This window comes from Streptomyces sp. B93, from assembly GCF_018070565.1.
In the GTDB taxonomy this organism is placed as follows: domain Bacteria; phylum Actinomycetota; class Actinomycetes; order Streptomycetales; family Streptomycetaceae; genus Streptomyces.
On sequence record NZ_JAGPXL010000019.1, the window covers coordinates 57,672 to 115,342 of the forward strand.

The window sequence follows — 57,671 nt, forward strand, 5'->3', positions numbered from 1 at the left end:
TGCTCTTGCGCTCGGCGTCGCGGCCGTAGAACATCTCGCCGCCGATCCGGCCGCGCTTCTCCCTGATATACGGGTTGACGCCGGAGAAGGGCAGCAGTGTCTGCGTCGCGGTGCTCACCTGACGGTTCCCGCGGGCGGCGAGATAAGCGAGGGCGGCGTCGTCCACGACCAACAGCGGCTGCAGCCGGCCCGATCCGACGGCGAGTTCGACGCGGGCCTCACGGCTGAGCGTGCCGAAGTAGACGACGAGGAGGCTCGCTCCGCTGGTGTCGCGCTCCGTCCAGCTCATGACGACCTTGGCGGGCGGTTTGCCCCAGACCATCATCACGCGCAGGTTGCCGCCCTGCTCCCGGATCTGCGAGCCGAACGCAGGCGCCTTCGCCCTGCCGTTGATCTCCACCCCGGTTGCCTCGAAGAGACGGTATTCCCGCCGGTGCTGGGAGCGGTCGTCGAGCGGCCTGGCGCTCTTGGCGTCGTAGCCGAGGAGCTTGAGGAGCGGCGGGACCTGCCGCGTCGGCGCCACCTGGAGTCGGTCCTTGCGCTCGGCGGCGGCCAGCGCACGCCACTCGTCGAGGACGTCGGCCGCCAGCGCCGCCTCGTCGGTGGAGAGGCCGCCGTAGTCCAGGACAGGGAGCGTCGGGTGTTTGCCGCCGGACCGGACCAGGTCGACGAGATCGCGGTCGATGCCTCGGGGCAGGCCGTCGGGCACGGCCGGGAAGAATTCCGTGAGGTGGGACTCGCCGGTCTCGATCTCCGGGACGGGCTCGCCGATCTCCAGGAAGTAGACCAGGTCGGCGGCGGTGGCCAGACCTCCGGTGTCCAGGTGCCGCAGCACTTGGGCGCGCTCCTCCGCGGTGGGGTCCAGGACGTCGAGCCGGGCGCGGATCCGGTCCGCCGCCTGTCGGCGGAAGACGGGCAGGTCGCTCCGGACCGTGTCGTGCGCCCGCCGGACTTCCAGCAGGTCGTGCCGGTCGGCGTCTTCGAGGCGGTCATGGGCGTCCGCCAGCAGCTCCTGCAGACGCAGGTCCTGGTCGTCGGTCACGGCGCCGTCGGCCTGCGCGCGATGGAGCTCGGCGACGAGTTCACGGTGTTCCTTCCGCAGATCCGTGCGCCGGGCGGTCTCCCGGTCGTCGATCTCGGCGACCGCGGGCGGGTCGAACTCCCCGTCCCGGGCAGCGGGCAGCAGCCCCCGTCCGGCCAGCTCGACGATGTCGCGGGCAGCGGTGAAGGCGTCGTGGGAGAGTCGCTCATCGAGGGCGTCCCGCCAGGTCCGGTCCACGGCGGTCAGCAGTTCGTCGAGCGAGGGCCGTTCGTCGCGGGTGTCACGCACCTTGAGCAGTTCCGCGTCCAGGACCAGTTCGGGGGCGAGCGCCCCGCCAAGGCGGGTGCTCCCGGTGCCTCTGGCCAGCAGAGCGAACAGCTCCTCCATCGAGGCGTGGGCCGCCCAGGCCGCCGCGGCCGAGACGGCGTCCGAGCACCGTGCGAGCTGCCGCAGTTCGGCCAGGACCGCCTCCCTGCCATCCAGCAGAGACTGGCGCAGGGCGGAGATCTCCTTGGCCGCGCGGTTGCCGTCGGACCGGTCGGCGCGACGAGCGCCGTCGACTGCCAGGCACCACTCCCTGACCGGAGCGACGGCTCGCTCCACCAGATGCACCAGGTCCTGCCGTCCGGACCCCTGGAGAGGCTTGCCGCTGGACGAGCGGTACTTGCGGTCCATGCGGTCGATCTCATTGTTGATCTCGGCTGGCTTCGACAGCCGCTCCGTCTGCTCCCGGGTCCGCTGCACCGCGTCACGGTCGTCGCGGACCACTGTCCCGAGCAGCGTTCCGAGCATCCCGTCGTCAGGCGCGAGCCACAGCTTGGCGATCTGTGTGGCCCGCGCGAACCGCAGCTTCTGCGGCGCGAGCAGGGCACGGCACTGCTCCCCCAGCTCCCGCAGCCGGGCCTCCGTGTCGAAGACGTCGGCGACCAGCGGAGAAGCGGTCATCAGAGCGCCGCTGAGGGCACGGTCGGCGACGGCGGCCGCCACTTCCGCGAGCCGGTCCGGGAGCCGGGGCACCAGCGCCTTGAGCTCAGCGCCCGCCGAGTGGTCGCCGGTGATCAGCGCGGTGCGCAGCAGGGCGGGCACCAGGAAGGGCTCGCTGCCCTCGGTGTCCCGGCCCGCGTACCCGCCATGCTCCTGGAGCAGGTCCGCGGTCAGCCGGGCGACCTGGCTGTCACCGGAGGTGAGCAGCGCGGCGGCACCGGCCAGGCGGAGCGCCGCCACCTGGGGCTCGGGGTGACCGGCGGCTCGGGCGACATGGTGGGCGAGTCCGAAGCGCCGCTCCACGACCAGCTGCGCCAGGGCCCGCTCGGCCGCGGACTCACCGGGGCGGTCGCCCGTGGCCGCGTCCCGGACCTGCGCATCCTCGTCCTTCGGTGCCGTGGGAGTGAGCGACGGGACAGGGGCGACCATCTGCGTCCGGGGCGCCAGCTCGCTGTCGGTCCGTGTCGCGGCCTGTGCGTCGGGGCCGTTGACCGGCTTGGGGGCCGTCGGCCTGGCAGGGGCAGCGGCTTCAGGCGGGGAGACCGGCTCGGGCACGGTGTTCTCGATTTGCTGGCCGGCGGTCTCTTCGGTGGCCTGGCCGACGGTCTCCTCGGTGAAGTGACCGGCAGTCTCCCCCGTCCGCTCGGTCGGCTGTGCGTCCCCATGTTCCGTGGTCGACTCGGCGTCGGAGGGGCCGGCGGTGCCGTTGGCCCCGGCCCCCGCGTGTTCGCGGCTGGTGTCCTCCAGCTGGGCGAACGTCAGTGCGGGGGCCATGATCGCCGCCATGGCACACGCCGGCAGCACCCGCACCACCTGCTCCTGCAGAGCCAGGATCTCGGCAGCGGCGTCCGCCTGCCGCCTCAGCCTGATGAGCCGGAGCAGGGCGGCGAGCGCGGCGCTCTCCTCCCGTTGCGGCTGGTCCCACGCCGGTGCGTCCAGAAGGCGGCGGGCCGCGTCTCGCACGGCCTCGGCGGCAGCGGCGGCCGGGCTGTCCGGGTGGCAGGTGACATGCAGGAGTTCTCGGAGTGGCTCCCGCCCCCGAAGGGCACGTTCGTATTCCGTCCGGTGCGCGCGGGCCGCGCGCGTCATGTCCTCCAGACGGCGGGGCACGCCCTCGATCCCCGCCGCGCTGAACACCGCGTCGACGTTGTCGAAGACGGCGGCCAGGGCGGCCAGCGCGGCGAGGTCCGTGTCCCGCGGAGGGCGGCCGTCCACCACCGCGTCGGACACCCTCTCCGCGGCTTGCCGGGCTTGCGCGAGGGCCGACTCCAGCTCTCGGCAGGCAGCCTCCGGTTCCGTCCCCTCCTCGTTCCGGGCGCCTGCGGACGCCGCCGCGGTCATGTCGTGAGAGGTGCGGGAGTCGCCTACCGCGGTCTCCGGGGCGGGGGCGCTCGTGCCCGGCCGGTCGGCGGCGGGCCCATGCTTCCCCTCGCCCGCGAGCAGCGGCTCATCGTCTTCCGCTGCTCCAGCGGCGAAGTCCGGGTACGCCTCTACGACGGACCGCGCCGCGGCTTCGACGTCATGGAACTGTGCCCTCTCCTTGTCATCGGCCGGCGCCGCGAACCAGTCCTGGTCCGCCGCCCAGGCGAGGATGCGGGCGTCCGCGACGGAGGCGTTGCACCACGCGAACACAGTAGCCCGGACCAGAGTCCCGCCCCAACGGGCGACGGGGTCGGGCACCGTCTCACCGTCACGGGCGAAAACGAACCGGCCGACCTGGTTCATCACGGTGACCGTGAGCCCCTTGATCCCGCAGATGCAGCTGTGCAGCCGCGACTCACGGCGGAGCCTGGTGAGAACGTCCCTGCACAGGGTGCGGCTGACGCGTCGAGGAGCCGCCATGCGGATGCCCAGGCTGCCGAGCAGTTCCTGCCGGTCCCGGGGCGGCAGGGAGTTGAAGGCGAGCTCCACCATGTCGGCCGTGAGGTCGTTCAATGTGGCGGCCGCCGGATGTTCCAATGCGTTGAGCGCGGCGGCCAGGCCTTCCAGGTCCTTGGTCGAGGCGCTCGGCGGGGACAACGGTGGCCCCGTGACGACGCGGTAGCGGTCCTGCATGGACGCGTACTCCGTTTCTGTGGCTGGTTGGCTTGCGGGGATCGGCTCACTCGACGCCGAGGAGCTTTGGAGGGGAACGGAGGAGAGGAGGAGCGAAGGGGACGAGCAGAGTGGTGTGTCGGAGCGGCGAAGGATCAGCGGCCGCGCGTGTGCTCGGTGACGAACGTGTAGCCGTGGGGCAGTTCCCAGCCGTCCGCCTTGCCGAGTCTGCGGCAGTGCTCCCGGAAAGCCGCCCGCTGTACGTCACTGGGCGAGCACCCCGGCCGCAGGCGGCGCAGATGGCCGGGGACGAACTGGATGCCGAGCAGCCCTTCACCGCCGGGTTCCGTGCCGCCCCAGGGGCGGATCACCGGCCGTCGGGCAGGGCGGTAGCCGATGAGCGGAATGGCCGGCTCCCTGTCGCGCGCCGGGAAGTGCGGCTGCCCCCACGGGTCCCGGCTGCCGAGGGCCGGTTCCAGAAGCCGTTCGGCGAGGAGTTCCGCGACCGCCGATTCCAGGGCGGCGGCCTGCGACCGCGCAGGCTGGCGCCCGTAGACCGCACTCGGCAGGACCGAACGGTCCATCAACGCGTGACCGTCCAGAGTGAGCAAACCGCACCGGCGCACCGTGCGCATCACCAGCTGCCGGGGGCCGAGCCCGACCGCACTGTCATGGTGACGGTCACTGCCCGGAGCGTCCTCCCTGGTGAGCACACGAGGGTCGTAACGGTGCCCGGTCTCACGGTCGCCGACCTGGATCCGCTTCGTGAGCCGGGTCGTGACCAGGCGGATCACCGTACCGCCGCCGCGCTGTCGCAGTTCGAGCAGAAGGCCGGGGAAGAAGTCGCGGGGCCAGGTGATGCCCACCAACCGCCCGGACTCGTCACCGAGTTCGGCGGTGACGGCCTGTGTCGCCTCCTTCTCGTCCAACACCTCTCCGGCATGGTCGATGTCGAGGCGTACCGTGGGGCGCGCGCCGTGAGACCGGCGAAGATCTTCTACGACGTAGGGATGCAAGGGGAACCAGCTGCCGATGAGGTGGGCAAGCCGCAGGGGCGTCCACCAGACGATCTCCAGCGCGTCGTTGCGCAGAAGTTCGCCGGTGTCGAGGGAGGCGTCATCGGCCAGAGGGAGATCGATCGGATCCAGTTCCGCTTCCGGCTCCGACGACGCGGGCAAGGTGGACTTCCAGCCGAGTCCGGCCGGGGTCAGAGGGTCTCCGGATGCCTCCGCGTCGCCGGGATGGTGAGACCGCCACACGCCTCCCCCCTCGAACGCGTCGTCGAGGGTGATCCGGGAGCCGTTCTCGAACAGGCCCTGTTCACTGTCTCCTTGGACGACGTCGGCGAGCGCCACGTTCGCCCGGCACACCGCGGCTGCGTACCCCGCTCCCCTCAGCGGTTCCGACGCTCCGGGGAACGTGCGCAGCCGCGGTCCCACCGCTGTGTAGACGGTGAGGGGTGCGGCAAGGCCGTAGCGCCGCCTGGCCGGGGTGGCCGCGTGCTCCACCGCCGCCGCGAGGGATTTCAGGTCATCGCCGCCCAGGGGCCCGGTGTCCCGCCAGCAGTCCGCCAGGGACGTCCGGGTCATGGCGTAGTGACCCCAGGTGCGCAGAGCGGTGCTGGAGTGGAGGACCCCTCGTACTGTGTTGAGAAGACCGGCCAGACCCGCCCGCAGGTCGTCTTCGTACATGCCCCCCACCAGCGCGGCGAGGGACACGGGGACAACGGGACTGAGTAACTGCTCGCGTGCCGTCGTCAGGAGATGCTCGGCATAGGCCGTCAGTTCGTCGCGCCGGGCCGCTTCCGCGGAGGGGTAGCACACGTCGACGACGAGATGCCCGTCCTCATTGATCCAACGACGGCGCGTGCGCAAGCGATGAAGCTGAGCCGGCGACAGGCTCAGGGCCGGGCCGAAGGCGTGCGGATCCGGGACCAGCAGCTCCCTTTGCCGTGGCGCGGCGCCGCTTCCCGGCTTCCCCGGGCCCTCGGCACCCGCGGGCGCCCCCGACAGCCAGGCCGGCACGTCACCGAGAACACCTGCCTCCGGGTGGGCGCCCTCCCGGTAGACGATCTCGGCGTAGAGCGGATCCGATCCGGTGGCGACGCACACCATGGCACCGACCGGGAGCACGGGAGCGCACTCGCCGAACGTGATCACGGGGAAGTCGTCGAGACGCAGCGGGCTGCCGCCGTAGCCGTCGCCGCCCAGGTCGTACCCGAAGTACACGGCGTTGAAGGCGACAGCGGTGTGGACCGGGGCGGCGCGGGCCGCGACAACCGCTTCGAGGTAGCGCCGCAGCCGGTCCCGTTCCTCGTCGGGTACGGCGTCGTACCCGTTCGTCATGGCGGACGTCAGCAGGGCCCGGTCACCGTACGGATCCGGTACCCCCGTCCCATCGTCGTCACCTGCCGTTGCTGACACATACGGGTCCCCACCCATGACACCTCCGCCGCACACGGGTCGCCCCGGCCCGTCTGCGGTAATCCCGCAGACTATGCGCGCGCTCGGGGTTCATGTGGCACTTTCGTCACTTTGCGATGACTGACAGCGGTGTGCGCCGATCATTACGACGTCGACACCCCACCTGCGCTCACATTTAACGTAACGTCAGCACGTTGACATCGTCAACAGATGCAGCCGATCCCTGACCTCCTGTGCACGCGGGGCCGCCCCGCCCCATAACATCGGGACAGCCGCACCCGCGCCCTGACTCAACTGGCCAGGAACCGCCTTCTCACGGGGCTGGCCGGACGGCCTCGGCGACGACGTGCCGACATGGGTGCGCTACTTCGACGCCGCCGAACACGCCGGTGCCCGCGCGGTCTCTGCCCGCGACCGCGCTGGGCTCGACCGGGGGTCCCGCGTGGCGAGCGTCCACTTCGAGGACGCGCTGACGCTCAGGAAGCCTGGGTTTGAGCGTGTGAAGGTCATGGACCTCGTCGGCTTGGCCGCGGCTCTGTTCCACGAGGGCGAGGTCGAGCGGGCGGGGGCCGCCGCAGCCCACCAAGTGCTCGACGACGCCACCCGCATCGTCTCCGCGCTCGTCGTATCCCGGCTTACCACCCTGCTGGACGGCGCCCGGCCGTACGAGACCGCTGAGGTCGAGGATGTACGGACGCGGGCGCGGGATCTGACCGCCGCCCGGCCGACCACGATCGCGGCCTGAGACCATCGAGCACATGGGCAAGCACCACCGACCCGGTCCCCGCGCCGGCCATCCCGCGCGGTCCCACGCATGGATGCCGGTGACCCTCTGTCCGCCGATGGACGTCTTCCGGCGCCGCCGGCCTTCACCCACCCCGGAGTCCCCCCCCAGCCGGACTCCCCTCCCAGCCAGGGCGCTCCGGAGCACGTCAGGCTCGGGAGCACCGACCCCGCACGGCACAATGGGCACCGTGAGCGACGACGAAGTGGATCTGGCTGACCTCCTGGGCACCCAGGAGTCCGCCTGCCTGGAATTCAAGCGCAGCGCCAAGCGCGAGGGGAAGCGCGGCGATGCTATTGGCAACGCGGTGTGCGCGATGGCGAATGATCTCTGTGATCACGGCGGCGGCGACATCCTCATCGGGGTGGACGACAACGGTCGCCCTGTCGACGACGTCGACCTCAGCGACCGGGCGCTCCTCCAGCTCACCGATCTACGGGACGACGGCAGGATCCTCGACCGCCCGTCCCTCACCGTCGAACGGGCCGTCTACCAGGGCAAGCCAGTCGTCCGGCTCCGCGTTGCCGCCTCCACGACCCCACCGGTCCGGTTCGAAGGCGTCATCTGGGTTCGTCCAGGACCCACCACCCGTAAAGCGAGCCGCGAGGACGAACGCGTCCTCGCGGAGCGCCGTCGCGCCAAGGACATCCCGTACGACACGCGGCCACTGCCCCTCGCGCGCCTCGACGACCTGGATCTCGACCTCTTCCGGCAGTCCTACCTGCCCTCCATGGTCGCGCCCGACGTCATCGAGGAGAACGGCCGCTCGACCGAACTCCAGCTCTCCTCCCTCCACCTCCTGACTCCGGAAGGCTCACCGACCACACTCGGCGTGCTCGCCGTCGGTCTCGACCCCGGCAGCCACATCCCGGGCGCGTACCTTCAGTTCGTCCGCTACCAAGGGACCGAGCTCGACGCCCCGATCGTCGACGAGCAGGAACTCCGTCAGAATCTCGTCGGACTCGCGGCGAGACTCGAACCCCTTCTGCGTAGCAATCTGCGCACCCGCCTCGTGGAGGACGGCTTCCGTGAGACGCCCCAGCCGGACTATCCGCTGGAAGCCCTGCGTGAGCTTTGCATGAACGCTCTCATGCACCGCAACTACGAGACCTCCTACGCTCCGACCCGCATCGTGTGGTTCGACGACCGAATCGAGATCACGAACCCCGGTGGGCCTTTCGGCCAGGTCCGGGACGACAACTTCGATCGTGTCACCGACTATCGCAACCCGTCCCTGGCCGCCGCGATGAAGGGCCTGGGCTATGTGAACCGATTCGGCCGGGGTATCGGTCGGGTGAGGAAAGCGTTGGAGACCAACGGGAACCCGCCGCCCGAGTTCCAGGTCGACGCCTCGTCCTGGGCCGTTGTCCTCCGGAGGGCCACATGACGTCGATCGCGTTGTTCAACAACAAGGGCGGCGTGGGCAAAACCACCCTCACCTACCATCTCGCCCACATGATTCAGCGCCTCGGTCTGAGCGTGCTGGCCGTCGATCTGGATCCGCAGGCGAACCTCACCTCGATGTGCCTGGAGGAGACCGAGATCGAGGAGCTGTGGGAGAACCCTTCCGAGCTCATCAACCAGGGCGCGGCGGCGGCAGGACTGCCCGGTACCGGACGGGTACGCAGTGGCCAGACCATCGCCGATGCCGTACGCCCCATTTTGGAGGGCACCGGCGACATCGCGACCGTCGAGCCGGCCAGGCTCCAACCGGGTCTCTGGCTGCTGCCGGGCAGCCTCGACCTCAGTCGTTTCGAGGACAAGCTGTCCAACGAGTGGTCGCGCGCCTACGCCGGCGACATCGCGGCCGTTCGTACCTCCACGTCATTCCACCGGATCATCGAGCAGGCGACGCGGGCCGTCGAGGCCGACGTCGTACTCATCGACGTCGGCCCCAATCTCGGTGCCATCAACCGCGCCGCCCTGATCTCTGCCGACACCGTGCTGATGCCGCTGGCGGCAGACCTGTTCTCGCTCAAGGGCCTCAGCAACCTGGGGCCGACGCTGCGGCAGTGGCGTTCCGACTGGCAAGGGCTGGTCCTTCCCAGAGTGCCCTCGAGCATCTCTGCGCCCCGGGCCGAGATGCGACCGCTCGGATACGTCATCATGCAGCCGGAGATGCGCCTCGACCGGCCGGTCAAGGCATACGAGCGATGGCTCCAGCGGATCCCGTGGGTCTACTCCTCGGCGGTCCTCGATGAATCTCCGCCCTCCCGCACGGACGACCGCCACCGCATCGCCACGCTGCGGAACTACCGGAGCCTGATGCCCTTGGCTCACGACGCGCGCAAGCCCATGTTCGACCTGAGACCGGCAGACGGCGCCCTGGGCAGCACACAGCAGTACGTCAAGACCTGCTTCAGGGAATTCCGGGCGCTGGCCCGAGAGGTCCTCGCCAGGATCGGCGAGTTCCCGGAGGAAACCCACTCGTCGCCGACGGCCGACCGACGTTAGTCCTCCGCCGCGTACCGCCCTGGTACCCCTCCACGTGCCGGGGTTCAGGGCATGCCTCCTATCAGCCCGCATGTATCTGTGTTTGCCGCTTGCCATGTCATGGGCATTCTGTATGGGTCTGATCACCTGCGTGGGTGCGGCCTTGGGGGGCGGATGTCACGAGGGGACGTCTCGACGGGAAAAGGCACCACCAGATCGGTCGCAGACCTCGTCGCGCAGTTCGGGCAGGAGGTCAGAGCGAAGAGACAAGGTCCCGCCGGGGCGGACAGCGGCAAAGAGGAGAGCCTCACCGCGCCGGTGGAGCACCTGCTGCGCGGCATGGCCCTGCGGCAACGACTCAAACTCATCGCCCACGGTCAGACCCGCGTCAAAAAGCTCAGGATTCGCCCTGACTTCGCCATCAGCTGCGGCGGCAGGACTATCGGGCACGTCGAGTTGAAGCAACCGGGCAGAGGGGTCGACCCGGAGAAGTGGTCCGCGAAGAGCCACGATCGGAAGCAGTGGGAGAAGATCAAGGCCCTCCACAACGTCCTGTACACCGATGGATATCAGTGGTCGGTCTACCGCTTCGGCGAGCGAGTCGGCCCTGTCGGACGCCTCATCGGAGATCTGGAGTCCGGGAGTCGGAATCGAAGTCGGCAACTCGTCGTCGCAGACTCCGGGTTCGAGCGCGCCCTCACGCACTTCTTCTTACCGGCCCCCATCATCCACGGCAGCATCGACGAACTGGTCAAGCGCATCGCGGGAATCTGCGCCCTGCTGCGCGACGAGGTCACCGAACGTCTCACCCGCGAGGAAAGCGGAGAGGCCGATGCGGCGTTCTCGATTCTGGCCGGGAACTGGAAGGATCTACTCTTTCCCGACGCCCGTCCAGAGGAGTTCGCGGACCATTACAGCCAGACACTCACCTTCGCTGCCTTGCTGGCCCGCCTCCATCACATCGATCTGGACAAGCTCTCCCTCCCCGATGTCGCGACCCGATTGGGCAAACGCCACTCCCTGATGGGCAAGGCGCTGGCGGTACTGACGGACGACGCCCTCGACGACCTGCGAGGGATCATTGATCCGTTGATCGACGTGATGTCCGCCGTCGACCCCGAGATGTTCAAGGACGAGACGGGAGACGCCTACCTCCACCTGTACGAGGGCTTTCTCAGCGCCTACGACCCGGAACTGCGGCGGCGGACGGGGACGTACTACACACCCGGCGAAGCCGTCCGTTTCATGGTGCGGTTCACCGACGAGGTGCTGCGTGACCGACTCGGCCAGGAAGACGGGTACGGAAGCCAGGACGTCACCGTGGTCGATCCGGCCATGGGTACCGGAACCTTCCTCATCAACATCATCGACCACGTGGCCAAGAACTTCGCGCTGAAGCACGGCAGGCACCTCAAACCCGGACTTCTGCGGGAACTCTCGAAGCGGATCGTCGGGCTGGAGAAACAGACCGGGCCGTATGCCGTGGCCGAACTCCGTGTGCACCATGCCTTCCAGGCCCACGAGACCGATGTGACACGTCACCCACCAAGGCTTCTGGTTGCCGACACGCTCGACGATCCAGCCGTCGAGCACCACTTGGGGCTGATGTACGAGGCGATCGCCCGACACCGCCGTATGGCCAACAAGGTCAAAGCGGACGAGAAAGTCATGGTGGTCATCGGAAACCCGCCCTATCTGCGGGGCGCGAAGCAGTCAGGTGTCGGACGGTGGGTCACCGAAGGCAATCCGAACGACCAAGGCCCGATCCTCGCGCGCTTCCACCCGGAGGACAACGGCCGCATCGGCTACGCCCTGGACAACCTCTACGTGTATTTCTGGGCGTGGTCCACCTGGAAGGTCTTCGACCAGGTGACAGCTTCGGGCACGCCGAAAGCGCCGAGCGGAATCGTCGCCCTCATCACCAACTCCGGCTTTCTGGACAGTAAGGGCGCGGCCGGCATGCGCCACTACTTACGCGAGGCGGCCGACGAGGGCTGGGTCATCGGCCTCTCCCCCGAGGGTCCTTACTCCGACCCACGGACCCGTGTCTTCCAGGACGTGAAGCGCGAGGTCTGTATCGCCGTATTCGTCCGCCGGGGGTCGCCGGACCCGCAGCATCCGGCACGCATATGGCGACTCGACGTACCGGCGGGAACACGGGAGGAGAAGTTCGACTGGCTGGAGGAACTGGGGATCGAGGGCCATCACGAGGGCACTCCCTGGCAGCTGTGTCCGACGCAGTGGACTGCTCCCTTTCAGATCACTGCGGGTGCTGAGTGGGCGGCCATGCCCACCGTGGACGTGTTGCTTCCGTGGATGACGTCCGGCAACAAGAACAACCGCAGTTGGCCCGTCTCGCCCAGCCAGGACGTACTGCGAATGCGTTGGCGCGTGCTCGTGCAAGCTCGGGCAGCGGACAAAGCGGCTCTGCTGAAACAGACCCGAGACCGCCGACCGGACAAACCGGAACCACCACTGCCGGGCCAGCAGGAAAGGGGCAGTCTTGCCGAGGAAAAGGAAACGGAGCCGACCATCGTCCCGTACGGACGGATGACCCTCGACCGGCAGCACCTCATCGCGGACCGCAGGGTGATCGACTATCCGCGACCAGCCTTGTGGTTCGCCCACAACGACCGCCGTCAGATCTATCTGTCCGAACTGCACACGGAGTCAGGCCGCTCCGGACCGGCAGTGAGCTTCACCGCCCTCATACCCGACATGCATCATTTCAAGGGCACGGAAGGCGGCCGCATCGCACCCCTCTACCGCCACCCCCACCTCCCCGAACCGAACGTGACACCCGGACTGCTACAACTGCTCACCAAAATGCATGGAGTGCCGGTTACCGCCGAAGACCTCTTCGCGTACATCGCAGGGATAGCCGGCCACAGCGGCTACACCCGCCGTTTCGCCACGTACCTGGCCGAACGGGGCGCCCGCATCCCCCTGACGCGTGACTCGGCGTTATGGGCAGATGTGGTGGAAGTCGGTCGTCGCACGATATGGATCCACACCTACGGCCGACGCTTCGCTTCTCACCACCGCGACAGCGCATCCGATTCGACTCCGAGACTGCCCCTGGCAGAGCGACCCGAATGTGACCGCGAGATCGGAGAGGACGCCGGGCTGCCGGACAGCATCTCCTACGACGCGACGACGCGAACCCTCACCGTGGGCACCGGCTCCATACGCAATGTGGCGCCGGAAGTCTGGGAGTACCGGATCGGCGGCGTGCAGGTGATCCGCAAGTGGTTCAGTTTCCGCAAGCTCAAACCGGATGTGGAACGGCAGACCCCGTTGAACGACATCCTGCCCCCGACCTGGACTTCCCAATGGACCGTCGACCTGCTGGACCTCATCAACGCGCTCGGGCTCCTCGTAGCTCTTGAGCCCCGACAGGCCCGGCTCCTGGACTCGGTGAGCAACGGCCCGCTCATCACCACCGACGACCTCCGCCACGAGGGCATCCTGCCCGTGCCCACCTACGCGACGAAGGAACCGAGGCCGCCGCGGCAGTCTCGACGCACCCCCGGCCCTGGTCAAGAGGCCCTCGACTTCCCGAACTGACCAACCAGCTCAGGACCCGAGGCGGCGGGGCGGGTGTTCATGCGGGCATCGGACGGCACGTAAGCGGCCCGCGAAGCCACGTTGTTACTCTCCCCGCCATGCCTCATACAGCAGCACGGGAGATGCGCTCTCCGATCCTGTCGATCCACCCGTACGTGCCGGCCGTTGAACAACAGGGGGATGTGATCTGCTCGATGGCGTCGCGCGGCGAGTGCGACCACAAGCTCGTCGCGGAAGTACGCCCCGAGTTCAGCGACGGCACCTCTCCCCGCTGGCGGGTGTGCGGCGAGTGGCTGACCAGCCACCCGTCAGCCATCGCCCACATCACCACGAACGGCTTCCAGGAGCCCGTCGTCCCCTGACCGGCCGGTGCCGCACCGCTGCGACGGCGACTACGCCGGCCGATACACGGCCTGATCCGGGTCCGGCCGCACGATCAGACCGTCCTTGGCAAGCTCGCGCAGGTTGTGGCGGGCTTCCTTACCCGCGGCTTCGTCGCTCACCGGCTGATACCCGGCAACTCGTAGAGCCAGTACGGCACGTTCCGTGTCCCAGGTGCCACCCAGCGCCTGGATCACCGCGGCGAGCGCCTGCTTGTGTGTCAGCGGCTTCTCAGTCATCTCACCCTCCCCTTCGAAGACCGCCACAGCATGGCACGCAACGGCAGGGCTCCTGCCGGGCGGTCCGACTCTGAGAACGAACCGGGCCTCACCGGCGATCTGACCTGCTGAACGTCACTGCGCGCGGGTCGCCGTGCAGGGGCTCGGGGATCACGCGCGTACCCCCCTCAGCACAGCAGATCCCCCGCTCGGCGTGGAATGCCCCGTAGGTGGCGCCCGGCTTGCTCCATGCCCAGGAGGAGACGATGGCCGTCCTCGGCCGTGACCAGACCGCCTACGGCGGCTTCACGCATCATGTCGACGCTGTCCTTCACACAGATGCCCTTGCGGTGCGCGTACCGGCCCGCTTCGCCGTCGTCCGTGATCCACACCGAGTCGGCGAAACCGCTGCGATGCTCGATGACGACCAGGGTCTCTGCCTCGCCCAGGTGTTGCAGCGGACGGGTCGGGGAGCCCGCGAAGACGACTCGGCGGACACGGTCGACCAAGGCGGTTTCGGCGGGATCGTCGATCTCGATGGGATCACCGAGCCAGCCATCGACCGGCACCTGGTGCAGCTTCGGCCAGAACCGCGCAGACTGCTCGGCCTCGGCGGCCACGGCCTGTGTCCAACGGCCCCGACCGTCAAGCACCTTCTCCAGGAGACTCAGCCGGTCGACCGAGGCGAAGTTGCACAGCACGGTGTTGTCGGGGAACCAGCAGTGGCGCGTCATGGCTGGAAGACCAGGTCCCCTTCGTCCATGTCACTGCCGGACGGCACATCCTCCGGCGGAGCCGGTTCGGGTTCCAGCAATTCCCGCATTCTGTCCACGTCCTGGCCCGTGTAGGCGGCCAGCGGGCGCAGTGTCGTGTCCCCCGCGAGGTAGGCCTCGTAGAGCAACTGAGCGGGACGGAAAGGCAGTCGTCTGGCCAGCGCCCACGTCTTGCGAGCCTCGAACAGATCGCTCTGTCCGGTCAGCCAATGACAGTCCTGCGTCGTGAGTCCGCGCAGCCTGTCCGCTGTCTCCGAGGTGATCAGGCCCAACTGCGTGAGCCGTGCCGCGAGAGCACTGGGGGACACCTGGAAGTGCACGACCATTGAGGTGAGCTGCTCGTCGGTGATGCCCTTCTCCCCTGTCCACGAAGCGATCTCACTGCGCGGCATCAGGAAGTGAGCGGCGAACACATTGGCCCGCACCTCGGTCAGGTCTTTCTGGCGTCCGGGCGACAGATGGGTCTCTGTCAGCAGATCCTGGGCGTCCCTGGCAAGGATGTGACCGAACTCGTGGGCGAGGGTGAAGCGCTGGCGGGTCGGCACCTTCGTCCGGGCGATCATGATGAGCCGGAACCCGTCCGCCTGCCAGGCCGCGCCGTCGATTCCGTCCGGCAGCCCGAGCTTCGCGACGTCGATGCCGAAGGCACGCTCCAAAGCGTGCACCAGATCGGCCGTGCCCAGATCGCTGACGGTCGGTGAGCCTGCGGCGGCGAGTGCGGCAAGGGCGTCCTCCGCGAGAGCCGCACCCTGGTCGACGTAACGCTTCAAGTCCGCGCGGACGCCAGGCAGTTCGGGCAGTCGCGGCGAAAGACCCAGTAGGTCGATCACTTCGTGCGCCGTGGTGAACCTCTCGACGAGATCCTTGAGCTGACTGCGCCCCCGCTCGTCCACCGACGAGGCGCTGGTGCGGGCCGCGACGTCGGGGCGCAACGGTTCGCGACCGGTCAGCAGCCAGTCGACCGTGGTGCCGCCGAAATCCGCGATCCGGGCGAGGTCGTACGAGGTGAACCTGCGGACGCCACTGAGAGATTTCGACAGCTTGTCAGGCGACAACCCGACGACCTCGGCGAACGCCGCTTGGCTGATCGAGGCCGCCGTCATGACCTTGCGTACACGATCGATTACGGACTCACTCATAGGTTCACAGTAGGGGTGAGTTGCGAAAATCGCAACGCGCAGGGCGGTGATCGGTTCACCACGCCGCGTCCCTACTTCTGGGCGATGGCGCCAGGGCGAGTTTCGAAGTAGTTTCAAAGTCATGAGTGCCGAGAGTGCAGCCGTGAACTTCTCCGAGCTGGTGAACAAGAACAAGCAGACGCTTGCCCGGCTCCAGGAATCGCCGAGACTGCTCCTGCACCGCAGAGACGGTGAGGATCTGGTCCTCACTACTGCCGCCCGGGCCGAGCAGGACCAGACCGTGGTGTCGGCAGCCACCCGGATGCTGGCCGCGATGGCTCGCCGGGAGCCCGGCAGCATGGAACTGCTCCTCGACATACTGCCGGACGCGTTCCCCTGGGTCCGCTTCCTGCCCGAGCCCGATCTCCACGCCTTCGCCGTCGAACTCGTCGACACCATGCGAGCCGCCGACTCCGTCGGCAACAGTGCGTCCATCGCCCAGCTGCTCATCGCCTGGCAGCACACCGCCGAGGTCTACTCCGACCCCGAACTGCTGGCCGCGCTGACCAGGGATCACGGCGAGGACTACGGCCCGGCACCAGACCCTCGGGACGTCACATGACCGCGGGCCGCGGCGACCGCGCCGCACCTCCAGCACCGGACGGCCACTGGGAAGTCCGCTTCTCCGACGCGGCCTCGGCCAAGGGCTGGGAGAGCCTCGCTCAGCAGGCCCGCGAGAACACCTACCGCGCCTGGATCACTATGCGCACCGCCCCCAGACCGGCCACCGAGACACCCCGGCACCACCGTCTCAAGGGCGGCCTGGCGCATGGCACCCACCGCGGGCAGACCTGCGAGCAGTGGCAGATCGAGGTGACCGGCGCCGGCCGAATCTGGTACCTCCTCGACACCGTCCGGGAGACTTGCTGGATCACCTTCGCAAGTACGGGGCACCCGCGAGCCACAGACCGACGCTGACCCGGGACAGCCGGGTGGGGGCGGAACAGGACGGCGAGGAGCGACCTCCTTGTTCCGCCCCTTGGCCGTTCAACGTGGCCGGTACACCGATATGACGAACTCCTGCGGTTCGAGGTTCTTGTTCACAGCCCCTCGTTCCCCGGATCTGGTTCGTCATCCGGCACGGCAGCCGAGGCATCCCGTGTATCCACGGCCTGTTCCGCGGAATCCGCCGCCCCCAGCAGGGCGGTGAGGCGCTGCCGCATGCGTGTATGGCGGGCCTCGCAGAACTCCGGGAAACCGGTCACATCCTCGGGCAGGCCGGTGGCGTCGTACTCCCTCAGCCAACTCTCGCGCGGGGCATCCGAGGCGAAGTGCTTCCGAAGCCAGGCAGCGGGCAGGTCGGCCTGCTTCGCGATGTTCTCGGGTCCCCTCAGCAGTTGCAGGTTCGCCGCCCTGTCGACGCGGTCCTCGACGAGCGACAGCGCATCCCGCGGGCTGGGTCGACCGGTCCGACATCTCCAGTGCGTACACAGTTTCGAATATCGGGAATCTTAAATATACGTTGACAGTGCTAACAAGATGTCGCCATGCTGAAAGCGCCAACAAGACGCATCATCAGTCCGCGTGGCCCCTTCTCCCACGCCCCGACAACGGGAACAGACCATGACCGATCAGCCCCCTGCCTCCCTCCGCACCCTCCTCCTCGACCGACTGCGCCACTCGGACCTCGCGCCTCAGGTGCAGGAGCTGCTGCGCGAGCTGGTCCCCGACGAACCGGCCACGAGCAGTGGAGGGCGCGCCGGGCCCGTGCAGCTCCGGTCCATCACAGCGGCCGGCTGGCGCGGTGTCGGTCCGCGGACCACTCTCGAACTGCCGCCCGGGCCCGGGCTGGTCGTCGTCGCGGGTCCCAACGGCTCCGGGAAGTCGAGCTTCGCCGAGGCCGCCGAGACCGCGCTGACGGGACGCAACTCCCGGTGGGACGGACGGCGGGCCACCGACTGGCAGAAGGGCTGGCGCAACCTGCACACCCCCGACGTCACCCCCGAGGTCTGCGTCGAGTTGGCCGTCGGTGAGCGGGGCGAGGCAGTCACCGTGCGGCGCACCTGGCACGGGCTCAAGGTCGACGAGGCGCGCACCAAGGTCGAGGCACCGGACGGCTCGGAGCGGAAGCTGGAGGAGGTCGTCGACGCCGAGGCGCTGGACCTCGCCCGGCCCTTCCTGCCGTACAGCGAACTCGGTTCGATGATCAACGGCACGCTCGGCGGTCTGCACGACGCCTTCTTCAAGCTTCTCGGGCTCGAACTGCTCGCCGAGTTCGACGGCCGGGTCAAGGACACGGTGAGCGAGTGCGAGCAGGCGATCAAGCACGCGGACGCCCTCACCGCGCAGCTCCTCGACGCGCTGGGCACGCTCGACGACCCCAGGTCCCGCGAGGCCACCCAGGCGCTGTCGGGAGCCAAGCGCGACCTCGGCCGGGTGCATGCGCTGCTGGGGAGCCGTACCCCCGCCGCCGAGGCCGAGCTGGCCCGGCTGCGACAGCACGCGAGCCTCGCCGGGCCGGATCTGGCGGAGGTCGGAGGGGCTGTCGGCCGGCTGCGGGAGGCCGCCGCCGCTGCCGAGGAGGCCCGGTACGGCAGTGCAGAGGAAGCACGCCGCCTGGCCAAGCTGCTGGAAGCGGCGATCGAGCACCAGCGGCGCTCGGGGAGCGCGGACTGCCCGGTCTGCCGCGCCGAGAACCGGCTGGACCGCGCGTGGGCCGAGCAGGCACGGACGGAGGTGGAACGGCTCCAGACGGAGGCAGCCGACGCCGAGGCCGCCCGGCAGGAAGTGGCGGTGGCCGTGCGTGCCGTGCACGACCTCGTACAACCGGTTCCGGTGTGGCTACGCGGCGAGAACTCCCCGCTCACGGTGGTGTGGCAGGAGTGGGTCCAGTGCCGGGATGTCATCCACCCCCGTGAGCTGGCGGACCGCGTCGAGCGTGCCGCAGTGACCCTGGACGACGCCTGCCGGCAGGTACGGGAAGAAGCCGTTCAGCGGCTCTCCGCGCATGACGTCGCCTGGCAGCCGTTCGCCGTACGGCTGGCCGAGTGGCTCGGTGCCGAGGAAGCGGCGGAGGTCGCGCGCGAGCGCCGCAAGCACGCGCGCAAGGCACGGTCCTGGCTGCGGCCGATCATCAACGAGCTGCGCGACGAGCGCCTGCGGCCGTTCGCCCAGCGGTCGCAGGAGGTGTGGCAGAAGCTGTGCGAGCACAGCAGCGTCACGCTCGGATCCGTCACCCTCGCGGGCACTCCCGGTCGCGGGAAGGTCGAGCTCGGCGTCTCCGTGGACGACATGTCCGCCCCCGCCTACAGCGTGATGAGCCAGGGCGAGCTGCACTCGCTCGCGCTCTCGCTCTTCCTGCCCCGTGCCACGCACGCGGACAGCCCGTTCGGGTTCCTCGTCATCGACGACCCCGTGCAGTCCATGGACCCCGAGAAGGTCGAGGGTCTGGCCCGGGTGCTCGACGCGTACGCCCAGGACCGGCAGGTGATCGTCTTCACCCATGACACCCGGCTCCAGCAGGCCATCGCACACCTCGGCATCAAGGCGACCGTCCTGCGCGTGAGCCGCCAGACGGACTCCGTGGTGGGCGTGGAGACACTCACCGACCCGGTGGAGCAGGCTCTCGCGGAGGCGCGGGCCGTCTCTCTGGACCGCAGCCTGCCGCAGGACGTGGCCGATCATGTGTTCCCTGCCATGTGCCGGGTGGCGGTGGAAGCCGCCTGTCTGGAGACGGCACGGCGCAGGCTCCGCGATGAGGAGGGGCTCGGGCTTCGGGCCGTGGAGGAGCGCGTGGAGTCCCTCGATCGCACCAAGACGTACGTGTCGCTCGCCCTGCTCGGCGACGAGCAGCAGTCTGCCCGTGCGGCCGTCGAGCGGATCTGTCCCGGTGGCTGGGCGCTGATCGAGGCCTTCAACTCGGGTGCCCACACACCTCTGCCGACCGTGGACGACCGTAAGGATCTCGTCCGCCGCACCAAGGCGCTCGCGACGGCTATCCGGAGCAGTGCTGGGGCCGAGAGCGCCGGGGGCGCCCGATGAGCGCGTCCCCGGAGGCCCTGGTGACCGCCGCCGCCCGCCTCCTCCTGCCCGCCCCCGGCACCGTGACCACCCTGCCTCCCGGCCTCCGCGCCCGTGCCGCCGCGGTCCTGCTCCGCATGGCGCTCGACCAGGCCCTGGACGCCTACTGGCGGCGGGTCACTCCGTCAATGACGCGGGTCGGCAAGCACCGGATGCTGTGCCTGGAGTGGTACGCGGGCCACGACACCGCCCGCCGATGCCGCACCACCTGGTCGGCGCTGAGCGCGGCATGCCATTACCGCACGTACGAGCTGCCGCCACGTCCGGAGGAGATCCACGGGCGACTGCGGGAGGTCACCGGCCTCCTGACGGTCCTCCGTGCCACGGGCAGCTGAGCCGACCGCCTTCAGGATTTCGTGCAGGCCTGTCAGTGCCGGCCCGTACGCTGCAATCAAGATCGAACCAGCTGTACAAAGGGGGAACCCATGGCCGACGACGGCCCGCAGTACCCGGAGTTCCGGCTCCGGTTGCCCAACGGCGGCCCCGAAGCCCGGGGACGGCTGCTGACCGAGAAAGGGACGAACGGGAGCCAGAAGTTCGTCGTCCTGACGGGTTCTCCGGGCCGGTCCGAGGTGGTGCCGTCGTTCCCCGTGCGCATGCCGTCGTCGTACCGGCTGAGGCAGCGGTTGATCGACGAAGGGGTCCTCACCGAATCGGCCAAGTGGCCCGGCTGGCTGGAGACGACGCGGGACGTCGAGTGCAACTCCCCGTCTGCCGCCGCCGAGATCCTGGTCGGTCGCAGTGCCAATGGCTGGCTGGAGTGGAAGACGGACGACGGCCATCCGCTCTCCGACTATCTCGACCAGGTGTGGTGGGGGCCCAACCGGGCCTGGCTGGTACGCGGCTCCAATGTCTCGGGCCTCGACCTCGTCCGGCGTCTGTGGCTGTCCGAGGGGTTGGTGACTCTGCGCGCACGCCACTTGCGGCAAGGTGTCGAGCAGGGCGTCAGCAAGGACCGGCTGCGCACCGCCGTCGAGGAGGACTACGCCTCCACCGCGACGTACAACCAGAAGGTGCAGCTGGTCGAGGAACTGCACATGTTCCTCTCCCGGATGAGGCCCGGCGACACCATGTGCACCATCTCCGGCGGTCGTCTGTACGTCGGCAAGATCACGGGCGACGCAGAACAGCTCGCTTCCGAGGACGGGCGGTCGGATCTGCGCCGACCCGTGGACTGGGCGGACGACGGGCACGCCTACGAGGGCCTGCCCGAGGCGCTCCAGCAGAAGCTCTCCGCGCAGCATGACGTCGTCGACCTGACCGCGGTGAAGGACCTTATCGACGGCCTGGGGATAAGCGACGAGGACCTGATCGAGGAGGCCGAGGCCGCCGATCGGGACCCGAGCGCGGAGATCCCCGCGCTCACCGCCCGGCGTGAGCTGGAGCTGCCCGAGCCTACGGACGAGTTGGCAGGGGAGCTCCTCGTACACGACACGGACTGGCTGCGTGAGGTCCGTGATCTGCTGTGGGACGAACGGCAGTTGGTGCTGTACGGCCCGCCCGGGACCGGTAAGACGTATCTCGCCCTGAAGCTCGCCGAGTTCCTCGGCGGCGGGCCCGAGCAGGTCAAGCTCGTGCAGTTCCATCCGTCGTACGCGTACGAGGACTTCTTCGAGGGTTTCCGGCCGCAGGAGGATCCGCAGACCCGCGAGGTCGCCTTCCGGCTCACCGCCGGGCCGCTGCGCGAACTCGCCGATCTGGCCTCCCGCGAGGGCAACCGGCACATCCCGCACTTCCTGATCATCGACGAGATCAACCGCGCCAACCTGGCCAAGGTCTTCGGCGAGTTGTACTTCCTGCTGGAGTACCGCAACAAGTCGGTCCGGCTGACATACTCCGGCGACGACTTCGCGCTGCCGCCCAACCTCTTCGTGATCGGCACGATGAACACCGCCGACCGGTCGATCGCCCTCGTCGACGCGGCGATGCGCCGCCGCTTCGCCTTCGTCGAACTGTCCCCGCGCACCGAGCCGACCCGCGGACTGCTGCGCCGCTGGCTCACCCGCGAGGGCCACGACGCCGAGCCGGCCGACCTGCTCGACGCGCTCAACTCCCGTATTGACGACGCCGACTTCCGTATCGGGCCCTCGTATCTGATGAAGCGGGGCGTCTATCGGGAGGGTGGTCTCGAACGCACCTGGCGGACCAAGATCCTGCCGCTGCTAGAGGAGTACCACTACGGGGAGGGCGTGGACGTCGAGAAGCGGTACGGGCTCGCCGCCCTGCGGGAGTCGTCGAGGTGACCCGTGTCGTCGAACTCGTCGAGCACGCGGCGGCCGTAGGCGTCACCCTGCCGGACGCGGTGGGGCGAGCTCTGGCGGCCGGGGACATCGTGGACGCAACTCCTGACCCGTATGTCCCGGGGCACTGGTCCCTGCGGGCCGGCAGCAAGGTCGGCGCGGTGGCGGTCGCGGTGCCGGGGGACGACGAGCCGGTCACCGTACGCGTCACCCCCAAAGTTCCCATCGCCCGCCTCTTCTTCCTCCTCGGGTACGGCCTCGACCTGAAGGGCGGTTGGCGGGACGGGGACGTCAATGTCACCGGACACCGCGATCTGCTGCCCGCCCTCGCCCATGCCGTGGAGCGGCAGATCGACCGCGCCCTGCGGCAGGGGCTCCTCCAGGGATATCGGGCGACCGAGGAGACGTCCCTGGTCGTCCGGGGCCGCATCCGGGAAGCCGAGCAGATACGGCGTCGGTTCGGCGCGACGCTGCCGGTGGAGGTGGAGTACGACGAGTTCACCACCGACATCGCGGAGAACCGCCTGCTGCGCGCCGCCGTCGAGCGCCTCCTGCGGCTGCCCGGCGTACCCCACGACGTGCGTCGCGGGTTGCTCCACCAACGTGCCCGCCTGGCCGAGGTCACGGTGATCGTGCGGGGTCAGCCGCTGCCTGCCTGGCAGCCGAGCCGGCTCAACTCGCGCTACCAGCACGCCCTGCACCTGGCCCGGGTCGTCCTGGACAACGCCTCCGTCGAGCACGCGCCCGGTGAACTGCGCATCGACGGCTTCCTGTTCGACATGAACAAGCTCTTCGAGGACTTCGTGACGGTGGCACTGCGCGAGGCGTGCCGTGGCCTCGGGCACTCGGCGCGGCTCCAGGATCCGCATCACCTCGACGAGGCGTCCGCGATCCGCATGAAGCCCGACTTCGTGCTCTACGGGCCGCACGGCGCCCCATGCGCCGTCGTGGACGCCAAGTACAAGGCCGAGAAGCGGGAGGGTTTTCCGGACGCCGACCTCTACCAGATGCTGGCGTACTGCACCGCCCTCGGCCTGCGCGAAGGTCACCTGGTGTACGCCAAGGGCAACGCCCCACACGCGGCCCACGTGGTCCGGCACGCGGGCATCGTCATCCACCAGCACGCCCTCGACCTCAACCAGGAACCCTCCGGGCTGCTCTCGGACGTGGCGAGAGTGGCCGACCGGCTGGTGAGCACCCCGCGCGTATGATCGACTGCGGAGTGTCCGTTCAGGGTGGGGAGTGCGCCTCATGCCGCAGCTCGCGTTCGCCAACAGCTTCTGGGAGAGCTACGACGTCCTGGAACGGCCCGTCAAAGCCGGTGTGCGCAAGGCGATGCAGAAGTTCCAGCAGCTCACCGTGCCCGAACTGCACGCGGACAAGGGCCTGCACCTGGAGTCCGTGGAGAACGCGCGCGACCCCCGCATGCGGACCATCCGCATCAACGACTTCTGGCGCGGCGTCGTCCTCGCCCCCGACGACGGCAGTGACGTCTTCCTGCTCGTCAACGTCGTCCCGCACGACGACGCCTACACCTGGGCCGCGAAGCGGCTGTACACCACGAACTCCGCGACCCGGGCGCTGGAGGTCCGCAACGTCGCGGCGATCGAGCAGCTGACCCCAGCCCTGGAGAAGGCCGCCGCGGCCGCCGACGCGCTGCTCTTCGCGACGTACTCGGACACGGTCCTGCGCGAACTCGGCATCGACGACCAGGTGCTCAGGGCCGTGCGGACCATCGTCGACAAGGCGCAGCTGCGGGCCTTCGAGACACTGCTGCCGGAGGACCAGTGCGAGGTGCTGCAGTACCTCGCCGAGGGCTTCAGCCCCGAAGAGGTCTACCGGGACGTGGTCGCCGTCCGGCGGCCTGTCGACGCAGGGCCCGACCCGGACGAGAGCCTGGCCGTCGTCATCGCCAACACCCAGAGCCGCATCACCCTGGTCACCGGCCCGGAGGAACTCGCCGACATCCTGGAGAAGCCGTTCACGGCCTGGCGGGTGTTCCTGCACCCCTCCCAGCGCCGCGTCGCCTACCGGACGTCGTACGGCGGCCCGGTGCAGGTCTCCGGCGGCCCAGGGACCGGCAAGACGGTCGCGGCACTGCACCGGGTCAAGCACCTGCTCACCCGCTCCCCGGACACCCGCGTCCTGCTCACCACGTTCACCAACGCGCTGGCCGGGTCGTTGCGGGAGAACCTGGCCGTCCTCCTGGACGACGACGAGTCGCTGCTCCGCCGCGTCGAAGTGACCACGGTCAACGCCTACGCGCACGGCATCGTGACTCGTCTCGACGGCCGGGCGCCCTCCCCGATCGGCGACCGGGAGGAGAGGCAAGTATGGCAGCGGATCGTCAAAAGGCTCGGCCTGCCCTGGACGGAGCAGTTCCTGGCCCAGGAATACCGCCACGTCGTCCTCGCCCAGGATCTGCGCACCCTGGACGACTACCGCGCGGCCTCCCGCCGCGGTCGCGGCAGGGCGCTCTCGCAGACCAGGCGGGAGCAACTGTGGCCCGCCGTCGAGCTGTTCGAGTCCATGCTGCGCGACCAGAAGGCCACGACCCACCTCAGGGTGTGCGCCCGCGCGGCCGAGCTCCTGGCCGCTTCCGCCCCCACGCACGACCACGTCGTGGTCGACGAGGCACAGGACCTGCACCCGGCCCAGTGGCGCGTCCTGCGCGGTGCGGTACCGGCCGGCAGCGACGACCTGTTCATCACCGGAGACCCGCACCAGCGGATCTACGACTCGAAGGTCTCCCTCGGTTCGCTCGGCATCTCGGTGACCGGACGCACTCACCGCCTGCGCATCAACTACCGCAGCACGGAGGAGATCCTCACCTGGTCGACGGGCATCCTCAGCCCGGTGTCGGTCGACGATCTGGGCGGCGAGGGCTGCGACACCCTGGCGGGCTACCGGTCGCTCCTGCACGGCCGTAGACCGCACGTGGACGGGTACGGCTCGGAACAGGCGGAGATCGCGGCGCTGGTCGAGCGCGTCGAGGGCTGGATCACGCAGGGCATCCGCCCGTCGGAGATCGGCGTCTGCGCCCGCTTCAACGTGCTGCTCGACAAGGCGTACGACAAACTGGCCTCAGCCCGGGTGCCAGTGGTGCGGGTCAGAGACAATCCGGGGCCGGGCACGGACGGCGTACGGCTGGCCACCATGCACGCCATGAAGGGACTGGAGTTCCGGTGTGTCGCCGTCCTCGGAGCGACGGCGAGCGCGCTGCCCTTCGCCCGCGAGGTGACTCCGGCGTCCGTGGACGCACTACAGCACGACTCCGACCTGCTCCGGGAGCGGTGTCTGCTGTTCGTGGCATGCACCCGGGCGCGGGAGGCGTTGGCGGTGTCGTGGAGCGGATCGCCCAGTGCGTTCGTTCCGCAGGCGAGGTGACGTACAGCTCTTCCTTTGCGATGTGGCTGCCCGTCAATCTCCTGGCGCGAGCGCCCCGTTGCCGAGCCCGTCCCGGGCCAGCGCCGACGCCTGCTTACCGAGTTCGGCCACCCTCCGCACCCGCTCCTCGAACTCCTGCAGTGCGCGGAATGCTGCCCCGTATCGACGCTGCTCGGAGATGTCCATCTGTGGGATACGGGCACCCTTGCCGTCGAGCCGGTAGGTGCCGCTGGCGCTGGTGGAGCGACGGGTGTTCGCCGCGCTGCGCAGGAAGCCCTGGAGGTAGTCGGTGTCGAGTTGATCGCTCACCGACACCGGCTCCGGATCGCCGTACTCGACCAGCCCGGCCCGCGCGAGGTCGGCAACGCTGACGGACGGCCCGTCCAAAGCGCTGGGGCCGTCGCCTCCCGTCAAGGTCGGCAGCAGGTCGGCCAGCAGACTCACCTGTTCGGCCATCTCCTGCCGCAGCGCCCGGTATTCGGTCGCGTAGTCGCGGTGAGACTCCTCGACGTGGCGGCCGGGAGTCAGATCCACGGTGTCGTCGAGGAGTTCAATCAGGGGTACGTCCGCCGTCTGGTCGGGCCCTGGCTCCAACGGGCCGTCGGGATTGTTCGCCGTCAGATCGACCATGCGCACCCTGGTGACGGCGTCATCCGGGGATTGCGGGCGGCGCAGATGCCAGAGGTGCACGGGGAGCGCGTGCGACACAGCGCTTCCCGGTGGGAGGGCGATGATGTCCGTGAGGAGGCCGCGCCGCACGAGCTCGGCCCTGATACGGCGACCGGCCTTGCGGTAGGCGACCGAAGCAGGCATGACCATGAGGACGCGCCCACCCGGCGCGGTGTGTGCGTAAGCGTGTTGCAGCCAGGCAAGTTCAGCTTCGGCACGTGACGGTGTACCGAGTTCCCACCGAGGGTCGAGCAGCAGATCCTCGCGGCCCCAGTCCGTGGCGCCGACGGGCGGATCACAGACGACGAGATCGGCCTTGAGGTTGGGCCAGTGGTCGTCGCGCAAGGAATCTCCGGTGCGGATGTCGATGCCGGTGCGTCCTGTGAGATCGGCCCGCAACTGCGCAAATCGAGCACTGCGGGTGTCGACCTCCTGACCACACCGCTGGGGGCCGGCCTCGGGTCCAACCGCCAAGAGCAGTGTTCCGATTCCACAAGCCGGATCGAAGAGGGTCGTATCGCCGCGTACCTCGCCGGCGAAGTGCCGCACCGCGTTGACAATGCGGGGCGAGGTGACCTGGTCGGAACCGGCCCGGCGCACCGAGTCGGTGAAGCGCTCGGTAAGCGCGCTCACCACGTCGCCGGGTGATCCACCGTCGCTGAGTTGCCGCGCCAGTCGGATGGCGTCTGTCGGCAGACCTTCCGGGGCCTCGCCCTCGGCACCGGCGAACAGCTGGGCCACGTCGGCGAGCCCGCCGATCATATCGTCACCGTAGGCCGCTCGCAGGGCCTGCCACAGCTGCACCTCCATCGAGACGTCCTGGCCCTTGCGTTGCTTGTCCAGCCATGCCTGCACCGCGGCAAGGTCGAACAACGGACTGTTCGCGCCGCCGCCTGCGGGTGCGGGGAAATCCTCGTACCGGCGCCTCCAGTTCGAGACCGCGGCACGCGTGACGCCTGCAAGGCGAGCGATCTCGGAGCCGGTGACAAGAGGTCCACCGACTGGTGGGGCGGGATGGTCTGCCATGTACGCCACCGTACACGGACGCTATTACTCTATCAACGAATAGAGCACGTTGACATCGTACACACACCTTTGTAGAGGTCACCAACTCGGCCGCTGTTTGCCTCACGACCGGGCCAAGGACGAGTGACTGTCCTGGGACGAGGCGCACGGGCCGCCCTGACCCCGGCGAGTCGGGCCGAACCCGGACGCGTCCTGCGACCGCGAGGGCCGATTGGCTAGATCACTCGGCGGACGTGGCCCTGGATACGGCCAATGCGGGCGGTCTAGTTCCCCTTAACACGGGGAAATGGGGTTAGTGATTGTTGTTGTTCCGTTCTTGAGCAGTGTCGCTCGACCGAAAGTCTCACTATCGGGCGCCCACTGTGGGTGCCGGGTATGAGAAGTCGGCGTACCTGGTCGTCTCGGCACAGATCGTCGCTTGAGGCTCGCCGTGGTCCCCAAGAGGGTCACCCCTACTCGGATCGTCGACGCGCGAGATGGACGATGATATCGGCGGCGATCTCGACTGTTCCGGGAAGGACCCGCTTGATCGCGTCGTACGCCTGCTGTCGCCTCGACTGCGGCAGTTGGAAATACCCCGAGACTGTCGACAGGTAGCCCACGTAGTCAGGAGCGCTCATCGTCAAGCGCCGCTTGACGACGGACTGCTGAACGTCGAGAAACAACGGAGACCGCTGCAGCTCCGTGCCCGGCCACTGCATGTCCTCACCAGGATCAGTCCAATCGGGAGATGGAACCTCGTCGCTTTCCAGGAACGGCGCCCACGCCGCACGCACAGACTCCGCAACAGCTGGGTGAGCCGGCTGAACCTGGCCGCCGAATGAGGCGAACACGCCCTCCGGCTCCAGTAGTGCGGCCGCTCTTGACCACCGACCCTCCGGGCGTGTCCAGTGCAGGGCTGCCGCCGCATAGACCAGTTCATAGGTCTCACCTGGCCGGAGGTCCTCGAACGCAGCCCGTACGGTCGTCACGTGCGCGCGCACTGTCTTGTTCAGCTCGGCGAGCATGGCAGCGTCGGGCTCCGTCGCCGTGACCGCGACCCCATGGTCAGCGAACAGGGAGGTGCTTTGCCTGTCCCCGCGCCGATCTCCAGGGCCGTCCGGACCGGCCGGCCCGCGTACGTCATCACCAAGTCGAAGAGCTCCATGGGATACCCCGGCCGGAACCTTTCGTAGGCTTCCGCGGTTGCGCCGAAGCTCAGTGCACGAGCAGACATGCCGACCATCCTCACACGAGCGGGGCAGACAGCGTTTGGACGTACTCAGCGGCTTGGCCGTCCAATCTTGAGGGGCGCCGGTCGAACGGAAGTCTCGATGGGATGAGTGCAGCGCCCGCCGTGCATGAAGGCAGGATTTCTTGGCAGCTTGAAGGGTGTCTACGTCAGAGAGCGGTCCAAGTCGAATCGGACCAATGACGCGCCGGACGCCACGACCACCGAAGACTTACGGCAGTCCAGCGCCGTACCGGGGTGGAGCAGAGGGTGTGGTGGACCGTACTCGTGCCAGGAGGATGGGTCCCAGGTCCGGACGGTCGCGTCAGTCCCGGTCGTCACCACCACCGGACCGGTGGTACCTGTGGTCACGCCGACTCCGCGGACTCCGCCGGCGTGCGCCGCCAGCGGCTCCGCGAGAACCTCGGAGGTGTTCGCGTCCCAGATCCGCAGAGTGCCGTCGCCGCATGCGGCGAGCACCACCGTGCGACCGAGGAGATCACCCAGCCAAACGTCGAACACAGCGTGGCCGCCGGTCTCCAGCCCGGGCCCCGACTGCTCGAAGGACGCTCCGTCCCACATCCTGACGTGTCCGTCCAGGCATCCGGTGACGAGGACGTCCCCGTCCCGCACCGTTCCCAGGGTGATGGACAGGACGGCGTCGCCATGACGACTGAGCGTCCCAAACAGCGGCTCGTTGAGCAGCGTGTGGCTTGCGGTGTCCGACCAGTCGCCGGAGGCGAAGACATAGAGGGAGTGGTAGCGGTGGCGACGGTACTGGCCGGCCGCGGCCCCGACGACGACACTGCGCCCCGCCAGGGGTCCGGCTGCCACCGCCGTCATCCGACAACTGGCCTGCAAGGGCTCGACAATCCCGCCGAACGGTCGCCCGACCGCGTGGCCCGTCTCCGCGTCGAACAGCCGGATCGACTGGTCCGTCGAGCAGGAGGCGACCAGGGTGCGTACCGTCCCCGCCACCGGCATTTCCGCCGCTGCCACACCGGTGACCTCACCGTCGTGATGACTCGGGAAGAAGTGGCGGCTCCCGCCCGACTCCACGATCACCGCTCCGACACTGCCCGACGTGTCGCCGGCCACCACCAGCAGGTCCTCGTCCCGATTGCGCGGAGAACGTGCCAGGCACAGACAGGCGATGGCTCCGGCGAAGCGCGTCGGCGGTCGATCGGCGTGGTGGCGGCGCAGGTCCCAGAGGTGGATGGCTCCGTCCCTGCCGGCCGAGAGGAGCACCTCTCGTCCACCGACGACACCGAGGGCGAGATCCGACACGGCGCCGAAGTGCGCCGTGAAGGACATGGTCGGTTCAGCGGCGACTGTGACACCGTCCCCGTCCGACACCACGGTCCTGATCTCGACTTCCCCCCGCTTGTTGCCGATGGCGACCGCACTGGCGCCACCCATCCGGCCGCACAGGACCGTTCTGCTCTCCCGGATCGCCCGTGCGCTGCCCATCAGCATGCGACCCACCCGCGCGCCCCGTTCGAGATCCATGAGTAGCATCTCGTCCATCGTCAACGGGTTCGCCGCGACCACGACCGCCATGTCGCCGCTCTCGTCGCCGTTGGCGTCCGCTTGCGGCCGTGCCAGGTGTCCACCGCCGTACGGCCACAGCCCGACACCGGTGCTGTCTCCGAGCAATGGGCTCTCACCGATCACACCGTGTCCGACGCGGCCGGACTCGTCCTGGAAGTCCAGCACGGAGAACCTCGTTTCGTACTCATGCTCGGCGCGACCCCAGAGGACCACCATCCGGTTGGCGGCTTCGTCCCTGACTGTCCGGGCGACCCAGGTCCGTCCCTCACGCCCGGAGACGGGGAATCCCCGCCCGATCGGACGGAGGACCCCCTCACCCAGCGGCGCCCCCCACCAGATCTCGAAGCTGTCGTCCATGACGAACAGCACGAGGGGGCCATCCGTGAAGCCGAACAGCTTCACCCCAACGGGCCGCGCGGGTGACAGGTCGACCTCGGCGATCGCGGTCATCGTGCCCGCGTCCCACACTCGCACCCAGCCGTCGGCACACGCCGAGGCAATCACGTCGCGAGTACTGCCGTCGGGCTCAGGGACGGCAAACACGTCGACGGAGGACACGGGCTCGGATTGCACGGGCAGGGACCGGTACCGGCTCATCACGGAGGTCGCCCACCTGACCCTCATACCGTGGGTGTCAGTGCCGCTGAACGGGAGGGCGGACGGGTCATGCCCCAGGTGGAGCGCCGTCAAGGCGAGCAGCGCCCCCCGGGCGGACCGCTGGCGTGGAGGGTCATCCCGTCCGGTGATCTGGCGCACGACGTCCAGGACAGCTTCGGCTCGCTCGCTCGTGTGGAACCGCTCGGTGAGGAACAGCAGCCGGTCCAGGTCGGCCACCTCCACGTATCCGGGGGTGAGCAGCAGCTCTTCGAGCGTCTCGTCGGCGACAGCGGCGGCGTGGTCGGCGGCATGCCGCCGGAGGTAGGGGTGGGAAAGGCCCCAGTCGAGGAATCCCTCGGCGGTCGTGGGGACGGCGTCGAGGAGCGCCTGGTGGAAGGTGCCGGGATCGACGAGCGGGGCGGTGTGGTCGGTGAGCGCTTGGTGGAAGTAGCGGTAGAGAAGATGCTGGTCCGAGTCGGGTGTGGTGCGCAGGTAGAAGGCGGCCTTGCGCAAGGCGCGGCGAGTGTCGGTCAGCTGGGGTGTCGGGTGTCCTGGGGCAGGCGGCCGGTGGGTGAGAGCGGCGGCGTGGACGAGGTCGAGGGGTATACCCCGGCCGCGGGCGTGGCCGAGGACCTCCAGAACAGGACGGATCCAGGGGTCGTTGGCGGCGAGGGTGTCGACGTGCAGGTCGAACACATCGACGACGGTGCAGGGCGGATCGATCAGCTCGTATGACGAAGTCGTGCGCAGGTGCTCCGCGTACAGACCGGCGACGAGGAAGGCGCCGTGGTCGGTGTACCGGGCGAGCCGGTCAGCGATGCGGCGGACGTGCTCACGGGCGTCGGGGGCACGGGGGTGCAGGAGTTTACGCAGGTAGGCGTCGAGGTCGCCGGCGAGGGCGCGACGCTCGGCGTCGTTCGCGGGGTCGAGGTCGAGCCGGGCCGAGGGGTTCTCGGCCAGATGCCGGCGCAGGTTCGGAAGGGAGTCCCACCAGGGCCGGGTCCCGATGGCGACCCGGCAGCCGGCCAGGTCGGGAGCGGTGGCCAGGGGCAGGAGCAGTTCGTTGAGCACGGCCGCGGGATCCATGGCCTCATCGAGGGCGTCCAGGATCACGAGGACATCCCCCGTGGTCTCGAGCTCCGCGAGCAGCGCCGTAGTGGCGGCGGGGCCCGGATCAACGCCTTCCGGCGGTGCGTCCGCGGGGCTGTCCCCGCGCTGCCGGTGGAGTTGGCGGTGCAGGGAGCCGGTGATCTGCTGAAGCGTGAGCTGGCGGGCGTGGACGGCCAGGACGGTGTCGGGCCGACGGGGGTAGAAGTCCTCGACGAAGGTGGCGATGTGGTCGCCGATCCCCTGCAGCTCGGGGTGGAGCAGGCAGGCGGTCACGCCGAGGAGCGCGGACTTGCCGCTGCCCGGGCCGCCGGTGACCACGAGCGACCGGCCCGCCGGCCCGGTGTCGCTGATCCAGTCCTGGATGCGACTCAGCTGTGAGGCACGGCCGGAGAACAGAACGGCGTGGACGTCGGAGTCGCCCGCGGCACGACCGGCGAAGTGCAGCGGGTCGAGGCCGGGTGAGCAGACATCGGCGAGGTCACGCAGCGACGGGTGTATGCCGCTGAGCTGGAGTGAGCGCAGATCGGGGTTGTGGTCGGGGTTGCGGAAGAATGGCGGTGACGGAGGTGCGGCCTGGGCGAGCGGAGTGCGTACGACGTCCTGGACGGGTCGTCCGGCCGCGCGGTCGGTGGCGGCGAGGTGCCGATGAATCGCCTCCGCGAGGGTGAGGAAAGGGACGTACTCCTCGCGCGGGCTGATGTCGAGGTCACCGTCCACGAGGCGGTGGAGGACCTCGGCGGTGGCCGTGGTGAAACGCGCCCCGAAGGCAAGGGAGCCGTCGGTGCTGGCCCCGATGATCCACACGTTCCGAACAGCGCTCTGCGGTCGTCGCGCGGCGAGGTCGGCGAGCTGCTGCAGGACAATCGCCTGCCCCGCGTGGCACACGTCCAGCAGAATAAGCACCGGCCGCCCACTGGCCTGCGCCGCCTCCTCAGCCTCCTCCACGAGGCCCCGGACACTGACACAGGTCCTGGCCGGCTTCCGTACGTCGCCCTGGATGGTCGCCAAGAACAGCGTGCCGGTGCCGGTCCCCACAATGCCGTGGCCGGCGAAGTGGACGATCAGCGGATCTCCCGGCGCGGAGTTCTCCTGTAGTTCCTCCCACGCCCCGGTGAACGCGTCGCGCGTGCAGTCGATCAGGGCGTCGCCCGTCTCCGCGCCCGCTCGCATGAGGGCGGAAGCCAGCTCGCGCACGGCCTGCCCGACAGACGGCAGAGGCTTGAAGGCGGTGCGACCCTCGGTCAGGTCGTCCTCACTCTCGTACGGCTCGGGAAATCCTCCCACCCCCGCTACCAGTGCTCTGACCACCGTGCTTCCCCCTGTGTTGTGCGTCGGCGGGCAGGCCCGCGCCCACCGGCCGACGGCGACCGGACTCCAATCGCAGTGACAGCCCGTCAGGAAATGTATGGGAGGACGGCCGCTGCCAGCAGGCCATTGGCCAGATACGTCCTGAGACCGTGGAAGCCGAGTCCGTTGTCACAGATCTCGTCCAGGTCGACGGGAAAAACAGCGGATAGCCCGGGCGGGACGGCGACCAGGTCACCGGCATCGGCGATGTTCACCCACCGCTTCACCCCCGCTGGTCTGGTCCCCTTCCCCGCGCGCAGGGAGGGGTCGAGGCGACGGGCGAGCGAGGGGACCCGCAGCGGAGAACCCAGGGTGACGAGCAGGTCAACGCCGAGCTCCGGATGGGCGTGAAGGGTCTCGTAGGTGATGTAGGAGCCCAGCGAGTGCGCGATCACCACCGTCGGCGCCTCGCGGCGGATCACGCCGACGATCCGCTCCCGCACCAGGCGCCGCCGGTCCGGCCACGTGGTGTAGGCCTCCGCCTCGCGCAGATTCGCCACCACGGCACGCTCCAGACGGCCGACCGTCTGTTCCCGCAGCACCCCGGTCAGGCGGCCGCCGCGCTCGTCGACCAGCTTGCCGAGCATCCACTTCACCGGTGCCAGCGCCAGGTTCTGCGCGTCCTCGGGAGCCACCGCCCCGGCGGCCGCGAGCCACTCCGCGACCTCCTGCAACTCTCGCTCGTCGAGGTCGTCGAAGCCTGCCGTGTCGCGGGCCGACTGGCTCTCTTCCAGTAGTTCCAGCCGCAGCAGATCCGCGTAGTGGGCCGCCGCCAGCTCCGGCGTCCGTACCTCCGCCGACACCTTGGAGAGCCCTCGGGCCAGGCTGGGTCCCCAGTCCGCGGCCCGGCGCACCGCGGCATCCCCGGGAGCCATGCCCCGAATGTAGTTGAAGACCCCGTGCACCACGACGATCGGCGCCATCACGCCCCCTCTGCCCGTGACGGGCCCCAGCCGCCCACCACCGCTTCCCCACCAACCTCTACCCATCCCTCACAGCGCGGCACTCCACCGAGGGAGGTGGCACGGCCCTGGGGCGGGAAGCAGCCCACGGTATCCACACTTGGCGGCGTGCGTGAGCTGACACCGTCCAGGACCGGCTCTGGAGGGAAATGCCCTTAGACGTCATCTCATTTGGATCGGTAGCCTATCGGTCGTGGTTTCGATCGTTGAGCGGCTGGTGCCGGATGAGTTGTGGGAGCTGTTCCAGCGGGTGGTCCCGGAGGCTCCCTCGCGGCCTCAGGGCGGCGGTCGGCGTCGGCATGGCGACCGGGAGGTGTTGGCTGCAATCGTGTTCGTGGCCACGTCGGGCTGCACGTGGCAGCAGCTGCCGTCCGCGTCGTTCGGGCCATCGGGAGCGACGGCTCACCGGCGCTTTTCCGAGTGGTCGAAGGCCCGGGTGTGGGCAAAACTCCACCGCCTGGTCCTCGATGAGCTTGGTGCCCGCGGCGAGCTGGACTGGTCCCGCTGTGCGATCGACTCGGTGAACATGCGGGCCCTGAAAAGGGGGAGCTGACAGGTCCGAATCCTGTCGACCGGGGCAAGTACGGCTCGAAGATCCACCTGATCACCGAGCGGACCGGTCTGCCCCTGTCCGTCGGGATCTCGGGGGCGAACCTGCACGACAGTCAGGCGCTGATCCCGCTGGTGAAGGGGATACCGCCGATCCGCTCCCGGCGCGGACGACGGCGGCGCAAACCGGGAAAGCTCCACGCCGACAAGGGATACGACTACGACCACCTGCGGCGATGGTTACGCAGGCGAGGCATCAGGCACCGCATCGCCCGCAAGGGCATCGAGTCCTCGACTCGCCTGGGCCGCCACCGCTGGACGATAGAACGCACGATGTCCTGGCTCGCAGGATGCCGCCGACTGCACCGACGCTACGAGCGCAAAGCCGAGCACTTCCTGGCCTTCACCAGCATCGCCTGCACCCTCATCTGCTATCGCCGACTCACCAAATGAGATGGCGTCTTAGGCAGGATGCAGGGCGGGGACGACAAGGTGAACGTCTTCCGCAACGAGGACTTCGCCTACCAGCGGATCACCGTGGAGCGGCCGTTGAAGGCGGCTACCGGGCGAGGCAGCCTTCAGCGGTCCGCCGAGTCGATGCACGAGGACCAATTGTCGGCGACGTACCGGCCCGAGGAGGTCAAGGCCACCGTCGTCCCGACCCTCACTCAAATGATCGCTTGTCACGCCCAGGCGTGCACCTAGGACCTGTCGTTTGGAGTCGCCCAAGCTATGACCACCTCTGCCTTCTTCGCCCCGTTCCTACTGCAAGGAGCGGACGCCGCTCGAGACGCTCCAACTCCATGGCCAAACGTCGACTTGGGCCTGAGCGGTGATCGGTTGCACCGAGTGGTGGTTCCGTGTGGGGCCAAAAGACGCGCCCGGGAGCGCCCAGACCTACCTGACGGCCCGTACCGGCCAGGCACGAGAAGCTCCGCCCCACGGGCTGCCCCAGGGCTGGAAGAGCGCCGACCCCGCAGAATCCTCTGTCCACGGGCATACCAGGCCGACGATCGGCACGCCCGCCACAGGCGGGCACTCAACCGCCGCGATATTCGCGGCCAGCGAGACCGCGATCCCCCCGACCACATCGCGCCCCGGGTCCGGCGGGTGCGGACCCCGAGGGCTTCAGCAGGCCGACCGTGGCCAGAAGCAAGAGGCCATCCACGGACAGCGGCCACAGTGAGGCACTCAACTCATCCGCTCCGCCCTGCAGCGCGAACTCCCCCTGGTGAACGTACGAGACATACGCGGCGACCCCGCAACCAGGGCGCACAGAGGCCGAATCCACGCGTCGAGGTCAACACCCCGGCTGCCGCCAGTTCCCTACGGCGACTCGGTGATCTCACTCATCGAACCCACCGCCCGACACCGGGCCCCAGTGCACAACGCGTGCACACTTGCGCAGGAAATTCCGGGAACTCGCAGGTAGAAGCGGGATGCGCCGAGACACGGCAAAAGGCCCCGACCAGGCCATAAGGCCAGGTCAGAGCCTTGGCGGCAGACGAGTCGGGCTGTACGCCGGGGACAGCTGCAAGGCTCACGTCACTGGCCCCTGACCTGCGCGGATGCCCCGTATGACGAGAGTCGATGCACAACGCGTGCACACCGGTCAGGACAGAGGTCACGGAAGTCGTACGACGCCGCCTCGACTTGGTGATCATGGTGCTATTACCTTCCTGACTCTTCTGTGAGGGCTGTCACTGGCTTCTGTGGCGTCTCGTCGGACCCGTCTCGCGTTGACGACGGCTCCCGACGTATCCGCTCAGCCCGTGGCACCAGGGCCGCCTCCGGCAGGCCCGGCGGAGGCGGGAAGCCGAAGAGTTCCTCGAAGGAGGCGGGCGCGTTCTCCCAGTCAACCTCCAGGGCGAAGCCGTACGTGTCCAACGTTTCCGCGAGCGTGCCATGCCGCATCCGAGCCTGGACGCTGCGCGGTGCAACGCCGGAAGCGATCAAGACAGCATCCATGAAGTCACGCAGGTCCCGAAACGTCGCCGTCTGCGGGATGGAGACCCCCTTGGCCCGGGCCGCCTCCTTCGCCAGGTTGAAGGCCCGGGACAGGGCACCCTCTCGTACCGGCGTGCCGTAGCGGCCCACGGTCACCAGCGCGTCGTACTCCTCGGGGCGGGGGCGCCACCGTCGCTGCTTGCGGTGCCGAAGGACATCGGCGGAGGGCGAAGCGGTCCTCCGGGTCATGTGTGAGAGGTATTTGTCCACCAGGAAAGAGCCAATGGGCAATACCGCGTAGCTGTGGTCCGTCTTCAGGGGTGCAGCCTTGCCGTCCTGGCGTTGTTCCTCGACCCCCATCTTCATCAATTGACACTTCATATCGGCCACGCGGACCCCAGCCGCCTCCATGCTGCGAAGGCCTTGGAGCGCCCCGTACCAGATGAGCATTTCGAAGGCCGGGGTGATCTCCTCGGCCAGGGCGACAACGTGCGCCCACGTCATGCGGGCCTTCTGCCTACGTCCCTGCGGCAGCTTGATTCCAATGATCTGATTGCCTGGCATCAGGTGCCCGAAGACCGGGTCGTCGAGCGCTGCGGACAGCATCGCGGACAACGCCTTCTTCACCTGTGAGCGATGGGGATCCGCCATGCCGGCCGCCTTCAGATCAGCGAAGAACCGTTTGTAGTCGGACCGCCGGGGCTCGGTAATCAGCCGATCCCCGAGGGCCGGGACGACATGTCCGCGCAGGCGGTAGCCATACGTCTCTACGGTTCCGGCCCGTACCTCGTGCTCCGCCAGGAACTTCTCCACGTACTGGGCGATGGTCGGGACACCGACCGGCTTCTTCTGGCCTCGGTGCGGGAGGGGGTCGCGGCCCTCTTCCACGGCCGCTCGCTGGCTGCGCTGATATGCGATGGCGGCGGTCTTCTTGTTCTTCGGGAAGTTCTTCGACCTCTGACCACCGTGCTCGTCCCGCCAACGGGCCTGCCAGCGTTTCTCACAGCCATGGTCGGCGCTCGGAACCAGGCCGGGGTGCTCAGGGCATTCCGGCTCGCCTTTCTTGGGGCGGGACTTGTGCCAGCGGTCGTATACCTCCTCCTTTGCCAATGCGTGTACCTCCTGGTCTCTGAACTTGTGGCCCCTCAGGCCGCGCGCGGCTGGGAGTCGATGTACTGGTCGACGTCCGACTCCCGATAGCGCAGCGCCCTGCTGCCCATGCGGTGCGGCTCCGGTCCTCGGTGCTCCACCTCCCAGGCGCTGGCCCAGTTGTAGAGCGTCTTGCGCTTCACGCGGAGACGGTCCGCCGTCTCCTGCGCCGTCAGCCAGCGATCGGCTCGAGGAGACTTCGTCATCGGCAACCTCCAGGGACCGACAGCTCTCCCTTCGCGGGAGAGAGGGCTGCTCCCCTCCGTGTGGTGGCGGGCGTCACGCGCCTCTCGAACGCCGCCTCAGGCTGCCGCAGCAGGACTGCGGGAGCTGTTGCGGGGTACGAAAAGCAGCTGGTCAGGGCCGCGTCCGGGTCTGCGAGTGAAACGTCGGCCGACAGAAAATGTGGCCCCGCGTTGCCGATGTACAAGGTGACGGCACCGCTGGCGAAGGAGGGGGTGATCACGCGACCTCCCGCATCAACTCGTCGTGCTCCTGCTCGTCGGCGGCGTGGCGCCGAGACATCTCGGCGAGTTGGGGCGTGCGCACCGCTGCGGCTGATGTCTCCTCGTGCGGGGCGCGGAAGACCAGGACGTCGTGATGGGCTGTCAGCATGATCGGGTGGCCGATGGCACGCTCAAGCCGGGCGGCGCCCCGGCGTTGGGCGAGGGAGGCCCGGACGATCAGTTGGTCGCCGCGGAGTGCGGCCAGCAGGGCAACGCACCGCTCCACGGGCACCAGTCCGGCCTCGCGCCCGGCGCTGAGGGCACGCCCGGTCAGGTCCAGTAGCTGGTCGCGGTGCCAGTGCGGCCGGACCGTGACGATGACGTGTCCGCCAGGGCGCAGCATGGGCCGACACTCGGTCAGGGCCTGCCGCAAGCGGGCGGCGGGCTCCTCCGGTGCCGCCCTACCGGAGGCAGGCCCGGTGCTGGGTCGCAGGGCCGTCAGGACGAGGGCTATGTGCCCAGCGAGCCCGGCCAGCAGGGCGACGGCGGATGCGGGCGAGGTGTCGAGCACCATGCCATCGAGGGCGGCGCCATCGTGTTTGGCGGCGGTGACGTTGGCGCGAGCGACGGGCCACCAGCGGCGCTGGCCGGTCAACCCGATGGCGTGTCGGCCTGAGCGCAGGGCCTCGGTCAGGACGGTGCCCGCGCCGCAGTCCGGGTCCAGGACCGTGTCGCCGCGCCGAGTGTAGGTGGCGATGGCGTGGGCGGCCATCGCCGGAGGCATTCGGTCGGCGTCGTGGGCGGTCTCGGGAACGTAGCAGCGCTCGGCAAGTTGGGCGCGGCTGTCGACCTGCCCGGTGGGCCAGACCGAAACGAGCGGGCGGGGTCGTGCGAAGGAGTGCGAGTGGTCGGCGGTCATCGGCGGTCCACCACCCGGGGTTCGGCCGGGCGTTGGCGGCGGGTGAACAGCAGGAGGTCGGCGTGCACGCGCGTATGCCACGGCGCCGACGAGCAGGGCAAGTCTGGCGACGGGGCGAGAGTGCTGTTGAGGATGGGGACTTGAAGCAGCGCTACCCGGTCGAGCGGCGCCAGCCCGGTGCCCCAAGCGGCACGGGTCACGACGATGCCCGGGTCGATCAGCCGCCCGCCCTGGCAGTCACTGTGGGTGACGAAGGCGAGGACGCCAGAGGGCATGAGCAGAGCGCCCCACGAGACACCGCCAACCCAGTCCGGGTGGTGCGGATCGACGGGGACGATGACCGTGCTGAAGCGGTCCGGACGGACTGCGGTTCGGACTCGGCGGCGCCGGACCGGTCGGTGGCACGTCGGCGCGAGAGAGACTGAACTGTCTGCGAGTCGGTGTACCGACTGCGGCTGGGTCGGTGAGGCACCGGCAGCGTCCTGGTCGGCGAAGTCCTGGTTGACGGTGCGTACTTCGAGAGTCCGGCCGAGTCGGCTTGCGGTCCCGGCCGCCTCGATCAGTGCGGGCAGCAGGTCGCTCCCAGTCCGGATGCTCGAAGTGGCCCCCTCGTGCTTAGACGTCATCTCATTTGGATCGGTAGCCTATCGGTCGTGGTTTCGATCGTTGAGCGGCTGGTGCCGGATGAGTTGTGGGAGCTGTTCCAGCGGGTGGTCCCGGAGGCTCCCTCGCGGCCTCAGGGCGGCGGTCGGCGTCGGCATGGCGACCGGGAGGTGTTGGCTGCAATCGTGTTCGTGGCCACGTCGGGCTGCACGTGGCAGCAGCTGCCGTCCGCGTCGTTCGGGCCATCGGGAGCGACGGCTCACCGGCGCTTTTCCGAGTGGTCGAAGGCCCGGGTGTGGGCAAAACTCCACCGCCTGGTCCTCGATGAGCTTGGTGCCCGCGGCGAGCTGGACTGGTCCCGCTGTGCGATCGACTCGGTGAACATGCGGGCCCTGAAAAGGGGGAGCTGACAGGTCCGAATCCTGTCGACCGGGGCAAGTACGGCTCGAAGATCCACCTGATCACCGAGCGGACCGGTCTGCCCCTGTCCGTCGGGATCTCGGGGGCGAACCTGCACGACAGTCAGGCGCTGATCCCGCTGGTGAAGGGGATACCGCCGATCCGCTCCCGGCGCGGACGACGGCGGCGCAAACCGGGAAAGCTCCACGCCGACAAGGGATACGACTACGACCACCTGCGGCGATGGTTACGCAGGCGAGGCATCAGGCACCGCATCGCCCGCAAGGGCATCGAGTCCTCGACTCGCCTGGGCCGCCACCGCTGGACGATAGAACGCACGATGTCCTGGCTCGCAGGATGCCGCCGACTGCACCGACGCTACGAGCGCAAAGCCGAGCACTTCCTGGCCTTCACCAGCATCGCCTGCACCCTCATCTGCTATCGCCGACTCACCAAATGAGATGGCGTCTTAGTGACGGTGTGCAACCCTTTCGGCGCAAGAGCCGTCCAAAGGCCGGCCGGGAGTATGCGGGCTCAAAACCTGTTCGGCAAATGGTGATTACTACGCACCGTGTGTGATCTCTGCCCTCGCAACCGGCTCAGTAGGAGAACGTCCGAATGGCCGACTTCTCTATATGCTACGGAGGCTGAGCGTGATAGGCCATGTTTCACCGTCCGCAACTCATGCGCGACCGTCCGGGCCCCGCGGTGCGCCTTGCACCGCTCAGCCCGACAAGCCTTTGGGCTATTCAGTCCTGGCACCTTCCCTTATCGGAATATGGATACCCAGCCTATGGTCCTGATCCGCGTCCGCCGCTGGCGGTCGGCATCAGCCCGCCCCCCCCCAGCGAGTGTCCCGCCCGGACAATCCCAGGTAGCGTTGTATGTCGGACACCTCGCCTCCGAGTTTTCCGGGCGCACGCTGCGGCGCAAGAACCGTGAGATGCATGGAGGTCGGTATGGTCATGCTTTCCGCAGTGCGCAAGGTGTCGTTGGGCTCTATCGTCTTGCGCGCGCTAGCGCTGTCTGTACCGTCTCGGCGGCACGGATTCCGGCGTCCTCGGTGGTCAGAGAGTCGATGACCTCGCCGAACACCTCGACCCCGACGGTCAGTAGTCCTCCTTTGTCCAGGAGCGGGCGGACGACAATTTCGAGGTCGAGTTCGCCATCGCCGGGGAAGCGGCGGAAACGGCCCTCGCCGAAGAGAGTGTCGGACTGGGGAGAGAGGGAGGCGTCGGCGAGCTGGAGGCCGGTCACCTTCTCTTTCGGGATGTCCGGCAGCAGATCTAGGGCGGCCTGCGGCTCGTCCGACGCCCTGAGCAGATGCCAGGTGTCCACCATGAGCGTGCCATTGGGACGGTCGGCACGCTGGACGATTTCCCATGCAGTGGCCAGATCGCGGATCCCCCAGAACGGCACGAACTCCAGCTCGACCCGCAGCCCGCGGTCCTCCGCCATCCGGCAGAACGCGGCATAGGAAGTGACCAGTTTGTCCAGTGGGACTGTGTCCACGGCGAACGCCCCGCACGCCAGGACGGAGTCCATGCCCGCGGCCTCCGCAAGGTCGAGGACCTCGGTTCCGCTGAAGTCGAAGCGTTGCTTGAGCGGTGCGGGCAGGTCGTCCGCGTACGGGATGGGTGCCCAGCTCGCGGCACCGTCGAGTTGCGCCAGCCGCACGCCTCTGGCTTCCGCCTCCGCGCGGATCCACTGCCGGTCGTGACCGGAGACCAGCAATTCGTGGAGGGTGAGTGGGCTGAGGGCGGTGGCGGGGAATCCTCCGGAGCGCGCGGCGTCCAGCACAGCGATGAAGCCTCGGCTTGCCATGCTTCCTGGCCAGAAGGTCAGCTCCGGAGTACTCCGGCCCGTCATCCCGCCTCCTTGGTTCCTGTGTGGTGTCCCGCTCGCGCGGCGATGTCCGTGATGATCTCGGCGAGCCGGTCGGGGCGTTCCTCCGGGATCCAGTGACCGGCCCGGTCGACGATCTCCACCTGTCCCTTCTCGGCGACTTCCCCGACCATCTCCTCCAGTGCGGGACGCACCGCGGTGACACCGCTGGCTACTGCGGTGAACGGGATGGCGAGCCGTGCCTCGGCGAGCGCCGCCCTGTTGTCCGCGCTGTCCTGGCTCAGCGCCCGGTACATCTCCAGGCCGGCCCGGAGTGCGCCGGGCGCGCGGTAGGCGGCGGCGTAGGCGTCGATGTCCTCGGGGGGCACTGCGGCGCGGTCGTAGATCCGTGAGGCCACGAAATAGTCGATGTACTCCCTTTCGCGTCCGGCGATGAGCAGGTGCGCGACGTCGACGTTGCTGTGGAAGGGGATGTGCCAGGTGCGAGGGTTGGTGGCGAGGCTGTCGCCGAGCTGTGTGCCGGGCAGCGGGGCGTCGACGGTGACGAGCGCGGCGGCGCTGTCGCGGTGGCGGAGCGCGTACGCGAAGCCCACGTAGGCGCCCATGTCATGGCCGCAGATGAGTACGGGGCCGTCGGCTCCCGCCTGTTCGACGATGCCATTGATGTCGTCGGCGAGGGTGAACTTGTCGTAGCCGCTCGCCGGGCCGGGGAAACCACCGATACCCCGGAGGTCGGGGGCGATCACGCGGAAGCGGCCGCCCAGACGTTGTATGAGGGGCTGCCACTCCCTGTGGGTCTGCGGGAAGCCGTGAAGCAGGACGAGAGTAGGGCCGGTGCCGGCCGTGACGTAGTGGTGGCCGATGCCTGCCACGGTCGCGCGGTGATGGCGGACGTCGATGTCGGTGTGAACTGGCATGAGTGGATGTCTCCTTCTCCCCGGGCAGGCGTGTGGGACGGGTCGGCGAACGGGCGGGCTGGCTGGCTGGCTGCGAGTGGTGATCCGGGCAACGCCGCGTCGCACTGGCGCGGGGACCTCGGCGGGGACCTCGGCATGCTGTCTGTCCACAGAAGCATCGCTGGCACGGGGGCGCAACGTGAGCGGGTTGCGAGCCGGTGTCGAAGCGCCTCGGTCCACGCGGGCGGCGGTTTCCACCCAGAGGGGATGGGTCAGTGCGGATGCCCGCTCTTGTGGCGAGGTTGCGCGTGTCGGGCGACGGCGGTGCCGCGGCGCCGTCCGGCTGGTACCAGTGCGGCGAGGGCCACGGTGACCACCGAGGTGACGGTCAGCAGGAGGAAACCGTGCGTGAATCCGCTCTCCCTGGGGAGTCCGCCCGGCAGCGGGTTCGACGTGATGAGAGTGGCGACCACGGCGGTGCCGATCGCCCCTCCGATATTGCGAATGTTGGCGTTCATACCGGTGGCCACGCCCGTCCGGTGGGCCGGTACGCTCCGGACGATCAGGGTCGACATGGCGGCGTAGGCCAGTCCGAGCCCCAGCCCGAACACGCCGCCGGCGGTCGCGACTTCCCAGGGCTGTTCGGACAGCAGCGCGAAGGCCGCACAGGCCACGGTGCTCAGGAGGGCGCTCACGACAAGCTGCGCCTTGGGACTCACCCGTGCGGAAAGCGCACCGGACAGGATCCCACCCACCGACATCGCGGCCAGCATGGGCAGGGAAAGCAGTCCTGCTTCACTCACGCTGAGGCCGAAGCCGTAGCCCGCCGTGGCGGGCGTCTGCAGGAACTGCGGCACGAAAGCCGTCACCGCGAACATGCTCGCACCGAACAGCACCGCGACCGCATTCGTGGTCCACACCGCCGGCAGCCGCATCATGCGCAGGTCGACGAGCGGATCGGCCGAGCGGGACTCCACAACGATCCAGCAGCAGAACAGGATCGTGGCAAGCGCGAACAGGCCCAGGACGCTCGGTGAGCCCCAGCCCCATACGCCGGCGCGGCTCACGGGGGTCAGCAGCGCCACGAGCCAGCCCGACAGAAGGAGCGCGGCGCGCCAGTCGATACGGCCGCGGTGGCGCACGGGCGACTCGGGGACGAGGAACCGCACCAAGGCGGCCGTGAGGGCCACCGCCACCATCGGTATCCAGAAGAGCCAGCGCCATCCGAGGTGCGTCTCGATCGGCCCGGACAGTACGAGCCCGAGGCCACCGCCACCGGCCAGGACCGCGGACAGGGAGCCGATCGCGGGGGCGACGCGCTCGGCGGGGAATTCGTCCCGGACGATACCGAAGGCCAGCGGGAATACGGCGCCGCCCAGGCCCTGCACCACCCGGGCGGCGACCAGGACACCGATGTTGGGCGCGAGTGCGGCGAGAAGGGAACCTGCCGAGACGGCGCCCAGGGCGACGAGCAGGGTGCGTCGTTTACCGAGGGAGTCACCGAGACGGCCCAGCAACGGCGTGGCGACGGAAGCAGACATCAGCCATGCGGTCAGGATCCAGGTGACGGTGGAACGGCTGGTGCCGAGGTCCGCCTGGATGGTCGGCAGCACCGGGCTGATCAGGGATTGCAACATGGCGAAGACGCCGGCGGCAGCGGCGAGCACGGCGAGGATCAGCCGTGGGGAAGAAGGGGGGCGGGGCATGGGAAGTCCTTGGCAGGGTGAGCGTGCGCGTCAGGGGGGGCCGGGTGCGGGGCGAAGCGTGGTCCGTTTCGCCGGGCGGGCAGCCGGGGAGAAGCACCTCGGACAGAAGCGGAGGCGCCACTCCACTATAACGGATGCATACCTCCGTTTATTTCGTGGTGCGCTCAGCGCGGCTCTCCCGCCGCAGTCCTAACCACCTCATGGGCCGGATGCGGCCCCGGCGCTGCAGGCGTGACAGCCGGCACCCCTACCGGTGCTCGATCCAGCCGTGCCGGACGGCTGCGGAAGAGCCGCGCACATTCGGGCATGACCGGCGACGGCGAGCCGTTCGCGCACGCCGCCACAATCCGCGCCCGCCGGGGGGCGTTGACAGCTGTACGCCGGGCGGGCGCCTCCGTGACGGCAGCCGGAGACCGTGCCGGCGCGCGCCAACACCCACCGCCCCGTAACCGGTTCCGTCAGGACCGGATGCGGGTCAGCGCCCAGGTAAGGGAGTCGTCAGGCGGTCGTTCCGGCCAGGAATGCGGCAAGTATGCGGCGCAGGCGGGGTTCGACTTCGACGACGGCGTGTCCAAGCCGGGGGTCACTGGTGTAGAGATCGCGTAGGCGGGGGCTCGGACTGGCCATCTGCCACAGGGCACCGGCCATACCGGTGGCGGTGGAGACCAGATCGAGCACCTGATGCTCGTCGAGACCCAGGAGCCGGTTCACCTCGGCGCCGATCAGGTCGACTTCGTGCAGGGTGACGAGTTTGAACGCGCGTACCGCCTCGAGTGACACGTTGCGTTCCAGGTTCAGCGGTGCCTGTGCCAGGAGGTCACAGAACACGGGACGTGCCGCGAGTGTCGAAGCGAAGGCGTCGGCGACGCCGGCGGGGTCCGCCTTGTCGCATGCCCGCAACTGGGCACGGAACTCTGCGGACCATTCGCGCCAGCCTTCAGCCGTGAGCTCGAGAAAGATCTGCTCCCTGGTCTCGAAGTAGCGCAGCAGGGCCGATTTGTGCATGCCCACTTCGGCGGCGATGTCAGTGAGAGTGACTTCCCGGATGCCGCGCTCCCGGCCGAGCCTGCGCGCCGCTTCCAGGATCGCTGCCTCGCGTGCCTGTTTGGCTTGTGCACTGCGGGCGCGCTGGAAGGAGGCTGGGTGCGTCATGGGGCCATCATAGGAACACATAACGCAATGATGTTGCCTTATTAAGAGAACGGTGTTTCACTAGCGACATGAGTGAAAACACCGACGCCCGCATCACCGACCAGCGCGTTTGGTTCGTCACCGGCTCCTCACGCGGTCTCGGACGCGCCCTGATCACCGCCATCCTCGAGGCAGGCGACCTCGTCGTCGCCACTGCCCGCAACCCCAAGACCCTCGCCGAGGAGCTGAAGGACCACGGCGACCGAGTGCTCGCACTGCCGCTGGACGTCACCAGCGCTGACGCGGCCCGCGCGGCGATCAACGCCGCGCTCGACCACTTCGGCCGCCTCGACGTCGTGGTCAACAACGCCGGCTACGCGAACGTGGCACCGGTCGAGACCGCGGACGACCAGGACTTCCGCGCCCAGTTCGAGACGAACTTCTGGGGTGTCTACCACGTGACCAAGGCAGCGCTGCCCGTTCTGCGGCAGCAGGGGTCGGGGACCGTGGTGCAGATCTCCTCGGTCGGCGGACGCGTCGGTGGCTCCCCTGGCATCGCCTCGTACCAGGCGGCGAAGTTCGCCGTCGACGGCTTCACCCGGTCCCTTGCCGCGGAGACCGCACCACTCGGGGTGCGGTTCATGGTCGTCGAACCGAGCGGCTTCGCCACTGACTGGGCCGGCTCCTCCATGACCGTCCACGCCACACCGGAGGCCTACGACAGCACCGTGGGCGCCATGAACCGCAGGGTGCGCCAAGGCGCCGCCGGCAGTGCGGGTGACCCGGAGCGCGCCGCCGAGATCATCGTCCGCACGGTGCGGCGTGGCGAGGTGCCCGGCCACCTCCTTCTCGGGGTGAACGCGGTGAACCTGGCGCTCGACTACTCCCGCCGCCAGCTCGCCGAGGCGGAGGCATGGGAGGCGGTGAGCCGCTCGGCCGATTTCGCCGAGCCGTACCCGGTCGAACTGCCGCCGACGTCAGGCCAGTAACGCCCTCCGGACCAACCGGCCGACCGCACGGACGCAGCTTTCCGTGGGTGACATCGCGGAGACGACAAAGACATTGCGCCCGGCCGACCGATCGACTAATCGGCGAGGCCGCCAATCCCGAGCCCTTCCCTTTATGACAGAGCACGGCCAGAGAGGCGTCGGCGGACTCGGCTGACACCTCAGGCGATCACCACGCTTATCGAGCCATCGGCGCAAGTGCTCGGAGTCGCCGCCTCTGGACACCAGAGGTTCACCCGCCTCCCACGACGGCCCGGGCGATGCAGCCGGATGGCCGGGGTGCCACCGCGCCAGCAGTCGCGGGCCTGGCCGTCGTGCATGTTCGGCCGACGACGGCCACTGACACGACACCCCCTCCCCCGCTGACGTCACGAAACCTCTGCCGGCTCAGACGGGCGGAGCCGTCTGCCCGCCGTGATCAGTTCAGCTCGCCGCCCGCGCTCCGAGTGGCGGGCGGAGCCACACCTCAGCCGATGCAGTAGACCCGGCCCCAATAAGACCCTTTCGCCCCATTTGCACCGGAGGGCATCCTCCATTAAAGTGGAGGACGCCCTCCGCTACCGAGAAGCCTCCTCCTTCAGGTCGGGCAGGGCGTCTCCCAATGCGTCAGCACCGCGGCCACACATGCTCGGCATGCTCCGGACGGCACCTCATCTGCGGCCGCGAAGAACGAAAGCGAAATGACATGGACTACAAGCTCAGCGACAAGCGCGCCCTGGTGACGGGCTCCAGCTCGGGCCTCGGAGCGGCCATCGCCACTCTCCTCGCGGCCGAGGGCGCGACGGTCGTGGTGCACGGCCGCGACAAGGAGCGCGCCGAGGCCGTGGCCCGGACCATCCGGGACGACGGCGGACGCGCTGAAGTCGTCCTGGGCGACCTCGCCACCGACGAAGGCGCCGACGCGGTCGCGGCGGGGGCCCTGGCGAACGGCCCCATCGACATCCTGGTCAACAACGCGGGCTACTACCGGCACGTCACCTGGACCGACGCGACCATTGACGACTGGCGCGAGACCTATGACGCGAACGTGCTGTCCGGTGTCCGCATGATCAAGCGGCTGGTCCCCCAGATGCGCGAGCGCGGCTGGGGCCGCGTCATCCAGATCGGCGGCGGCCTCGCCATCACGCCGATGCCGGGACATCCCCATTACAACGCCACCCTCGCCGCCCGGCACAACCTGGCCGTCTCCCTGGCACGGGAACTCGCGGGCACCGGCGTCACCTCCAACACCGTCGCCCCGGGGGCGATCCTCGTCGACGCCGTCAAGGACCTGCTGACCGGCATCGCCCCGGACCGCGGCTGGGGCGAAACCTGGGAGGACATCGAACGTGACGCCACCAAGCACCTGCTGCCCAACGACCGCGGCCGACTGGGCCTTCCGGAGGAGGTCGCCGGTGCCGTCGCGTATCTGACCAGCCCCTTGGCCGACTACGTCAGCGGCGCCATCCTGCGCGTCGACGGTGGCCTCATCCGCTCGCTGTAACCCATCCTGCCGGGCTCACGCGAGAGCGTGCACAGCCCGGCATGTATCAGGGCGAGCCGCATCGCCCGGAAACACAGCTTCCTCGGTTCTGTCCCGTGCGGTTCGCAGGCGGGCAGGACAGAGTGCCGCAACGAGGACTCGTGGTGGGCGTGCGGCTTCCAGGTGCGCCCACGCGATACTGATCGGCCGCTGGAGGAAATAGAGGCCTACGGGATCTTGACGGGGCGGCCGTGAGGTCCGCGGTGAGCGGGATCCGGCCTTGGTAGTATCGAGGGATCCCTCCGGAAAACCGGAGGGCACACTCCACTGCCGCGGAGGCACGCCTCCGATCCCATCGCGTCGAAGGATCATGGTGGACGACAGGACGCCCTCGGCACTCGGTGCGGCCGTGCGCCGCCCGCACCGAGCTGACGCGCGCCGTAACTTCGACAGACTCCTGGCCGCCGCCCGCACGGCGTTCGCCGAGCAGGGAACCGGCACCCCGCTCGAGGACATCGCCCGTTCAGCCGGTGTCGGCATCGGCACGCTCTACCGCAACTTCCCCACGCGGCAAGCACTCTTCGACGCTGTCTACGCGGGTGAGGTCGAGGAGCTGTGCCACGCCGCCCAGGATGTCGCGCACCTGCCTCCGTGGGAGGCGTTCAGCACCTGGCTCGACCGGTTCGTATCCTACGTCGGCACCAAGCGTGCGATCTCCGAAGAACTCAACCGCGACTCAGCGATGTTCCGCGACGCGCGTAAGGCCATGTACGAGGCGGGGGAACCCTTGTTCACACGGGCGCAGGAGGCCGGCGAGGCCCGCCGCGACGCGTCCTTCGACGACGTCCTGCGCATGATCACTGGCATCATCGCCACCGGATACGTCAGCGACGAGCAGCGCGGCCGGGTCCTCCGCTTCGCACTGGACGGCATCCGGACCGGCAAGGACTGACTACCCGGCGTCACGTCGGGCGGAGACAGGTCGAGTCGACGCTGACGATCAGGTGTCCGGCCCCTTGAGCCGGCCTCTGTCGGGTGCAGCGGATGGGCTGCCGTGGATCGCGTCCGGTGTCGAGGGGGCCGCTTACCCACGCTTGCCGGTATGCGGTGTGTTGACGCAGTTCGAGGCATTCATGCGCATAGTAGTGACTGCATGCATCTGATGGATCATGTGCACCATGCTGGATGGACTGATCACGGCTCCTCGCCTCGAGCGTCAGCGATCGTCGCTGTAGCGGCGGGCGGTGTAATCGGCGCCCTGGCCCGCTACGGAGTCTCCCGTATGTGGCCGAACGGCGGCGACGCCTACCTCGTCTGGCGAACGGGGGCGGCCGCCTTTCCCTGGACAACGCTGTTGATCAATGCCGTGGGCTGCTTCTTGATGGGGGTGCTCACCATGGTGCTCAAGAAGCGCTTTGCCGGGGCCTCTCCCCTACTCAGCCCTCTTCTGGGCACAGGCGTCCTCGGGGGTTTCACCACGTTCTCCACCTATACGGACGACGCACGAAGGCTGTTCGAGAACGGTCAGCCCGGGACTGCGGTTGCCTACCTCGTGCTGACCGTGGGCGCGTCCATGTCCGGGGTGCTTCTGGGAGTGGCCTGCGTTGTGGGCATGCTGCGGGTTCGACGCGCAGACCCGTACACGGGTCAGCGGCGTAAGGGCTCCTGATGGGGGATTGGATTCTCGTACTGGCTGGAGGTGCTGTCGGTGCGCCCGTCAGATACCTGATCGGCACAGCGGCAAAGGCCCGCATGCGCTGGACGTTCCCGTGGGGCACACTCTTCGCCAATCTGGGCGCGTGCCTCCTCCTGGGCCTCTTCGTCGAGGCGGGCACGGGCGGCGCGTTGGACGCGTCGGGGCAGGCTTTGCTGTCGACCGGCTTCTGCGGCGCGCTGTCCACATGGTCCACCTTTTCCTACGAGCTCCTGACCTTGGCCGGTGGACGCAAGAGCGCCGAGGCTGCCGGATATCTGCTGGTCAGTGTCGTACTGGGCCTGACGGCGTCCTTCGCCGGGGCGGGGGTCGCCCGAGTCCTGTGGTGACGGCCCACCGCGTGGTTACGGCTGCCCGCCATGCCTGAGCGGGACCGGTGCGGCTCATCCAGACCGGCTGCATCACTGATGAACGGCCAACCGCCTGCGGTGCGGACGACGTCCTCATCCATCACCTGTTCTCGGACGAGTCGAGCCGGTCTCGACGACCTCGGCTCAGGGCGTACGGGCGATGGAGGACATCATCGTCCGAGCCGAGGACGCCGGTGGTGAACGAGGACTTCCCCTTCAAGGGCATGCACGGCTTCGGCCATCGAAAATCCGGCGGCCTACGTCAACGATCTCCGTGAAGTGTTCCGCAAGGTCCGTTGACCCGGCAAACACCCCGCGCGCCCCTCCACGGGGCGGACGCCCGGGCCGGACAGGCGCGCCGGCGACCCAGGGGGCGGACCCCGAGCCTATCCGCGGGCTGGCAAGCATTGCCGTCGGGCGGCACGCAGGACGAAGCGGGACTCGCCCGGTCGCCGATCTTGACGGAAGCAGACCGCGTAACATTCTATACTGACCATTCGAAATATAATCGGGTGTGGTCGCGGCCGACGGGCTCGGCTGCGGCACACCCTCGGGAAAGGAAGCAGTTATGAAGGCTGTAGGAGTGTTCCGATACGGCGGTCCTGAGGTGCTCGAGGTCGTCGACCTGCCGGTACCGGAAGTCGGTCCCGGACAGATCCGCATCCGGGTGCACGCGGCGTCGGTGAACCCGTCGGACATCCTGCTGCGTACCGGTTTCACCGACTCCATGCTCGCTGGGCGGCTGACTCCCCCCTACCGGCCCGGCATGGACGCGGCCGGCGTCGTGGACGCCATCGCCCCGGACGCGGCCACGGACCTGCACGTGGGTGACCGGGTGATGGCGATCGTCGTACCGATCGATCCGTCCGGGGGCGCCTACGCGGAGTATGTCGTCGTCGACGCACGGCAGGTCGTACGGGCACCGGCCGGAACGACTCACGCCGAGGCTGCCACTCTCCCGATGAACGGCCTGACCGCACGCCTTGCCCTCGATGTGCTGGACCTGGCTCCCGGCGGATGGATCGCCGTCACCGGCGCCGCCGGAGCACTGGGCGGATACACCGTGCAGCTCGCCAAGGCGGACGGACTGTCCGTGGTGGCGGACGCGGCGCCTGCCGACGAGGAACTGGTCCGGTCCCTGGGCGCGGACAAGGTGGTCAGCCGGGGACCGGACGTGGCCGACCGCTTCCGCGAGGTCGTCCCGCAGGGCGTCGAAGCGGTCGTGGACGCCGCCGTCATGGGACCCCAGGTTCTCGGCGCCATCCGACCCGGCGGACAGCTCGCCTTGGCGCGCAGCGTCGGAGAACCTGGCACCGTTCCCCTTGGCGACACAGGAGACGTGATCGTGCGGAACGTCTTCGTGCCCGAGTACCGCCACGCACACGACAAGCTCGACACCCTGCGCGTGCTCGCGGAGGAGGGCCGCATCACCTTGCGCGTCGCTGGTGAATACCCCGCGGACCAGGCGGCCGACGCCCATCGGCGCTTCGAGGGGGGTGGCGTGCGAGGCAGGCTGGTCTTGACGTTCTGACCGCCGCAGGGCCTGCGGCGGCACAGCCCAGGGCGTAAGCGACTGGAGGCGGCGGGTTACGGCTCCGGGCGGAGTGCGCCCGCCACTCCGCGGCAGGAGCTCCCGGCTCTTCTGCGGGCCCGCATCGACAGCCGCCGGCGCGAGCCCGTGGCTACGGGAGCCCGCCAGGCGCTTGTGCGGCGGCGGCCCCTTCGGCCGGGTCTCTCGCGAGCCCGGATCCGCACTTCGTGTCAGGTACCGGGGTCCCAGTTGTCGAGCGGATCCATGCGGAAGCGGGTCAGCTCCACCGAGTCGATCAGCCACCGACCGTCAACCTTGCGGTAGGTCTCCCGGTACTGGCCGTAGCCGTTGTGCCCCTCGGGGGCATCCTTCCCGGCCGGGAAGGTCAGCAGATCCTCCATCGCCCAGATCCCCGATGCCGTGTCGGGCCCGGTCATCTCGATCTCCGGCATGTGGCCGTGGTGCACCGACGGCGCTTCCCCGGTCAGGTCCCGGATGGTGTAGGCGAACTCCTGCGGCGACTTCCACACGATCCCGTCGGTCACGAGCTTGGCATCGGGCGTGAAGAGCGCGACAAGGTCGTCATGCTTCTTCTCGTCCACGAAACGGAAGTAGCGCGCTTTCAGTTGCTTGATGCTCTCGATCGCCTCAAGGTCACTCAGCCGGCGACGTATCTCGTCGAGATCACTCATGATCTCGCCTCCTTGGCTGTGCAGCACCTGGCCTGTCCACGCCGAACCGCCGGAACCACACCGGTACATATCGGATTAGCGCGATTGGTCTGGCGAGGCTCGCTCGTTCCCGTAGTTCGGCCCAGCATCGGCCGGCCGGTGGGTCGGACCGGTTGAAGCGGCGGCCCGGCGCCGCCATCGTTACGCCAAGACGGTCCGAGGGCCTGCGGGAGGCATGCGCCACTCCCGTTCCGCGCCGGGCAGGAAGGGGAGTGACTCGACGCCCCTCGACCCCGCGGCCGCCTCACCTCTCAACTGCGCGCGAACTCCAGCAGGTCGGCGTTGAAGGTCTCGGCGAACTTGGGCACCATCGCCAAGCCGTGCGGTGCTCCGGGGTACACCTTGTAGACCGCGTTCTTGACCAACTTCGAGCTCTTGTCACCCGAGGCGACGATCGGAACGATCTGATCGTCGTCGCCGTGCACGATCAATGTGGGCACGTCGATCTTCTTGAGATCCTCGGTGAGGTCGGTCTCGGAGAAGGCCTTGACGCAGTCGTATGCGCCCTTGATCCCCACCGTCATGCCCCACAGCCAGAACTCGTCACGCGTGCCTTGCGTGACAGTGGATCCGTCGCGGTTCGCACCGTAGAACGAAGCGCTGAGGTCCTGGTAGAACTGCGACCGGTCGGACTCCACCCCTTGCCGGATCCCGTCGAACACGTCGATCGGCAGCCCTTCAGGATTCGCCTCGGTCTTCAGCATCAGCGGTGGGATCGCGCCTACCAGCACGGCCTTGGCGACCCGCTCCGAGCCGTGCCGGCCGATGTAGCGGGTGACCTCGCCGCCCCCGGTCGAGTGCCCGACGAGTATGACGTTCCTGAGGTCGAGCTGCTCGATCAGCGCCGCCAGGTCATCGGCGTACGTATCGAGGTCATTGCCCTCCCAGCTCTGACCGGAACGCCCGCCTCCTCGCCGGTCGTGGGCGATGGCCCGGTAGCCGTTGTCGGCCATCAGTTTCATCTGTGGATCCCAGGCATCGGCGATCAGAGGCCAGCCGTGGGAGAAGACCACAGGCTGACCGTCTCCCCAGTCCTTGTAGAAGATGTCTGTTCCGTCTTTGGCAGTGACAAAGGGCATGAGGGGTCCTTCCGTCTATTGCGGGAACTCCGCACATCGGGTGGAATTCAGCACTTGGCCCGGAATTTGGCGCACGGGATCGTGCGCTTGCCCTTGGCGCGCTCGCGGCCGACGTATGCGTCGGCGACCTGAGTTGACCGCGCCGAGCACATCGTGGCATTCACCCTAACCGAATGGCTGTGTTTCGGCGACCTGAGTTGACCGCGCCGAGCACATCGTGGCATTCACCCTAACCGAATGGCTGTGTTTCGGCGTCCCGAGCGTCCACGTGAACCGGCAGACCCCGTGCCGCCAAGCCCGGAACCGATGGCCTCGTGGCTGCTCCGTCGGGCAACAGTCCACGAGGTCATGGATCACACGCCAGGTGAATTGCGTCGTCGGCCCTGGTCACCGCATAGTCCGTCCGCTCGGTGTCGCGGTCAGAATCCGAGCTCGCTGAGGCCGGGATGTTCGTCGGGCCTGCGGCCGAGCGGCCAATGGTACGTGCGCTCCGATGCGGAGATGGGCAAGTCGTTGATGGAGGCGTGCCGCACGGCCATGAGCCCGTCCGCGTTGAACTCCCAGTTCTCGTTGCCGTACGAACGCCACCAGTTGCCGTCAGCGTCGCACGACTCGTAGGCGAACCGCACCGCGATGCGATTGCCGTCGAACGCCCAAAGCTCCTTGATGAGTCGGTACTGCAGCTCCTTCTCCCATTTTCGGGTCAGGAACTCGATTATCTCCTCACGCCCTGTGACGAACTCATTGCGGTTGCGCCAGCGGGAATCCTCGGCGTAGACGAGAGAGACCTTGTGTGGGTCGCGGCTGTTCCAACCGTCCTCGGCAAGACGTACCTTCTGGATCGCCGACTCCCGTGTGAAGGGGGGTACAGGCGGATGATCTGTCACGGCTGCTCCCGGGTGACAGCGGGCAATGTGCCTCGCGCCAGTTGCCGCAGCGCTCCCGCCACCGCGGTCCGGCGCCCTGATTACACGGTATAGCCCGTGTCCGCAGGCCGCTCCCCCGCTGCGTCCCGGCAGCGTGTTCGGCAATCACCTGGACCGGCATACCGGGTCATGCGGTTCATGGGAGGTGCTCGGCCTCGGGTGAAGTCCGGCGCATCCGGCCGCCGCCGTCCCCCTGCTGGTCACCCGCTGCCACCCCGCGGTGACACCTGCGATAGACGCTTGGAGACACTCCCGTGACCCGCTTGAAAGCGCTACTCATCGCGCTCTCGGACCCGTAGCCGGTGTAGCGGGCGATCGCGGAAAGAGTTTCGTCGCTCTCGCGGAGTCTCTGCGCCGCGAGTTGGATGCGCCAGCGGGTCAGGTATTCCATCGGCCCCTGGCCCATGGTGTCCTTGAAGCGTGCCGCCAGGGTGGAGCGGGAGACGGCACCGGCTCGCGCCAACTCGGCCACTGTCCAAGAGCGCGCCGGATCCGTGTGGAGCGATGTCAGCGCGGCGCGGACTGCCGGCTCGGCCAGTCCTGTCAACAGCCCCGAGGCCGCTCGCGGTTCTCGGGCGAGGTACAGGCGCATCACGTGGATGAGCATGACGACCGCCAGGTGCTCGGCGACGAGCGACGAAGCCGCCGGTCTCGACGTGAGTTCTTGCTCGATCACAGTGAGTGCCCATTCCACCGTTTCGGCGTGCGGTGAGCCCGCTGGGACGTGGATGACCGGCGGAAGGCCCGCCAGGAGAAGTTCGTGGCCAGGCTCGCCGAAGGTGAACCGTCCCCCGATGAGCAGCACGTCGTCGCCTGTGCCGGTGTGTGCCATTCCGTTCTCGGCTCTGGCGAAGATGGTGTGAGCGTCGATCTCGGGGCCCGGGGGGTCGCTGCGCAGGGTGAAGGGCAGTGGTCGGGTGAGCAGGTAGCAATCGCCCGGCGCCAAGGCGATCGGGCCGTCCGCTTTTTCCACCTCGAGCCAGCAGTACCCCCGTCGCAGGGTATTGAATTTCACTCCGGCCGGCGGCTCGAACCGGACGGCCCACTGCCCTCCGGCGGTCAGTCCCGCAGAGAGATGACTGCGTGTTCGGAGCAGGGACAGAACGTCTTCAAGCGGGTCCATTCTTCTCCTGGACGATGGGTAATCTGTCACGGACTTCCAATGATGTTCACTGCGTTCGTGGGGCAATACAGTCGAAGTGAATCCGCTCCACCGATGATGAGGTTTCCATGAGTGCAGACAATCTGTTGACCACCCCGTTCTCACCCCGGGCGACGTCCGCTGAAGTGATTTCCGGGGTCGATCTCACGGGTCGACGGGCCATAGTCACCGGCGGGGCCTCAGGTATCGGTGTCGAGACGGTCAGGCCCCTGGTCGCAGCCGGCGCCGAGGTGACCGTCGCCACCCGTCGGCCGGAATTGGCGGGGCCGCTGGTTCGCGAACTCAACGAGGCCGGGGGATCAGGAAGCGTTCATCTCGCCCAACTCGACCTCTCCGACCTCGAGTCGGTGCGGTCCTTCGTGCAGGAATGGCAGGGGCCACTCGACATCCTCGTCGCCAATGCAGGAATCATGGCACTCCCCCAGAAGGAACTCGCGCCGAACGGCTGGGAGCTGCAGCTCGCCACGAATTTCCTTGGTCACTTCGCTCTCACCACCGCATTGCATTCCGCGCTGAAGGCGAGCGGTTCCGCTCGTGTCGTGCTGGTCAGCTCCGGCGCACACATAAGCGTGCCTTTCGACTTCGAGGACCCGCAGTTCGAGCGGCGCCCGTACGATCCCTGGGCCGCCTACGGTCAGTCCAAGACGGCGGAGGTCCTGTTCGCGGTGGGCGCTCGCCGCTGGGCCGGGGACGGCATTACCGTCAACGCCTGCAACCCGGGGTACATCCTGACCAACCTCCAGCGGCACCTCGACGACGACACCATGCGGGCATTCGGAGTCATGGACGCTGACGGCCATCTCACTCCTCTGCCCTACTACAAGACACCGGCCCAAGGGGCGGCGACTTCCGTGCTCTTGGCGGCCTCGCCTCTGGTGAGCGGAGTGACGGGCCGCTATTTCGATGACAATCAGGAGGCGCCCATCGCGGTGGAGGGCGCGGAGAACCCGAGCGGTGTGGCGGCACATGCGCTCGACGCTGCTTCGGCGCAGCGGCTGTGGGAGTACGCGGACCGGGCCCTGCAGCGTTGAGGCTGACGTAGGCCAGCGGCCTGCGCTTGTGTCAGGGCGGCGGTAGCCGTTGTCCCAGCCTCGGGCGGGTTCCGCGGCACGGCGGCGTCAGCATGGCCGTCGCTCATGGCGATCTGCTGCGCGATGACGTGTCCGCCGCCCCGCACGATGAGCGTGGCGGCGAGATGCGGATCGGGGTCTGTTGTGGTGGGGCTGGCCTGTTGCCTGTCGGTGCAGGGCAGCCGCCGGATTGTTGGTGAGACGTTCTTTATCCGCCGCCGGTTTCCCGGTTCCGGGTCTGGGATCGAGACCCGGAACCGGGGTGTCGCCCGATGGTGAGCCTCAGATCATGAGGCTCACCCGCTCCTCGATGCCGAGGAGGGACTTGCCGTAGACCTCGTACCCGACCGCCGGTACCAGGCCGGCGTGACGGGCCGCGGTGTTGGCATCCCGCCAGATGCGCTGCAGCGGGCTGGCCTCGGCGAATGCGGAGGCGCCGTGGACGTTCAGGAGGGTCGTGATCGCTGCCAGCACCTGCTGGGCCGCGTATCCCGCCTGTGCCCGCAGCCTGGTGCGGGTGGCGTAGTCGAGTGTGCCCTTGGCCGCCGACCGGTCCACTTCGTCGGCGGCGGCGTAGATGTGCAGGCGCGCTGTCTCCAGTTGCAGGGCGGCTTGCGCGATCTGGGTCTGAACGCCCACGGAGTCGGCCTGCCGTAGGTGGATCGTGAAGGACAGGGGCTTGGAGCCGGCTTGGTCGACCACGGTGTCGAGAGCGGCTTTGCCCATGCCGAGCAGAGGGCCGGCCAGACACAGCGTCAGCATGGGGCCGAAGGCGGAGGAGAAGAGGGCTCCGTCGTCAGCCGTGCGCGGGTAGCTGCCCTCCGCTGCCGCCGGCACCGACAGCACTCGGTGGGCGGGGACGAAGACGGATTCCGCCGTCAAGGTGTTGCTCGCTGTCGCCCGCATCCCCGCGGTGTGCCACGTGTCCTCAACGGACAGTTCCGAGGCGGGAATGAGCACCAGTGCCTGGTCGGCGACCGCGCCCGTCCCGTCCTTCAGCAGTGCTCCCACTGCCGCCCAGGTGGCGTGTGGGGCACCGGAGTTGTACGACCACCGGCCGGTGACACTCCATCCACCTTCCACCGGCTCACCCATGCCGGTGGGTGCGGCGAC

General features: G+C 68.6%; 45 protein-coding genes (2 of these 45 cut by a window edge). 22 read left to right on the forward strand and 23 right to left on the reverse strand.

Translation table 11 applies throughout. The annotated features are described in order from the left end of the window. A protein-coding gene (locus KBY47_RS19870; RefSeq protein ID WP_210922527.1) for a hypothetical protein crosses the window boundary here: on the reverse strand, positions 1 to 4,081 show its 5' portion. It extends 2,039 nt beyond the left edge of the window; only the first 4,081 of its 6,120 coding nucleotides appear in the window; the start codon lies at positions 4,079 to 4,081; the stop codon falls past the left edge of the window. A gap of 134 nt (positions 4,082 to 4,215) precedes the next feature. After that, positions 4,216 to 6,405: a hypothetical protein gene (locus tag KBY47_RS19875; RefSeq protein ID WP_247694959.1), complete on the reverse strand. Its 2,190-nt coding sequence runs from the start codon at positions 6,403 to 6,405 to the stop codon at positions 4,216 to 4,218. Positions 6,406 to 6,841: 436 nt separating this feature from the next. On the opposite strand from KBY47_RS19875, the gene KBY47_RS19880 reads away from it, so the two are divergent. The 5 genes from KBY47_RS19880 to KBY47_RS19900 all read left to right on the forward strand — a co-directional run bounded on the left by KBY47_RS19880 (position 6,842) and on the right by KBY47_RS19900 (position 13,629). Then, positions 6,842 to 7,228, forward strand: a complete 387-nt coding sequence (locus KBY47_RS19880; RefSeq protein WP_247694960.1) for a hypothetical protein — start codon at positions 6,842 to 6,844, stop codon at positions 7,226 to 7,228. Positions 7,229 to 7,448: 220 nt separating this feature from the next. Then, positions 7,449 to 8,654: an ATP-binding protein gene (locus KBY47_RS19885; RefSeq protein WP_210922529.1), complete on the forward strand. Its 1,206-nt coding sequence runs from the start codon at positions 7,449 to 7,451 to the stop codon at positions 8,652 to 8,654. Further along, positions 8,651 to 9,721, forward strand: coding sequence for a ParA family protein (locus KBY47_RS19890; protein ID WP_210922530.1), 1,071 nt, complete (start codon positions 8,651 to 8,653; stop codon positions 9,719 to 9,721). Before KBY47_RS19885 ends, KBY47_RS19890 begins: the two co-directional genes overlap by 4 nt. 153 nt (positions 9,722 to 9,874) lie before the next feature. After that, on the forward strand, positions 9,875 to 13,267 hold the full coding sequence (locus KBY47_RS19895) for a type ISP restriction/modification enzyme (protein ID WP_210922532.1): 3,393 nt from the start codon (positions 9,875 to 9,877) through the stop codon (positions 13,265 to 13,267). 98 nt (positions 13,268 to 13,365) lie between these two features. After that, complete coding sequence (locus KBY47_RS19900; RefSeq protein ID WP_188286395.1) at positions 13,366 to 13,629, forward strand: hypothetical protein; 264 nt, start codon at positions 13,366 to 13,368, stop codon at positions 13,627 to 13,629. Positions 13,630 to 13,659: 30 nt separating this feature from the next. Here the strand turns inward: KBY47_RS19900 and KBY47_RS19905 are convergent, their stop codons facing one another. The 3 genes from KBY47_RS19905 to KBY47_RS19915 form a co-directional block, all read right to left on the reverse strand. Then, the gene (locus KBY47_RS19905) at positions 13,660 to 13,887 is read right to left on the reverse strand and encodes a hypothetical protein (protein WP_188286396.1); all 228 of its coding nucleotides are present in this window, start codon (positions 13,885 to 13,887) and stop codon (positions 13,660 to 13,662) included. Between the two features lie 167 nt (positions 13,888 to 14,054). Further along, positions 14,055 to 14,600: a hypothetical protein gene (locus KBY47_RS19910; protein WP_188286397.1), complete on the reverse strand. Its 546-nt coding sequence runs from the start codon at positions 14,598 to 14,600 to the stop codon at positions 14,055 to 14,057. Beyond that, positions 14,597 to 15,778, reverse strand: coding sequence for an ImmA/IrrE family metallo-endopeptidase (locus KBY47_RS19915; protein WP_210922534.1), 1,182 nt, complete (start codon positions 15,776 to 15,778; stop codon positions 14,597 to 14,599). The genes KBY47_RS19910 and KBY47_RS19915 overlap by 4 nt, the downstream gene beginning before the upstream one ends. A gap of 121 nt (positions 15,779 to 15,899) precedes the next feature. On the opposite strand from KBY47_RS19915, the gene KBY47_RS19920 reads away from it, so the two are divergent. From KBY47_RS19920 to KBY47_RS19950, 7 genes are all read left to right on the forward strand, one after another. Further along, positions 15,900 to 16,379, forward strand: a complete 480-nt coding sequence (locus tag KBY47_RS19920; protein WP_188286398.1) for a hypothetical protein — start codon at positions 15,900 to 15,902, stop codon at positions 16,377 to 16,379. Beyond that, on the forward strand, positions 16,376 to 16,735 hold the full coding sequence (locus KBY47_RS19925) for a hypothetical protein (RefSeq protein ID WP_188286399.1): 360 nt from the start codon (positions 16,376 to 16,378) through the stop codon (positions 16,733 to 16,735). Before KBY47_RS19920 ends, KBY47_RS19925 begins: the two co-directional genes overlap by 4 nt. A 645-nt stretch (positions 16,736 to 17,380) precedes the next feature. Then, a complete protein-coding gene (locus KBY47_RS19930) occupies positions 17,381 to 19,798 on the forward strand; it encodes an AAA family ATPase (RefSeq protein WP_210922536.1) in 2,418 nt (805 codons plus the stop codon). Then, positions 19,795 to 20,172, forward strand: coding sequence for a hypothetical protein (locus KBY47_RS19935; protein ID WP_210922538.1), 378 nt, complete (start codon positions 19,795 to 19,797; stop codon positions 20,170 to 20,172). Before KBY47_RS19930 ends, KBY47_RS19935 begins: the two co-directional genes overlap by 4 nt. A gap of 90 nt (positions 20,173 to 20,262) precedes the next feature. Further along, entirely contained in the window at positions 20,263 to 22,080 is a 1,818-nt protein-coding gene (locus KBY47_RS19940) for a DUF4357 domain-containing protein (protein ID WP_210922539.1), read from the forward strand. Next, entirely contained in the window at positions 22,077 to 23,288 is a 1,212-nt protein-coding gene (locus KBY47_RS19945; protein WP_210922541.1) for an McrC family protein, read from the forward strand. The genes KBY47_RS19940 and KBY47_RS19945 overlap by 4 nt, the downstream gene beginning before the upstream one ends. 40 nt (positions 23,289 to 23,328) lie before the next feature. Beyond that, positions 23,329 to 25,464, forward strand: coding sequence for a UvrD-helicase domain-containing protein (locus KBY47_RS19950; RefSeq protein ID WP_210922543.1), 2,136 nt, complete (start codon positions 23,329 to 23,331; stop codon positions 25,462 to 25,464). A gap of 33 nt (positions 25,465 to 25,497) precedes the next feature. Here KBY47_RS19950 and KBY47_RS19955 read toward each other — a convergent pair whose 3' ends face one another. From KBY47_RS19955 to KBY47_RS19970, 4 genes are all read right to left on the reverse strand, one after another. Continuing rightward, entirely contained in the window at positions 25,498 to 27,159 is a 1,662-nt protein-coding gene (locus KBY47_RS19955; protein ID WP_210922545.1) for an N-6 DNA methylase, read from the reverse strand. Positions 27,160 to 27,611: 452 nt separating this feature from the next. After that, entirely contained in the window at positions 27,612 to 28,571 is a 960-nt protein-coding gene (locus KBY47_RS37385; RefSeq protein ID WP_374103091.1) for a methyltransferase domain-containing protein, read from the reverse strand. Next, positions 28,535 to 32,821, reverse strand: coding sequence for an AAA family ATPase (locus KBY47_RS19965; protein ID WP_210922547.1), 4,287 nt, complete (start codon positions 32,819 to 32,821; stop codon positions 28,535 to 28,537). The genes KBY47_RS37385 and KBY47_RS19965 overlap by 37 nt, the downstream gene beginning before the upstream one ends. Before the next feature lie 200 nt (positions 32,822 to 33,021). Further along, complete coding sequence (locus KBY47_RS19970) at positions 33,022 to 33,897, reverse strand: hypothetical protein (RefSeq protein ID WP_210922549.1); 876 nt, start codon at positions 33,895 to 33,897, stop codon at positions 33,022 to 33,024. A gap of 241 nt (positions 33,898 to 34,138) precedes the next feature. Between KBY47_RS19970 and KBY47_RS19975 the strand changes: the two genes are divergently transcribed. Together KBY47_RS19975 and KBY47_RS19980 are read left to right on the forward strand one after the other, a co-directional pair. Further along, positions 34,139 to 34,938, forward strand: a protein-coding gene (locus KBY47_RS19975) for an IS5 family transposase (RefSeq protein ID WP_210920869.1) whose coding sequence is annotated in 2 segments (ribosomal slippage) — positions 34,139 to 34,487 and positions 34,487 to 34,938 — 801 coding nt in all. Because the reading frame shifts where the segments join, the coding sequence is not laid out codon by codon here. 18 nt (positions 34,939 to 34,956) lie between these two features. After that, positions 34,957 to 35,190 carry a hypothetical protein gene (locus KBY47_RS19980; RefSeq protein ID WP_210922551.1) on the forward strand — a complete coding sequence of 78 codons (234 nt, stop codon included), beginning with the start codon at positions 34,957 to 34,959 and terminating at the stop codon, positions 35,188 to 35,190. 334 nt (positions 35,191 to 35,524) lie between these two features. Here KBY47_RS19980 and KBY47_RS19985 read toward each other — a convergent pair whose 3' ends face one another. The 5 genes from KBY47_RS19985 to KBY47_RS20005 all read right to left on the reverse strand — a co-directional run bounded on the left by KBY47_RS19985 (position 35,525) and on the right by KBY47_RS20005 (position 39,221). Next, positions 35,525 to 35,776 carry a DUF2637 domain-containing protein gene (locus tag KBY47_RS19985; protein ID WP_308405211.1) on the reverse strand — a complete coding sequence of 84 codons (252 nt, stop codon included), beginning with the start codon at positions 35,774 to 35,776 and terminating at the stop codon, positions 35,525 to 35,527. A gap of 380 nt (positions 35,777 to 36,156) precedes the next feature. Next, positions 36,157 to 37,542, reverse strand: coding sequence for a hypothetical protein (locus tag KBY47_RS19990; RefSeq protein ID WP_210922553.1), 1,386 nt, complete (start codon positions 37,540 to 37,542; stop codon positions 36,157 to 36,159). Between the two features lie 35 nt (positions 37,543 to 37,577). Next, positions 37,578 to 37,787 (reverse strand): AlpA family transcriptional regulator, encoded by a 210-nt coding sequence (locus KBY47_RS19995; protein ID WP_210922555.1) that lies wholly within the window; start codon positions 37,785 to 37,787, stop codon positions 37,578 to 37,580. 256 nt (positions 37,788 to 38,043) lie between these two features. Further along, on the reverse strand, positions 38,044 to 38,946 hold the full coding sequence (locus tag KBY47_RS20000; RefSeq protein ID WP_210922557.1) for a DNA methyltransferase: 903 nt from the start codon (positions 38,944 to 38,946) through the stop codon (positions 38,044 to 38,046). Further along, positions 38,943 to 39,221: a hypothetical protein gene (locus tag KBY47_RS20005; protein ID WP_210922559.1), complete on the reverse strand. Its 279-nt coding sequence runs from the start codon at positions 39,219 to 39,221 to the stop codon at positions 38,943 to 38,945. Before KBY47_RS20005 ends, KBY47_RS20000 begins: the two co-directional genes overlap by 4 nt. Positions 39,222 to 39,608: 387 nt before the next feature. On the opposite strand from KBY47_RS20005, the gene KBY47_RS20010 reads away from it, so the two are divergent. Beyond that, a protein-coding gene (locus KBY47_RS20010; protein ID WP_210920869.1) for an IS5 family transposase occupies positions 39,609 to 40,408 on the forward strand; the annotation gives its coding sequence in 2 pieces (ribosomal slippage) (positions 39,609 to 39,957 and positions 39,957 to 40,408; 801 coding nt in all). 539 nt (positions 40,409 to 40,947) lie between these two features. Here KBY47_RS20010 and KBY47_RS20015 read toward each other — a convergent pair. The 4 genes from KBY47_RS20015 to KBY47_RS20030 form a co-directional block, all read right to left on the reverse strand. Continuing rightward, positions 40,948 to 41,772: a sugar phosphate isomerase/epimerase gene (locus KBY47_RS20015; RefSeq protein ID WP_210922566.1), complete on the reverse strand. Its 825-nt coding sequence runs from the start codon at positions 41,770 to 41,772 to the stop codon at positions 40,948 to 40,950. A gap of 41 nt (positions 41,773 to 41,813) precedes the next feature. Beyond that, positions 41,814 to 42,710, reverse strand: a complete 897-nt coding sequence (locus KBY47_RS20020; protein ID WP_210922568.1) for an alpha/beta fold hydrolase — start codon at positions 42,708 to 42,710, stop codon at positions 41,814 to 41,816. 251 nt (positions 42,711 to 42,961) lie between these two features. Further along, the gene (locus KBY47_RS20025) at positions 42,962 to 44,395 is read right to left on the reverse strand and encodes an MFS transporter (RefSeq protein WP_210922569.1); all 1,434 of its coding nucleotides are present in this window, start codon (positions 44,393 to 44,395) and stop codon (positions 42,962 to 42,964) included. 498 nt (positions 44,396 to 44,893) lie between these two features. Continuing rightward, positions 44,894 to 45,547: a TetR/AcrR family transcriptional regulator gene (locus tag KBY47_RS20030; RefSeq protein WP_210922572.1), complete on the reverse strand. Its 654-nt coding sequence runs from the start codon at positions 45,545 to 45,547 to the stop codon at positions 44,894 to 44,896. Positions 45,548 to 45,615: 68 nt separating this feature from the next. Between KBY47_RS20030 and KBY47_RS20035 the strand changes: the two genes are divergently transcribed. The 6 genes from KBY47_RS20035 to KBY47_RS20060 all read left to right on the forward strand — a co-directional run bounded on the left by KBY47_RS20035 (position 45,616) and on the right by KBY47_RS20060 (position 51,590). Beyond that, positions 45,616 to 46,515 carry an SDR family NAD(P)-dependent oxidoreductase gene (locus tag KBY47_RS20035; RefSeq protein WP_210922574.1) on the forward strand — a complete coding sequence of 300 codons (900 nt, stop codon included), beginning with the start codon at positions 45,616 to 45,618 and terminating at the stop codon, positions 46,513 to 46,515. A gap of 703 nt (positions 46,516 to 47,218) precedes the next feature. Then, positions 47,219 to 48,016 carry an SDR family NAD(P)-dependent oxidoreductase gene (locus tag KBY47_RS20040; protein WP_210922576.1) on the forward strand — a complete coding sequence of 266 codons (798 nt, stop codon included), beginning with the start codon at positions 47,219 to 47,221 and terminating at the stop codon, positions 48,014 to 48,016. A 349-nt stretch (positions 48,017 to 48,365) separates the two neighbouring features. Continuing rightward, positions 48,366 to 48,947, forward strand: a complete 582-nt coding sequence (locus KBY47_RS20045) for a TetR/AcrR family transcriptional regulator (protein ID WP_210922577.1) — start codon at positions 48,366 to 48,368, stop codon at positions 48,945 to 48,947. 210 nt (positions 48,948 to 49,157) lie between these two features. Beyond that, on the forward strand, positions 49,158 to 49,664 hold the full coding sequence (locus KBY47_RS20050; protein ID WP_210922617.1) for a CrcB family protein: 507 nt from the start codon (positions 49,158 to 49,160) through the stop codon (positions 49,662 to 49,664). Further along, positions 49,664 to 50,038, forward strand: a complete 375-nt coding sequence (locus tag KBY47_RS20055) for a CrcB family protein (RefSeq protein ID WP_210922580.1) — start codon at positions 49,664 to 49,666, stop codon at positions 50,036 to 50,038. The genes KBY47_RS20050 and KBY47_RS20055 overlap by 1 nt, the downstream gene beginning before the upstream one ends. Positions 50,039 to 50,627: 589 nt before the next feature. Next, entirely contained in the window at positions 50,628 to 51,590 is a 963-nt protein-coding gene (locus KBY47_RS20060) for an NADP-dependent oxidoreductase (protein ID WP_210922589.1), read from the forward strand. A gap of 230 nt (positions 51,591 to 51,820) precedes the next feature. On the opposite strand, the gene KBY47_RS20065 is transcribed toward KBY47_RS20060, so the two are convergent. The 4 genes from KBY47_RS20065 to KBY47_RS20080 all read right to left on the reverse strand — a co-directional run bounded on the left by KBY47_RS20065 (position 51,821) and on the right by KBY47_RS20080 (position 55,449). After that, positions 51,821 to 52,282: a nuclear transport factor 2 family protein gene (locus KBY47_RS20065; RefSeq protein WP_190005476.1), complete on the reverse strand. Its 462-nt coding sequence runs from the start codon at positions 52,280 to 52,282 to the stop codon at positions 51,821 to 51,823. 290 nt (positions 52,283 to 52,572) lie between these two features. After that, positions 52,573 to 53,400 (reverse strand): alpha/beta fold hydrolase, encoded by an 828-nt coding sequence (locus tag KBY47_RS20070; protein WP_210922591.1) that lies wholly within the window; start codon positions 53,398 to 53,400, stop codon positions 52,573 to 52,575. 419 nt (positions 53,401 to 53,819) lie between these two features. Continuing rightward, complete coding sequence (locus tag KBY47_RS20075) at positions 53,820 to 54,287, reverse strand: nuclear transport factor 2 family protein (protein ID WP_210922593.1); 468 nt, start codon at positions 54,285 to 54,287, stop codon at positions 53,820 to 53,822. A gap of 175 nt (positions 54,288 to 54,462) precedes the next feature. After that, positions 54,463 to 55,449, reverse strand: a complete 987-nt coding sequence (locus tag KBY47_RS20080) for an AraC family transcriptional regulator (protein WP_210922595.1) — start codon at positions 55,447 to 55,449, stop codon at positions 54,463 to 54,465. A gap of 107 nt (positions 55,450 to 55,556) precedes the next feature. Between KBY47_RS20080 and KBY47_RS20085 the strand changes: the two genes are divergently transcribed. Next, positions 55,557 to 56,519: an SDR family NAD(P)-dependent oxidoreductase gene (locus tag KBY47_RS20085; RefSeq protein WP_210922597.1), complete on the forward strand. Its 963-nt coding sequence runs from the start codon at positions 55,557 to 55,559 to the stop codon at positions 56,517 to 56,519. Positions 56,520 to 56,840: 321 nt separating this feature from the next. Here the strand turns inward: KBY47_RS20085 and KBY47_RS20090 are convergent, their stop codons facing one another. After that, positions 56,841 to 57,671 carry the 3' portion of an acyl-CoA dehydrogenase family protein gene (locus tag KBY47_RS20090; RefSeq protein WP_210922600.1) on the reverse strand. It continues 378 nt past the right edge of the window, so the window shows 831 of its 1,209 coding nt (coding positions 379–1,209); its start codon lies off the right edge, out of view — the gene reads right to left on this strand; the stop codon is at positions 56,841 to 56,843.

Bases quoted from the DNA above. Each gene is read 5' to 3' on its own strand.
- KBY47_RS20065 (WP_190005476.1), bottom strand. From the start codon at position 52,282: ATGAGTGATCTCGACGAGATACGTCGCCGGCTGAGTGACCTTGAGGCG.
- KBY47_RS20040 (WP_210922576.1), top strand. From the start codon at position 47,219: ATGGACTACAAGCTCAGCGACAAGCGCGCCCTGGTGACGGGCTCCAGC.
- KBY47_RS19885 (WP_210922529.1), top strand. From the start codon at position 7,449: ATGGGCACCGTGAGCGACGACGAAGTGGATCTGGCTGACCTCCTGGGC.
- KBY47_RS20035 (WP_210922574.1), top strand. From the start codon at position 45,616: ATGAGTGAAAACACCGACGCCCGCATCACCGACCAGCGCGTTTGGTTC.
- KBY47_RS19970 (WP_210922549.1), bottom strand. From the start codon at position 33,897: ATGGCGCCGATCGTCGTGGTGCACGGGGTCTTCAACTACATTCGGGGC.
- KBY47_RS19890 (WP_210922530.1), top strand. From the start codon at position 8,651: ATGACGTCGATCGCGTTGTTCAACAACAAGGGCGGCGTGGGCAAAACC.
- KBY47_RS20025 (WP_210922569.1), bottom strand. From the start codon at position 44,395: ATGCCCCGCCCCCCTTCTTCCCCACGGCTGATCCTCGCCGTGCTCGCC.
- KBY47_RS20085 (WP_210922597.1), top strand. From the start codon at position 55,557: ATGAGTGCAGACAATCTGTTGACCACCCCGTTCTCACCCCGGGCGACG.
- KBY47_RS20060 (WP_210922589.1), top strand. From the start codon at position 50,628: ATGAAGGCTGTAGGAGTGTTCCGATACGGCGGTCCTGAGGTGCTCGAG.
- KBY47_RS19930 (WP_210922536.1), top strand. From the start codon at position 17,381: ATGACCGATCAGCCCCCTGCCTCCCTCCGCACCCTCCTCCTCGACCGA.
- KBY47_RS19900 (WP_188286395.1), top strand. From the start codon at position 13,366: ATGCCTCATACAGCAGCACGGGAGATGCGCTCTCCGATCCTGTCGATC.
- KBY47_RS19915 (WP_210922534.1), bottom strand. From the start codon at position 15,778: ATGAGTGAGTCCGTAATCGATCGTGTACGCAAGGTCATGACGGCGGCC.
- KBY47_RS20050 (WP_210922617.1), top strand. From the start codon at position 49,158: ATGGATCATGTGCACCATGCTGGATGGACTGATCACGGCTCCTCGCCT.
- KBY47_RS20055 (WP_210922580.1), top strand. From the start codon at position 49,664: ATGGGGGATTGGATTCTCGTACTGGCTGGAGGTGCTGTCGGTGCGCCC.
- KBY47_RS19920 (WP_188286398.1), top strand. From the start codon at position 15,900: ATGAGTGCCGAGAGTGCAGCCGTGAACTTCTCCGAGCTGGTGAACAAG.
- KBY47_RS19910 (WP_188286397.1), bottom strand. From the start codon at position 14,600: ATGACGCGCCACTGCTGGTTCCCCGACAACACCGTGCTGTGCAACTTC.
- KBY47_RS20080 (WP_210922595.1), bottom strand. From the start codon at position 55,449: ATGGACCCGCTTGAAGACGTTCTGTCCCTGCTCCGAACACGCAGTCAT.
- KBY47_RS20020 (WP_210922568.1), bottom strand. From the start codon at position 42,710: ATGCCAGTTCACACCGACATCGACGTCCGCCATCACCGCGCGACCGTG.
- KBY47_RS19955 (WP_210922545.1), bottom strand. From the start codon at position 27,159: ATGGCAGACCATCCCGCCCCACCAGTCGGTGGACCTCTTGTCACCGGC.
- KBY47_RS20000 (WP_210922557.1), bottom strand. From the start codon at position 38,946: ATGACCGCCGACCACTCGCACTCCTTCGCACGACCCCGCCCGCTCGTT.
- KBY47_RS19905 (WP_188286396.1), bottom strand. From the start codon at position 13,887: ATGACTGAGAAGCCGCTGACACACAAGCAGGCGCTCGCCGCGGTGATC.
- KBY47_RS19925 (WP_188286399.1), top strand. From the start codon at position 16,376: ATGACCGCGGGCCGCGGCGACCGCGCCGCACCTCCAGCACCGGACGGC.
- KBY47_RS20070 (WP_210922591.1), bottom strand. From the start codon at position 53,400: ATGCCCTTTGTCACTGCCAAAGACGGAACAGACATCTTCTACAAGGAC.
- KBY47_RS19875 (WP_247694959.1), bottom strand. From the start codon at position 6,405: ATGACGAACGGGTACGACGCCGTACCCGACGAGGAACGGGACCGGCTG.
- KBY47_RS20045 (WP_210922577.1), top strand. From the start codon at position 48,366: ATGGTGGACGACAGGACGCCCTCGGCACTCGGTGCGGCCGTGCGCCGC.
- KBY47_RS19895 (WP_210922532.1), top strand. From the start codon at position 9,875: ATGTCACGAGGGGACGTCTCGACGGGAAAAGGCACCACCAGATCGGTC.
- KBY47_RS19950 (WP_210922543.1), top strand. From the start codon at position 23,329: ATGCCGCAGCTCGCGTTCGCCAACAGCTTCTGGGAGAGCTACGACGTC.
- KBY47_RS19940 (WP_210922539.1), top strand. From the start codon at position 20,263: ATGGCCGACGACGGCCCGCAGTACCCGGAGTTCCGGCTCCGGTTGCCC.
- KBY47_RS19995 (WP_210922555.1), bottom strand. From the start codon at position 37,787: ATGACGAAGTCTCCTCGAGCCGATCGCTGGCTGACGGCGCAGGAGACG.
- KBY47_RS20005 (WP_210922559.1), bottom strand. From the start codon at position 39,221: ATGCCCTCTGGCGTCCTCGCCTTCGTCACCCACAGTGACTGCCAGGGC.
- KBY47_RS20030 (WP_210922572.1), bottom strand. From the start codon at position 45,547: ATGACGCACCCAGCCTCCTTCCAGCGCGCCCGCAGTGCACAAGCCAAA.
- KBY47_RS19935 (WP_210922538.1), top strand. From the start codon at position 19,795: ATGAGCGCGTCCCCGGAGGCCCTGGTGACCGCCGCCGCCCGCCTCCTC.
- KBY47_RS19980 (WP_210922551.1), top strand. From the start codon at position 34,957: ATGCAGGGCGGGGACGACAAGGTGAACGTCTTCCGCAACGAGGACTTC.
- KBY47_RS20015 (WP_210922566.1), bottom strand. From the start codon at position 41,772: ATGGCAAGCCGAGGCTTCATCGCTGTGCTGGACGCCGCGCGCTCCGGA.